The 57,671-nt window shown below is 72.2% G+C and carries 48 protein-coding genes (2 of these 48 running past the window's edge); 22 read left to right on the forward strand and 26 right to left on the reverse strand.

Annotated elements, in window-relative coordinates; genetic code table 11:
* Positions 1-2,260: the 3' portion of an ATP-binding protein gene (locus tag Val02_RS19030; RefSeq protein ID WP_203900462.1), read on the forward strand. The gene continues 821 nt to the left of window position 1, outside the view; the window shows 2,260 of its 3,081 coding nt (coding positions 822-3,081); its start codon lies off the left edge, out of view; the stop codon is at positions 2,258-2,260.
* 70 nt (positions 2,261-2,330) lie between these two features.
* The gene (locus tag Val02_RS19035; protein WP_203900463.1) at positions 2,331-3,503 is read left to right on the forward strand and encodes a serine hydrolase family protein; all 1,173 of its coding nucleotides are present in this window, start codon (positions 2,331-2,333) and stop codon (positions 3,501-3,503) included.
* Positions 3,504-3,552: 49 nt separating this feature from the next.
* On the opposite strand, the gene Val02_RS19040 is transcribed toward Val02_RS19035, so the two are convergent.
* The 4 genes from Val02_RS19040 to Val02_RS19055 all read right to left on the reverse strand — a co-directional run bounded on the left by Val02_RS19040 (position 3,553) and on the right by Val02_RS19055 (position 7,480).
* A complete protein-coding gene (locus tag Val02_RS19040) occupies positions 3,553-5,247 on the reverse strand; it encodes a twin-arginine translocation signal domain-containing protein (RefSeq protein WP_203900464.1) in 1,695 nt (564 codons plus the stop codon).
* A gap of 63 nt (positions 5,248-5,310) precedes the next feature.
* Positions 5,311-6,306, reverse strand: a complete 996-nt coding sequence (locus Val02_RS19045; protein ID WP_203900465.1) for an S-adenosylmethionine:tRNA ribosyltransferase-isomerase — start codon at positions 6,304-6,306, stop codon at positions 5,311-5,313.
* Positions 6,303-6,602 carry a VOC family protein gene (locus tag Val02_RS19050; RefSeq protein ID WP_203900466.1) on the reverse strand — a complete coding sequence of 100 codons (300 nt, stop codon included), beginning with the start codon at positions 6,600-6,602 and terminating at the stop codon, positions 6,303-6,305. The genes Val02_RS19045 and Val02_RS19050 overlap by 4 nt, the downstream gene beginning before the upstream one ends.
* 203 nt (positions 6,603-6,805) lie before the next feature.
* Entirely contained in the window at positions 6,806-7,480 is a 675-nt protein-coding gene (locus tag Val02_RS19055) for an SDR family NAD(P)-dependent oxidoreductase (protein ID WP_203900467.1), read from the reverse strand.
* A 207-nt stretch (positions 7,481-7,687) separates the two neighbouring features.
* Between Val02_RS19055 and Val02_RS19060 the strand changes: the two genes are divergently transcribed.
* The 3 genes from Val02_RS19060 (at position 7,688) to Val02_RS19070 (ending at position 10,995) form a co-directional block, all read left to right on the forward strand.
* On the forward strand, positions 7,688-8,845 hold the full coding sequence (locus tag Val02_RS19060) for a GAF domain-containing sensor histidine kinase (RefSeq protein WP_203900468.1): 1,158 nt from the start codon (positions 7,688-7,690) through the stop codon (positions 8,843-8,845).
* Entirely contained in the window at positions 8,842-9,510 is a 669-nt protein-coding gene (locus Val02_RS19065) for a response regulator (protein WP_239153177.1), read from the forward strand. Before Val02_RS19060 ends, Val02_RS19065 begins: the two co-directional genes overlap by 4 nt.
* Before the next feature lie 69 nt (positions 9,511-9,579).
* A complete protein-coding gene (locus tag Val02_RS19070) occupies positions 9,580-10,995 on the forward strand; it encodes an alpha/beta hydrolase (RefSeq protein WP_203900469.1) in 1,416 nt (471 codons plus the stop codon).
* On the opposite strand, the gene Val02_RS19075 is transcribed toward Val02_RS19070, so the two are convergent.
* The 3 genes from Val02_RS19075 to Val02_RS19085 all read right to left on the reverse strand — a co-directional run bounded on the left by Val02_RS19075 (position 10,976) and on the right by Val02_RS19085 (position 15,259).
* Positions 10,976-11,629 (reverse strand): response regulator, encoded by a 654-nt coding sequence (locus tag Val02_RS19075; RefSeq protein ID WP_203900470.1) that lies wholly within the window; start codon positions 11,627-11,629, stop codon positions 10,976-10,978. The genes Val02_RS19070 and Val02_RS19075 overlap by 20 nt on opposite strands.
* Entirely contained in the window at positions 11,620-12,786 is a 1,167-nt protein-coding gene (locus Val02_RS19080; RefSeq protein WP_203900471.1) for a sensor histidine kinase, read from the reverse strand. Before Val02_RS19080 ends, Val02_RS19075 begins: the two co-directional genes overlap by 10 nt.
* Positions 12,787-12,901: 115 nt before the next feature.
* Positions 12,902-15,259, reverse strand: a complete 2,358-nt coding sequence (locus Val02_RS19085) for a hypothetical protein (protein WP_203900472.1) — start codon at positions 15,257-15,259, stop codon at positions 12,902-12,904.
* A gap of 147 nt (positions 15,260-15,406) precedes the next feature.
* On the opposite strand from Val02_RS19085, the gene Val02_RS19090 reads away from it, so the two are divergent.
* Complete coding sequence (locus Val02_RS19090) at positions 15,407-16,786, forward strand: aldehyde dehydrogenase family protein (protein WP_203900473.1); 1,380 nt, start codon at positions 15,407-15,409, stop codon at positions 16,784-16,786.
* On the opposite strand, the gene Val02_RS19095 is transcribed toward Val02_RS19090, so the two are convergent.
* Positions 16,773-16,976 (reverse strand): DUF6158 family protein, encoded by a 204-nt coding sequence (locus tag Val02_RS19095; protein WP_203900474.1) that lies wholly within the window; start codon positions 16,974-16,976, stop codon positions 16,773-16,775. The genes Val02_RS19090 and Val02_RS19095 overlap by 14 nt on opposite strands.
* 85 nt (positions 16,977-17,061) lie before the next feature.
* Between Val02_RS19095 and Val02_RS19100 the strand changes: the two genes are divergently transcribed.
* From Val02_RS19100 to Val02_RS19115, 4 genes are all read left to right on the forward strand, one after another.
* Positions 17,062-17,481 (forward strand): phage holin family protein, encoded by a 420-nt coding sequence (locus Val02_RS19100; RefSeq protein WP_203900475.1) that lies wholly within the window; start codon positions 17,062-17,064, stop codon positions 17,479-17,481.
* Positions 17,478-17,861, forward strand: coding sequence for a DUF3618 domain-containing protein (locus Val02_RS19105; protein WP_203900476.1), 384 nt, complete (start codon positions 17,478-17,480; stop codon positions 17,859-17,861). The genes Val02_RS19100 and Val02_RS19105 overlap by 4 nt, the downstream gene beginning before the upstream one ends.
* Positions 17,861-18,124 carry a DUF4235 domain-containing protein gene (locus Val02_RS19110; protein WP_203900477.1) on the forward strand — a complete coding sequence of 88 codons (264 nt, stop codon included), beginning with the start codon at positions 17,861-17,863 and terminating at the stop codon, positions 18,122-18,124. Before Val02_RS19105 ends, Val02_RS19110 begins: the two co-directional genes overlap by 1 nt.
* 206 nt (positions 18,125-18,330) lie before the next feature.
* A complete protein-coding gene (locus Val02_RS19115) occupies positions 18,331-18,780 on the forward strand; it encodes a response regulator transcription factor (protein ID WP_203900646.1) in 450 nt (149 codons plus the stop codon).
* Here Val02_RS19115 and xylB read toward each other — a convergent pair.
* The 4 genes from xylB to Val02_RS19135 all read right to left on the reverse strand — a co-directional run bounded on the left by xylB (position 18,757) and on the right by Val02_RS19135 (position 23,519).
* Positions 18,757-20,145 carry a xylulokinase gene (gene xylB / locus Val02_RS19120; RefSeq protein ID WP_203900478.1) on the reverse strand — a complete coding sequence of 463 codons (1,389 nt, stop codon included), beginning with the start codon at positions 20,143-20,145 and terminating at the stop codon, positions 18,757-18,759. The two genes, Val02_RS19115 and xylB, sit on opposite strands and share 24 nt — an antisense overlap.
* On the reverse strand, positions 20,145-21,302 hold the full coding sequence (gene xylA / locus Val02_RS19125; RefSeq protein ID WP_203900479.1) for a xylose isomerase: 1,158 nt from the start codon (positions 21,300-21,302) through the stop codon (positions 20,145-20,147). The genes xylB and xylA overlap by 1 nt, the downstream gene beginning before the upstream one ends.
* Before the next feature lie 138 nt (positions 21,303-21,440).
* Positions 21,441-22,295, reverse strand: a complete 855-nt coding sequence (locus Val02_RS19130; protein WP_203900480.1) for an SRPBCC family protein — start codon at positions 22,293-22,295, stop codon at positions 21,441-21,443.
* 9 nt (positions 22,296-22,304) lie between these two features.
* The gene (locus Val02_RS19135) at positions 22,305-23,519 is read right to left on the reverse strand and encodes an ROK family transcriptional regulator (protein ID WP_203900481.1); all 1,215 of its coding nucleotides are present in this window, start codon (positions 23,517-23,519) and stop codon (positions 22,305-22,307) included.
* A gap of 110 nt (positions 23,520-23,629) precedes the next feature.
* Here Val02_RS19135 and Val02_RS19140 point away from each other — a divergent pair, with 110 nt between their 5' ends.
* The gene (locus Val02_RS19140; protein ID WP_203900482.1) at positions 23,630-24,085 is read left to right on the forward strand and encodes an RrF2 family transcriptional regulator; all 456 of its coding nucleotides are present in this window, start codon (positions 23,630-23,632) and stop codon (positions 24,083-24,085) included.
* Here Val02_RS19140 and Val02_RS19145 read toward each other — a convergent pair.
* Positions 24,082-24,966, reverse strand: coding sequence for an acyl-CoA thioesterase (locus Val02_RS19145; RefSeq protein ID WP_203900483.1), 885 nt, complete (start codon positions 24,964-24,966; stop codon positions 24,082-24,084). The two genes, Val02_RS19140 and Val02_RS19145, sit on opposite strands and share 4 nt — an antisense overlap.
* The gene (gene pyk / locus Val02_RS19150; RefSeq protein ID WP_203900484.1) at positions 24,956-26,386 is read right to left on the reverse strand and encodes a pyruvate kinase; all 1,431 of its coding nucleotides are present in this window, start codon (positions 26,384-26,386) and stop codon (positions 24,956-24,958) included. Before pyk ends, Val02_RS19145 begins: the two co-directional genes overlap by 11 nt.
* A 182-nt stretch (positions 26,387-26,568) precedes the next feature.
* Between pyk and Val02_RS19155 the strand changes: the two genes are divergently transcribed.
* From Val02_RS19155 to Val02_RS19165, 3 genes are read left to right on the forward strand one after another with little or no spacing between them, the layout of a single operon-like run.
* Positions 26,569-28,485 (forward strand): sensor histidine kinase, encoded by a 1,917-nt coding sequence (locus Val02_RS19155; protein WP_203900485.1) that lies wholly within the window; start codon positions 26,569-26,571, stop codon positions 28,483-28,485.
* Complete coding sequence (locus Val02_RS19160; protein ID WP_203900486.1) at positions 28,472-28,897, forward strand: response regulator; 426 nt, start codon at positions 28,472-28,474, stop codon at positions 28,895-28,897. The genes Val02_RS19155 and Val02_RS19160 overlap by 14 nt, the downstream gene beginning before the upstream one ends.
* A complete protein-coding gene (locus tag Val02_RS19165) occupies positions 28,882-30,873 on the forward strand; it encodes a hybrid sensor histidine kinase/response regulator (protein ID WP_203900487.1) in 1,992 nt (663 codons plus the stop codon). Before Val02_RS19160 ends, Val02_RS19165 begins: the two co-directional genes overlap by 16 nt.
* On the opposite strand, the gene Val02_RS47460 is transcribed toward Val02_RS19165, so the two are convergent.
* Positions 30,839-31,795 carry a polysaccharide deacetylase family protein gene (locus tag Val02_RS47460; protein WP_239153178.1) on the reverse strand — a complete coding sequence of 319 codons (957 nt, stop codon included), beginning with the start codon at positions 31,793-31,795 and terminating at the stop codon, positions 30,839-30,841. The genes Val02_RS19165 and Val02_RS47460 overlap by 35 nt on opposite strands.
* Before the next feature lie 101 nt (positions 31,796-31,896).
* On the opposite strand from Val02_RS47460, the gene Val02_RS19175 reads away from it, so the two are divergent.
* Genes Val02_RS19175 through Val02_RS19195 form a run of 5 tightly spaced genes read left to right on the forward strand, consistent with a single transcriptional unit; the run spans position 31,897 to position 36,803 of the window.
* On the forward strand, positions 31,897-32,262 hold the full coding sequence (locus Val02_RS19175; RefSeq protein WP_203900488.1) for a hypothetical protein: 366 nt from the start codon (positions 31,897-31,899) through the stop codon (positions 32,260-32,262).
* Positions 32,263-32,312: 50 nt separating this feature from the next.
* Positions 32,313-34,748, forward strand: coding sequence for a protein translocase subunit SecD (gene secD / locus Val02_RS19180; protein ID WP_203900489.1), 2,436 nt, complete (start codon positions 32,313-32,315; stop codon positions 34,746-34,748).
* Between the two features lie 2 nt (positions 34,749-34,750).
* Positions 34,751-35,233 (forward strand): cation:proton antiporter regulatory subunit, encoded by a 483-nt coding sequence (locus Val02_RS19185; RefSeq protein WP_373317914.1) that lies wholly within the window; start codon positions 34,751-34,753, stop codon positions 35,231-35,233.
* Between the two features lie 8 nt (positions 35,234-35,241).
* Positions 35,242-36,417 (forward strand): cation:proton antiporter, encoded by a 1,176-nt coding sequence (locus Val02_RS19190; RefSeq protein ID WP_203900491.1) that lies wholly within the window; start codon positions 35,242-35,244, stop codon positions 36,415-36,417.
* A gap of 17 nt (positions 36,418-36,434) precedes the next feature.
* The gene (locus tag Val02_RS19195; RefSeq protein WP_203900492.1) at positions 36,435-36,803 is read left to right on the forward strand and encodes an iron chaperone; all 369 of its coding nucleotides are present in this window, start codon (positions 36,435-36,437) and stop codon (positions 36,801-36,803) included.
* A gap of 1 nt (position 36,804) precedes the next feature.
* Here the strand turns inward: Val02_RS19195 and Val02_RS19200 are convergent, their stop codons facing one another.
* Together Val02_RS19200 and gltB are read right to left on the reverse strand one after the other, a co-directional pair.
* A complete protein-coding gene (locus Val02_RS19200; RefSeq protein WP_203900493.1) occupies positions 36,805-38,322 on the reverse strand; it encodes a glutamate synthase subunit beta in 1,518 nt (505 codons plus the stop codon).
* Positions 38,315-42,865, reverse strand: coding sequence for a glutamate synthase large subunit (gene gltB, locus Val02_RS19205; protein WP_203900494.1), 4,551 nt, complete (start codon positions 42,863-42,865; stop codon positions 38,315-38,317). Before gltB ends, Val02_RS19200 begins: the two co-directional genes overlap by 8 nt.
* A gap of 313 nt (positions 42,866-43,178) precedes the next feature.
* Here gltB and Val02_RS19210 point away from each other — a divergent pair, with 313 nt between their 5' ends.
* Positions 43,179-44,396 (forward strand): hypothetical protein, encoded by a 1,218-nt coding sequence (locus tag Val02_RS19210; RefSeq protein ID WP_203900495.1) that lies wholly within the window; start codon positions 43,179-43,181, stop codon positions 44,394-44,396.
* 13 nt (positions 44,397-44,409) lie between these two features.
* Here Val02_RS19210 and Val02_RS19215 read toward each other — a convergent pair whose 3' ends face one another.
* The 3 genes from Val02_RS19215 to Val02_RS19225 all read right to left on the reverse strand — a co-directional run bounded on the left by Val02_RS19215 (position 44,410) and on the right by Val02_RS19225 (position 49,640).
* Positions 44,410-45,690 (reverse strand): phosphorylase family protein, encoded by a 1,281-nt coding sequence (locus tag Val02_RS19215; protein ID WP_203900496.1) that lies wholly within the window; start codon positions 45,688-45,690, stop codon positions 44,410-44,412.
* A 36-nt stretch (positions 45,691-45,726) separates the two neighbouring features.
* Positions 45,727-47,421, reverse strand: a complete 1,695-nt coding sequence (locus tag Val02_RS19220) for a substrate-binding domain-containing protein (protein ID WP_203900497.1) — start codon at positions 47,419-47,421, stop codon at positions 45,727-45,729.
* Positions 47,422-47,531: 110 nt separating this feature from the next.
* Positions 47,532-49,640: a discoidin domain-containing protein gene (locus Val02_RS19225; RefSeq protein WP_203900498.1), complete on the reverse strand. Its 2,109-nt coding sequence runs from the start codon at positions 49,638-49,640 to the stop codon at positions 47,532-47,534.
* A gap of 198 nt (positions 49,641-49,838) precedes the next feature.
* Here Val02_RS19225 and Val02_RS19230 point away from each other — a divergent pair, with 198 nt between their 5' ends.
* Entirely contained in the window at positions 49,839-50,717 is an 879-nt protein-coding gene (locus Val02_RS19230) for a Gfo/Idh/MocA family protein (protein ID WP_203900499.1), read from the forward strand.
* Here the strand turns inward: Val02_RS19230 and Val02_RS19235 are convergent.
* Together Val02_RS19235 and Val02_RS19240 are read right to left on the reverse strand one after the other, a co-directional pair.
* Positions 50,714-51,409: a DUF427 domain-containing protein gene (locus Val02_RS19235; RefSeq protein ID WP_203900500.1), complete on the reverse strand. Its 696-nt coding sequence runs from the start codon at positions 51,407-51,409 to the stop codon at positions 50,714-50,716. The two genes, Val02_RS19230 and Val02_RS19235, sit on opposite strands and share 4 nt — an antisense overlap.
* Positions 51,410-51,428: 19 nt before the next feature.
* Positions 51,429-52,154, reverse strand: a complete 726-nt coding sequence (locus Val02_RS19240) for an ACT domain-containing protein (protein WP_203900501.1) — start codon at positions 52,152-52,154, stop codon at positions 51,429-51,431.
* A 141-nt stretch (positions 52,155-52,295) separates the two neighbouring features.
* On the opposite strand from Val02_RS19240, the gene Val02_RS19245 reads away from it, so the two are divergent.
* Positions 52,296-53,507 (forward strand): acyl-CoA dehydrogenase family protein, encoded by a 1,212-nt coding sequence (locus tag Val02_RS19245; RefSeq protein WP_203900502.1) that lies wholly within the window; start codon positions 52,296-52,298, stop codon positions 53,505-53,507.
* A gap of 20 nt (positions 53,508-53,527) precedes the next feature.
* On the opposite strand, the gene Val02_RS19250 is transcribed toward Val02_RS19245, so the two are convergent.
* The 4 genes in view from Val02_RS19250 to Val02_RS19265 are tightly spaced (at most 4 nt apart) and all read right to left on the reverse strand, a layout consistent with a single transcriptional unit that may run on beyond the window.
* Entirely contained in the window at positions 53,528-54,574 is a 1,047-nt protein-coding gene (locus Val02_RS19250) for a LacI family DNA-binding transcriptional regulator (protein WP_203900503.1), read from the reverse strand.
* A gap of 4 nt (positions 54,575-54,578) precedes the next feature.
* The gene (locus tag Val02_RS19255; protein ID WP_203900504.1) at positions 54,579-55,955 is read right to left on the reverse strand and encodes a GH1 family beta-glucosidase; all 1,377 of its coding nucleotides are present in this window, start codon (positions 55,953-55,955) and stop codon (positions 54,579-54,581) included.
* Positions 55,952-56,860, reverse strand: coding sequence for a carbohydrate ABC transporter permease (locus tag Val02_RS19260; protein WP_203900505.1), 909 nt, complete (start codon positions 56,858-56,860; stop codon positions 55,952-55,954). Before Val02_RS19260 ends, Val02_RS19255 begins: the two co-directional genes overlap by 4 nt.
* Positions 56,857-57,671, reverse strand: the 3' portion of a protein-coding gene (locus Val02_RS19265) for a carbohydrate ABC transporter permease (RefSeq protein WP_203900506.1). The gene runs 127 nt beyond the window's last position; the window shows 815 of its 942 coding nt (coding positions 128-942); its start codon lies beyond the right edge, outside the window — the gene reads right to left on this strand; the stop codon is at positions 56,857-56,859. Before Val02_RS19265 ends, Val02_RS19260 begins: the two co-directional genes overlap by 4 nt.

Here is a 57,671-nt window from a genome sequence, read left to right on the forward strand (position 1 = left end):
CAAGACCCGCCTGGCGACGGAGTACGCGCACCTCGTGCGCCTGAAGGTGCCGGACGGCGTGTGGCTGGTGGAGCTGGCCGCCGTCACGGATCCGGCCGCCGTTCCCGACGCGGTCGGTGCGGCGCTGGGCAGCGGGGTCGGCGCCCCGGTGGCGAGCGTGCCGGTGCGCGGCGGCGATCCGGTGGAGCGGCTGGCGTTCGCGCTCGCCGAGCGGGAGCTGCTGCTGGTCCTGGACAACTGCGAGCACCTCGTCGGCGCCGTCGCGGCCCTGGTGGAGCGGCTGCTCGGCGACGCGCCCGGGCTGCGGGTCCTGGCGACGAGCCGCGAGCCGCTGGCGATCACCGGCGAGGTTCGCCGTCCGGTGGAGCCGTTGCCGCTGCCGCCGCCCGACGCGGACGCGCGCGTGGCGTCGGAGTACCCGTCGGTGCTGCTGTTCGCGGGCCGCGCGGCCGCCGTTCGCCCGGGGTTCGTGGTCGACGCCCGGTCGGTGGGCGCGGTCGTGCGCATCTGCCGGGCCGTCGACGGCATTCCTCTGGCGTTGGAACTGGCGGCAGCACGCCTGTCCGCGCTCTCGGCCGAACAGGTGGCCGCGCGCATCGGCGACCGGTTCGCGTTGCTGGCGAAGGGGAGCCGCACGGCGCTGCCCCGCCAGCAGACCCTGCGCGGCGCGGTCGACTGGAGCTGGGACCTGCTGACCGAGCCGGAACGCGTCATGCTGCGCCGCCTCTGCGTCTTCACCGGCAGCGGCGCACTGTCCACAGTGGAGGCGGTGTGCGGCGCGCCGCCGCTGTCGCCCGGCGGGGTGCTCGACCTGCTGGAGTCCCTCGTGGACAAGTCGCTGGTGGTCGTCTCGGACGGGCGCTACGGGATGCTGGAGACGATCCGCGCCTACGCGGCCGAACGCCTCGACGAGGCCGGTGAGTCCGACGCGGTGCGGCTGGCGCACGCCGTTCGGCTGACCGCCCTGGCCGAGGAGGCCGAGCCGTTCCTGCGCACCGGCGCGCAGGTCGCCTGGTTGGAGCGGCTCAACCGGGAGCGCGACAACCTCGCCGCCGCCCTGCGCTGGACGGCCGAGCACGGCCACCCCGAGCTGACGGTGCGGATGACGGCCGCACTGGGCTGGTACTGGTGGCTGTGCGGGCACCGGCTCGACGTCGGCCTCGTCGGCCCGGCGTTGGAGGGGCCGGCCGACGTGCCCCGCACGACCCGCGCACTCGCCTACGCCGCCTGCACCCTGAACGTCCTCAGCAACGGCGACGCGCAGGACTCCGATCCGAAGCGCTGGTACCGCAAGGCGTTGGAACACGGCGCCGGGTTCGACGCGCCGCACCCGTTCCTGCGGCTGATGCGGCCGGTGATGTCGCTGTTCGAGTCCGCGCGGGGCGCCGATCCGAGCGCGCTGCCGTCGCTGCTGTTCCACGACCCGGATCCGTGGGTGCGGGCGCTCGGCCACATGTTGCACGCCCACCTGGAGATCAACGAGGGCCGCCAGTCCGACGACCACTACGAGGCGGCGCTCTCCGGCTTCACGGCGATCGGGGAACGCTGGGGCATGGCCGGCGCGCTGACCGCCATCGGCACCAACGACGCCCGGGACGGCAACTGGCGCCAGGCCGTCGTGCGCTTCGGCGAGGCGCTGGAACTGATGCGCGCCATGGGCGTCGTCGCCGACGTGCCGCAGCTGCAGTCGCTGCTGGCGCAGGGCCAGTGGATGCTCGGCGAACGCGATCTCGCCTGGCGCACGCTCGCCGAGGCCGAGGAGCTGGCGCGCCGTTCCGGCACGGTCGACTCGCTGGTGTCGGTGGAGTACTCCGCCGGCGAACTGCACCGCGCCGAGGGCGACCTGGACGCCGCCCGGGAACGCCTCGAACGCGCCCGCGGGCGGCTCACCCGGGTACTGGCGCCGCCGCAGATGGTCGCCCTGGTGGACTGCGGTTCCGCCTACGTGGCGCTCGCGAAGGGCGATCTGGACGAGGCCTCCGCGCTGCACACCGACGCGCTGCGGGTGGCGATCGCCTCCGGCGACGGGCCGGTGATCGGCCAGGTTCTCGTCGGGGTGGCCGACCTGATGCTGCGCCGGGGCGAACCGGCCCGGGCCGCCCGGCTGCTGGGCGCCTCGCACGCGGCGCGCGGCGGGCCGGACCTCTCCTACTTCGACGGCCCGCGGGTCGCCGCCGCGGTGCGCGCCGCACTGTCCACAGAGGACTTCGCGCGGGAGTTCGCGCACGGCGCCGCCGATCCGAAATCCGCGCTCCCGTAGCTGAAACCCGGAGGGTGGGCATGGGCGTTGTTGAATATGACGCCCTTTTCTACCGTCTGGAGTTGCCCGCATGAGTGTTGGATCGACCAGGCGCCGGTGGCTGACCGTGGCCGCCGCCGCGGTCGCGCTGTCGAGCGCCGCGCTCGTCCCGGCCGGCCCCGCCGCCGCCGGCCGGGTGATGGTGCCGGCCGGGATGGACGCCGGCATCGCGGTGTTCGACCGGACGACCGGCCGCTTCACGCACCGTTCGCAGGCGACCAAGGTGTACCGCTCGGCGTCGCTGGTGAAGCTGCTGATCGCCCTGGACCACACGTGGGATCCGGCCGTGCCGCCGACCGAGGAGGACCGGGCCCGGCTGGACATCATGCTGCGCAGCAGCGACGACACCGCCGCGTCGGAGTTCTGGGCGCGCAACGGCGGGCGTGCCATCGTCACCCGGATGGCCACCCGGCTGGGCCTGACGAACACCACCCCGCCGCCACCGGAGCGCTCCGGCTGGGGCTCGACCGGGGTCACCGCCGAGGACCTGGTGCGCGTGTACCGCTACGTGCTGGAGTCGGCGCCGGCACCCGTGCGCGACCTCGTGCTGGGCAACCTGTCGAACGCCACGAAGTGCGGCACCGACGGGTTCGACCAGTCGTTCGGGATCAGGTCGGCGTTCCGCGGCCCGACGGCTGTGAAGCAGGGCTGGATCAACTTCGGGAACCTGCCCCGCCACCCGTGCGCGGCGGCGGCCCGCATCGCCACCGAGGGCACCACCACCGCCGCCGAGAGCACCACCGACGCGGAGAAGGTCGACTACGCGAGCCCGGCCCTGCACACCACCGGCACCGTGGGCGCCGCGCACCGGAGCATCGTCGTGGTGCTGAGCACGCACCGGCCGGGCACCAGCTACGCGCAGGCCGGCTACGCGCTGACGAACGTCGTGCGTTCGCTGCCCGTTCCCGGGGCGGTCAAGGCGCCGCCGCTGCCGAAGCCGGAGCCGGGGCTCTTCTTCGGCACGTGGAACAGCGGCGTGGGCGTGTACGCCGCGACGTCGCTCTCCGCGCCGGTGGTCGGCACGGTGCCGGCCTACCAGGAGGTGCGCGTCTCCTGTCAGGTCCAGGGCGAGGAGGTCGTGCGCGGCAGCATCCGCAACGACTGGTGGACCTACCTGCCGGAGCTCGGCGGCTACATGTCGAACATCTTCTTCGAGTGGCCCGACAACCAACTGCCGGCCGACGTGGTCCCGCTCTGCGCCTGACGGGTGAAGGAGGGCGAGCGCTCATCGGGGCGCCCGCCCTCCGTCCGGCTCAGAGCGGCAGGACCCAGACCGGGTTCGCGTAGAACCACAGGTCGTTCCACGGATCGGCCTGACCGACCACGTCGATCGGCGGGCCGGCCGGGTCGACCGCGGCGCCGCGCGGACCCGGGGCCAGGCGCTTGCCGTCACTGCCGCGCACCCGGAAGTAGGCGGCCTTCTCGACGCGCCCCACCGGATAGGTGAACGACACCCGCCCGGTGTTCCGGTTCACCTCGAACGTCTTGACGACCTTCGTGTCCGGTGCGACGAACGTGTCGCGGTCGCTCACGGCACCCGTCACGGTGCCGGCGATGACGTCGACCTTGGCCAGCGTGGGCACGAAGTTGGCCCAGTTGGGCGTGTTGGCGAGATCGATCGTGATGACCAGTTCGACCGAAGTGCCCTTACGGACCCGGAGCGTGTCGCCCAGGGTGACGCCCGGTCCCCGCCCGACCGGGCGCAGCTCGATGTCGAGCGCGCTGATCAGGCCGCCGTGGTCGACCCACACCCGACCGGCCCGGATGCCCTCCATGACCGCCCGGTAGGAGGTGTCGCGGGCGCCGACGTGCGTGCGGCTGTAGTAGCCCGGGAAGAAGTCGCCGGCGGTCAGCGTGGTGGGCTGGCCGTAGACCGGGTCGTTGTGGAAGCCGTTGGCGTTGAAGTCGCTGCCCGGCCCGCGGGTGGCCTGCTCGCCGTAGTTGACGTGCGAGTCCGAGTTGGCGGTGATCCACCAGCCCTTGCCCTCCGCGAGGAGGCTGTCCCAGAGGCCGCCGACGACCGCGGTCATCCAGTCGAAGCCGCCCCAGGTGCGGTAGCTCTCGATCGGGTAGCCGGGGAACGAGTTCGCGTTCGGGCTGTTGCCGTAGAAGCCGCGCGCGCCGCCGCCGCCGAGCGGGGTCGGGATGCCGGCCGCCTGATGGCCGGGCGCGCCCTCGAAGCCGACCGCGATGCTCGGGTCGGCGTCGCGCCAGGCGCGGATCTCGTGCGGCGAGTCGATGCCGTTGCGCGCCGGGTGGTTCGGCAGGAACAGCGCGTCGTCGATCTTCCGCTTGCGGACGGCCTCGCCGAGCCACTTCACGCCGGCGATGGCCAGCGCCTCGTTGGCCGGGGTGTTGCCGCTGGTGCCGTTCACGCTGCCGTCGAAGGCCTGCTCGAACTCCTTGAGCGTGGCGACCTCGTTGCGGCCCGGCGCGACGAAGACGGTGCCGTGCTCGGCGGCCGGGATGTTCCACTCCAGGCCCTGGAAGACCAGCGTGTCCTTGTACTGCTCGCGCGCGGTGCGGATGTCCGGGTTGACCTTCTCGACGCCGATGCGCACGTGCTGCGCGCTGCCGTGGTCGGTGATGACCATCCAGTCCAGCCCGTACGCGGCGCCGTGACCCACCTGGTCGACCACCCGGTAGAGCCCGTCGCCGCTGTACAGCGTGTGGATGTGGTGGTCGCCGGCGAGCCACTTGAGTCCGTGCGAACCGGGCCGCGTCCGGCCGTGCCGGTCGGTGTCGACGCCCGGGTCGGCCGAGGCCGGGGACGGCGCGGCGAGCATCCCGCCCGCGGCGGCGCCGGCACCCAGCAGGCCGGCGTTGCGCAGGAACCCGCGCCGGCTCAGCTCCTCCGGCGAGAGTTCCGCGTCCGGGACGTGCGGGTCGAGCGCGGGCGGCAGGTCCTCATGGCTATGGGGATGCGCGTGATCATGGCTGTGGCCCATGCGTTGCAACCTGGAGCCACGGTGCGAACGCGAGGTGACACCCTTCGATCCCGGAGGCGAACACTACTTCAGCAACAGGTTCACGTCGCCGAACTCGTGCCAGAGATAGCCCTCCCGCACGGCCTCCGCGTAGCAGCGGTCCAGCAGGTCGGTGCCGGCGATCGCGGCCAGCATGTCCAGATGCGACGCGCGCGGCTCGTGGAACCCGGTCAGCAGCCCGTCGATCCTCCGCACGCCGCGTTCGGGGGTCACAACGAGGTCGGTCCAGCCGTGGGCGGCACGCACCACGCCGTCCCGGCCGGTGGCGCTCTCCAGCGCGCGCACCGCCGTCGTGCCGACCGCGATGATCCGGCCGGCGGCGCGGTTCACCACGTGGGCGGTCGCGTCGCTGACGGCGAAGCGTTCGGGGTAGGGGCGCTCGTGCGCCTCCGGGCTGGCCACACCGGTGTGCAGCAGCACCGGCGCGAACTGCACGCCCGCCGCCACCAGCCGGGTCACCACGCGGTCGGTGAACGGCCGGGCCGCGCTCGGCATCTCGGCGCTGCCGGGATGCGTGGCGAACACGGTCTGGTAGTACTCCAGCGGCCACTGCCGCGGCACGTAGCCGTAGCGGATCGGCCGGCCGTACCTGTTCAGCAGCGCCGTCACGTCGCTGTCCACAGTGGACGTCCACAGTCGACGGTCGCTGAACGGCTCGTCGAGCGTGACCGTGGCGCCGCCGGGCAGCGGGTACACCTGGCCGGGCGCGCCGTCGGGGTACGGCAGCGTGGCCTTGCCCGCATCGCGCCGGAGTTCGACCAGCCAGCGCCCGTCCTCCAGCTCGGTGGAGAAGTGCACGGCCAGCCGCTTCCCGGTCACCGGCACGGCGGCGGCCACCGTCGCGGACGTGTTCACCACGAGGACGTCGCCGGGGCGCAGCAGGTCCGGCAGGTCGGTGAACCGGTGATGGCCGAGTTCGCCCGCCTCGGCCTTGAGCAGCCGGACGCCGTCGCGCGGGACGCCGCGGGCCTCGGGCGGCTCGTGCGCCTCCGAGGTGGGCGGCAGGGTGTCGAGCATCATTCCCTCTCACTCCAGACCATGACGGTGGCACCGGCGGGGCCGGGTGCCTCGAAGCCGTAGTGACCGCGGGGGTAGCGCCGGGCCGTGTGCTTCAGGCGGGCCGCGTAGCCGTCGACCTCGGTGGCGTCCCGCAGCTCGAAGGCGAGCGGCGGCGGACCCCCGTCCCGTTTCGCCGCCGCCAGCTCGATGTGGGCCGGGCCGGGGACCCGCAGCACCACGCCGCCGTCGAACTCGTCCACCTGGGACAGTCCGAAGTGGACGGTGTAGAAGTCGCGCGCCGCCGCCAGATCGGCCACCTCGAACGGCAGCCACAGACTGCGTATGCGCCCTGTCTCCCGCTCGGCGCACGGCTCCGCCCCACGACGGCTTCCCTCCGCTGCGCTCCGGTCCAGGCGTCGTGCTCTGCGCTCGCTCCCTGCTTCCCGCTCAGCGCACGGCTCCGCCCCACGACGGCTTCCCTCCGCTGCGCTCCGGTCCAGGCGTCGTGCTCTGCGCTCGCTCACAGCCTCACCCGGCCGGAGGCGGGGCGTTCCGTGAGCAGGCGCAGGAAGGCGGGCACCACGGTGTGCGGTTCGGCGCGGTCGCTGATGTCCTCCCCGGGGAACGCCTCCTGGTGCATGTCGGTGCGCAGGTCACCCGGGTCCACCCACCACACGCGCAGGTGCGGTTCCTCGGCGGCGAGGATGCGGCTCGCCTGTTCCACGGCCGCCTTCGCCGAACCGTAGCCGCCCCAGCCCTCGTACGGCTCGACGGCGGCGTCGGAGGTGACGTTCACCAGTGCGCCCTTGCGCTCGCGCAGCGCCGGCAGGGCCGCCTGGGTCAGCGCCAGCGGCGCGAGGACGTTCACCTCGTAGACCTCGCGGAGCACGTCCAGCGGGTAGTCGGCCAGGGCGGGTTGCGGGCTCGGGCCGAGGATGCCGGCGTTGTTGACCAGCAGGTCGGGGCCGCCCAGGCGGTCGGCCTCGGCGAGCAGGGCGGCGCGGTGCCACGAGTCCGTCACGTCGCCGGCCAGCCCGACGACACCGCCCGCGGCGTCCCGGTGTGCGGCGGCGACCTGCCGCACGCGCTCCTCGTTCCGCCCGTCGAACACCACGCTCCAGCCGGCACCCACGACTCCGTCCACCAATGCCCGTCCCAGCCCACGGGTCCCCCCGGTCACGATCGCCACGCTCATAGCGGCGCCTCCCTTCGCTCCGTCCCGTCCGACGCTATGGCCGCCGCGCCGGGACGCCCTCGGCCGTTGGCGGCCCGCCGGCTACGCCATTGGTCCTAGGACCCCGCCGATCTTGCAGTTGTGGCGGCGACTTATCGGGTCGAGGTCGGACGTACCGGGCGCCACAACTGCAAGATCGGCGCGCGTCAGTGGAGTAGCGTCGTCGGCGTGGACCAGCGGGACGAGCTGCGGGCGCTCAGCAGCGCGGTGCTCGACGTCGCCGCGCACCGGTCGGTCACGGACGTGCTGCAGACGATCCTCGAAGCGGCGACGCGGCTGCTCGACGCGACCTACGGGGCGCTCGGGGTGCCGGACAAGAAGGGCTCCTTCGCGGAGTTCCTGGCGACCGGGCTGACCGACGAGCAGTGGCGGGCGATCGGGCCGGTTCCGCGCCAGCACGGGCTGCTGGGCATCATGCTCTGCGACCCCTCGGCCGTGCGGGTGCAGGACATCCGGCTGCACGAGGAGTTCGCCGGCTGGCCGGAGGAACACCCCGAACTGACCGACTTCATCGGCATGCCGATCACGGCCGGCGACCAGATCCTGGGCGAGCTCTTCCTGGCCAACAAGCGGGCGCCGGGCGGGTTCACCGCCGACGACGAGGAACTGCTCCGCCTGCTCGCCGGCCACGCCGCGATCGCACTCGTCAACGCCCGGCTGTACGAGAAGAGCCGCGAACTGTCCATCGTGGACGAACGCAACCGGCTCGCCCGCGAACTGCACGACGCGGTGACGCAGAAGCTGTTCAGCCTGCGGTTGACGGCCGATGCCGCGGCGGCGCTGCTCCCCCGCGACCCCGAACGCGCCGACGCCGAACTCGCCACCGTTCGCACGCTCGCCCGCGAACTCACCGACGAGCTGCGCGCCGTCGTGGACAACCTGCGCCCGGCCGACCTCACCGGCGACGGGCTCGACACCGCGCTGGCCAAGCAGGTGGCGCTCCTGGACCGGGTGCACGGCGCGACGGTGGCGCTGACCGGAGGACCCTGCACCAGGCTGAGCCCGGAACGCGAGGAGGTCGTCTACCGGGTGGCGCAGGAGGCGCTGCACAACGCGCTCCGGCACGGCTCACCGCGTTCCGTCACAGTGGACCTCAGCTGCGACGGCGGTGCCGTGACCCTGACCGTGACCGACGACGGCACCGGTTTCGACCCGCGGGCGAGAGCGGGCGCGGGGCGGCGACTCGGCCTCGCCTCCATGCGCGAACGGGCCCGCGCGGTCGGCGCGCGGCTGGAGGTGAAGTCGCGACCGGGCGGCGGCACCACGATCCGCCTAGCGGTGCCCGCGTCTCATGTCGCCGGGGAGCGAAGCGAGCCGGCGACATGAGCGAGCGTCGCGACGGCGCGGCACCGACGGAAGGCACCGCGGCGGGCGTGATCCGGGTGCTGGTGGTCGACGACCATCCCGTGGTGCGCCAGGGGCTGCGCACGTTTCTCGACCTGCAGGAGGACATCACCGTCGTCGGCGAGGCGGGCGACGGCGACGCGGCCGTCGCGACCGCCGCCGAGACGGCACCGGACGTGATCCTCCTGGACCTGCGCATGCCCGGGGCCGACGGCCTCGCCGCGCTGCGCGGGCTGCGGGAGCGCGACACCCGGCCGAGGGTGCTCGTGGTCACCAGCTTCACCGACCCGACGGCGGTGCTGCCGGCCCTGCGCGCCGGCGCCGCCGGATACGTCTACAAGGACGTCGACCCGCCCGCGCTGGCGGCCGCCATCCGCGCCGTCCACAGTGGACACGTCCTGATGCACCCGGACGTGGCGAAGCAGCTGGCCGAGGGCGAGGGGACCCAGGCGGGCGGGCGCCTGACGCCGCGGGAGCGCGACGTCCTCGCCGAGCTGGCCCGCGGCGGCTCCAACCGCGAGATCGCCCGCGCGCTGAACATGTCGGAGAAGACCGTGAAGACGCACGTTTCGGCCATCTTCGCGAAGCTCGGCGTCGCCGACCGCACGCAGGCGGCGCTGTACGCCGTGCGGGCCGGGTTGGTATAGCGCGCTCTACCGCCCGGTCGTCAGTCAGCGCTATCGATCGGCGTCGCTCGCGTCCCTAGCGTCCGGTGCATGAAGAAAACCACGGCGGTCCTGACGGCCGCTCTCCTCCTGGCCGGTGGCGCGGCGGTGCCCGCCCGGGCAAGCAGCGGGATCGCGTGGCACGCGTGTGCCACGGGAGCCGACGACGAGATCGGCACCGCGCTCGACGCGGCCGGCGCGCGCTGCGGCGACCTGGCCGTGCCGCTCGACTTCCGCCGCCCGCGCGGGCGCACGATCACCGTCGCGCTGGCCCGCATCCCCGCGACGGATCGGGCGCAGCGGCGGGGTGCCCTGATGGTCAACCCCGGCGGCCCCGGCGACGCGGCCCTGGGCCTCGCGCTCGAAGTCGCCCGCTCCGCACCGCCGATCGCGGCGAAGTACGACCTCATCGGGATGGACCCGCGCTTCGTGGGGCGCAGCAGCCCGCTGCCCTGCGCGTGGCGCGACGGCTTCGCGATGCGCTCCGCCGGGGCGGACCGGCGGGCGTTCGAGGAGGGGGTGGCCGGCGTGCGCGACCGGGCCACCGAGTGCGCCGGCGTCGACCCCGAACTCCTGCGCCACGCGTCGACCCGCGAGACGGCCCGGGACATGGACGCCGTGCGCGCCGCACTGGGCGAACCGAAGCTGTCCTACGTGGGCTGGTCCTACGGCGGCTACCTGGGGGCGGTGTACACGCAGCTGTTCCCGCGGCGGGTGGACCGGTTCGTGCTGGACAGCGCCACCGGACCGGACGGGGCGGACTTCCGGGCGATGGGCGCGCCGACCGAGGAGGCCCTGCGGCACTGGGCCGCCTGGGCCGCCGCACGCGACGACACCTACCGGCTGGGCGCCACCACCGAGGCGGTCATGTCCACAGTGGATGGACTATTCGCCGCCCCGCCGATCGACGCGCACCTCCTGCCGCTGGTCTTCTTCCTGCCGCTGCGCTTCGAGGCCGAGGACACCTACGCCACGCTGGCGAACGACGTGCGCGCGTTCACCCAGGGCTCGCACGAGGTGCCGGAGAGCCTGGCGCCGCTGCTCGGCCCCGCGCAGGGCACCGACGGCATGCCGACGTTCTGCGCCGACCGGGCCGTGTCGCGGGATCCCGAGACCTACTGGCGCGACATCGAGGCGCACCGCGCCGACGAACCGCACTTCGGGCCGCTGACCCGCAACCTCGACGCCTGCGCGTTCTGGCCGGTGCGGCCGGTCGAACGGCTGACCCGGCTCGGGAACGCCGCACCGGTGCTGATGGTCGGCTCCACCGGCGACCCGCGCACGCCGTACCCGGGGCAGCTCGCGACGCACCGCGCGCTCAAGGGTTCCCGCCTGGTGACGCTCGAGGGCGCCTACAACCACACGGTTTTCGGCATCGTGGACAACGCCTGCGTCGACGACACCGTCCTCGCGTATCTCCTCGGCGGCGCGCTTCCGGCCGCGAACGTCACCTGCGCAGGTAGGTGAGCACGGCCAGCACCCGCCGGTGACCGTCATCGGCGGGTTGCAGGTCGAGCTTCATGAAGATGTTCCCGATGTGCTTGGCCACCGCCGCGTCGCCGATGGCCAGCCGCCGGCCGATCGCCCCGTTGGACGCGCCCTGCGCCATCAGGCCCAGCACCTCGCGTTCGCGCGGGGTGAGGCGCTCCAACGGATCCACCGCCCGTTGCCGGCCCAGCAGCTGCCGCACCACGTCCGGGTCGATGACCGTCTCGCCGGCGGCGACCCGTTCCACCACGTCGGCGAACTCCTCCACGTCGCCCACCCGGTCCTTGAGCAGATAGCCGACGCCGGCGCGCCCCGACGGCACGAGCAGCTCGGCGGCGTACGCGGTCGCCGTGTACTGCGACAGCACGAGCACCGCCACGTGCGCGTCGCCGGCCCGCAGCGCCACCGCGGCCCGCAGCCCCTCGTCGGTGAACCCGGGCGGCATGCGCACATCCGTCACCACCAGATCGGGCCGGTGCTCCCGGGCGGCCGCCAGCAAGGCCTCGGCGTCCGCGACGGCCGCGACGACCGTGTGCCCCAACCCCTCCAGCAGCCGCACGAGGCCGGCCCGCATCAGCGCGGCGTCCTCGGCGAGCACGATGTTCAGGGACACGGCACCTCCATCCGGACCGTCGTCGGCCCGCCCGCGGGACTGTCGACCACCAGCGTGCCGGAGACCACGGCCGTTCGGTCCACCAGGCCGCGAAGTCCCGAGCCGCCGGCCGGATCCGCGCCGCCCCGGCCGTCGTCGGTGACCGTCAGCGCCAGCCGTCCACTGTGGACACCGCCGGCGACCGTGATGCGGCGCGGGTCGGCGTGGCGCACGGCGTTCGTCACCGCCTCGGCGGCCACGAAGTACGCCGTGGACTCGACGGCCGCCGGTAGTCGTCCGGTCAACTCCAGCTCGATCTCCAACGGGACGGGGCAGCGCTCCGCCAGTTCCTCCAGGGCGGCGCGCAGTCCCAGATCGGTGAGCACCTGCGGGTGGATGCCGTGGATCAGCTCCCGGATGGCCGCCAACGCCTGCCGCGCCTGCTGTCGCGCCTCGCCGACCAGGTCGACCGCGCGGCCGTCGGTGCCGCGCAGCTCCGCCTGGGCCATGCCGAGCGTCATCGTCAGCAGTACGAGATGCTGCTGGGCGCCGTCGTGCAGGTCGCGTTCGATCCGTCGGCGTTCCGCCTCGAAGGCCCGGACCAGACGGGACCGCGACGTCGAGACCTCCGCCAGTTCGCGGGCGAGTTCCACGTCCTCGGGGACGACGAGCCATCGGGCGAACGCCGCCTGCGCCCCCGCCAGCACCGACGTCCCGTAGAGCGCCAGCAGGGTGAACGGCAGCACCACGCCCACCGAGAGCGCGAGCGCCTCCGGCACCGTGTCGATGACGTGCGACTCGTCCCACGTCAGGCGCACCAGCGACGGGTCGACGAGCGCGTACGCCGGCAGGAAGAGGAACAGCGCGCAGAGGAACAGCGCGAAGAACGCCGTCCCGTCGACCAGCAGCAGCACCAGCGTGAGCACCAGCAGGTAGCCGAACTCCCGCCACCACACCTGGCGCCCCCGGGCCGGCACCCGCTCGAAGCGGCGCAGCCGCCACCGTTCCGCCGCGCCCACCGGCCGCGCGAGCAACAGCAACGCCGGCGGGAACAGCACGACCGGCAGGCACACGACTCCCAGGAGGACGGAGCCGGCGAGGTACTCCAACGCCCGCCACGGCCACGCCGACAGGAAGAACCGATGCGGCCGCGTCAACGCCCGCCAGAGTGACTCCACGCCCGGGACGCTACTGGCGCACGGGAGCCGCGTCGGTAGACCGCGCTCTACCCCGCCCCCCCGTTGATCGCTACTTTTCACGGAAAGGTGTCACTCAGCCCCGGAGAAGCGACGATCAAGCGGGGCCGCTCAGGACGGCCGTGCACGCCGCGCGGAGGTGTTCGTCGTCCGTGATCGCGCGCCAGTCGCCGTAGAACGCGAACCGCCGGTCGCTGTCCAGCACCGCGCGCAGCACCGGCTCCACCGCCGCCACCGCCACCGGCCCCAGGTCGCGCACGACCGCCACGGCCCGCGCCGTCACCGGGGACGTCTCGCCGTCCGTGAGCGGGTCCAGCACCGCGCGCAACAGGGGCACCCCCTCGGTCGGGTCGCCGGTCAGGGCGTGCAGGGCCCGCGCCGCCTCCGTCCGGTACCAATTCGAGGGAACGGCCGCCAGCGCGCGCACCCGGTCGACCTGACCCGACGCCACCGGCCCCAGGTCCGCCAGGCGGGGCAGCACCAGCGCGCCCAGTTCGCCGGCCAGGGCCTCGCTCAGCACGCGCAGGGCCAGTTCCGGGTCGCCGCCGACGCGCCACTGGGCCCACGCGGCCGTCGCGCGCAGGCGGGCGGTGCCGCCCCGTTCGACCAGGCGCAGCAGCTGTGCCTTCGCCGGCGCCGCGCCGGGGCCGATCGCGCCGAGCGCCGCGCAGGCGTGTTCGACCAGACCCGCCGAGGAGTCGCCGAGGAGCTGCGTCAGTGCCGGAACGGCCGGCGCCGCCGCGGGCCCCCAGTGCGCCAGCACGTCCACGAAGACCCGCTGCTGGTGGAACGTGTCGCTGTCGGTCAGCGCCGACGAGACGCGCGGCAGGAGTTCGGCGGCCCAGTGGGCGAGCGGCGCCAGCACCTCCGAGAGCCCCGGCGTCCCGAACCGGTACACGCCCCGCGGGTCGGCACCGAGCGCGACGTCGAAGAACGAGGTCCCCATCAGCGCGCGCCCGCGCAGGCGCGGCAGGCACCGGGGGTCCCCGAGTCGGGACAGGCCCCACGCGGCGAGGTCGGCGACCAGGGCCGAGGGATCGGAGAGCGCCGCCACGAAGGCGTCAGCGAGCCCGTCAGTGCTCTTCTGCGGGCCGTCCGCGGGCCCGGGGTCCTCCGGTGGCTGCCCCGGCTTGTAGAGCGGCAGGAGCGCCGTCTTGCCGAACCCCTCGGAGGACAGCGCCGGATGCGGTTCGGCGAGCGCACCCGCGAGTGCCGCCAGGAGCTGCGCCGCCGCGGCCCGCACGTCGGGGTCGGGGGCGGTGAGCCGTTCGCGCACGTGCCCCAGCAGCGGATCCCGCGCCGAACGCCACTGCGAGATGGCCTCGGCCGCGACCCGTAACGCCCCGGTGCCGGTGGCCGCCGCCGAGTCGAACAGCCGCTCGGCCAGTGCCACGCGGGCGTCGCGGTCGTCGCCGAGCGCACCGGCCAGCCAGTCGCCCCAGCGGGGACCCGTCACGTCGGCGATCTCCGGCGCGGGCGGGCCGCTGAGTTCGCCCACGGCGCCGAGCAGAGCGGAGAGCCGCTCCTCCGGGTCGATCTCCGCCGGCAGCCGCGCCGGCCCGAAGGCTTCGCTTCCCGCCGACGGCCGCGTCGGCCCGGCGGGCTCGATCCCCGCCGAAAGTCGTGTGGGGACGACCGGGTCGATGCTCACCCGCTCCGCGCCGTCGCCCGCCGCCGACAGCCCGCCGGGCAGCGACACCAGCGACAGCGCGGGTGCCAGCGTCAGCACCGGACCCTGCACCGGCGGCCGCCAGCTCAACGCGAGCGCCACGGCGCGCACCGCGGGCTCACCCGACGAGCGCCGCTGCTGTAACCACGCCGTCGCCTCGCCCCGCACCGACGCGTCCGACACGTGCGCGAACAGCCGCCCCACGGCCAGCACCTGCGCCACCCGCACGCCGGCGACCTCCTCGCCGCCGTACCGCGCCAGCACCGGCGGCACCGCCGCGTCGGCGCTCCACGCCAGTTCGCCGAGGATGCCGAGCACCGCCCCGCGCAGCCGGGGCGCCGGGTCGTCCAGCAGGGACACCAGCGCCGGCACCGCCGCGTCCAGCGCCGCGCGGCAGGCGGCCACCGTCGCGGGCGGCGTGCCGGGCAGCGGGTCGGCGGCCTGCCGGGCGATCGTGACGACCGTCTCCATGATCTCCAGCCGGGCGGCCGGCTGCTCCCCCGAACCGGCCGCGTGCCGCACCAGCGCGGTGACCAGCCGGGCGGCGCGCGGCGCCAGCATCCCGCGGTGCAACGGACCCCGCCGGTGCAACGAACGGGTGGCGCACCCGTCGCACCACACGGGCGGCGGCGTACGCGCCGGAGCGGCGGGTGACGGCTGCCGTTGCCCGGGCAGCGCCGGCAGCGGTTTTGCCCCGTTGGCGAGCGAAATCGGGGTGCCCAGGCTCACCGGCCGGAGGACCGGCGCAGCGGTCGTCGGCCGGCGCATCGGCGCTGTGCCGGTCACCTGATCCGCCGTACGGGCATGAACGGGCAGCGTACCCGCAGCCGGCCGACGACGCACCGGCCCTCCGGACGTACGCCTGCTGACCGGCACATCGGCCCGAAAGCGCATACAGGTTTGAACCCGCTGCCCGGGGACACTGCACCAGCCATGGACATCGAATCTCAGGTCCGCGAGGCGTGGTCGGCCGCCCCATCGGCCGCCCCCAAAGGGGTCCGAATCCCGATCCTCGATCCCGCCGACGGGGCGGCACTGTTCACTCTTCCGGTGGGCTCCGCCGCCGACGTCGCCGATGCCGTCCGGGCGGCGCGTTCGGCGTTCGACACGTGGCGCACGACCCCCGCGGCGCAACGGGGTGCGCGGCTGCGCGACGCCGCCGACGCGGTGGCCGCCCGCGCCGACGACCTGGCCCGGCTCACCATGCGCGAGATGGGTAAGCCGTTCGGTGACGCGCTGGGTGGGGTGGAGGCGGGTGTGGGCACACTGCGCCAGTACGCCGAACTCGGCCCGCTGCGCGGCGGCCGGGCGCTCAACGGTTCGGCCGGCGCCGCCGACCTGATGATCTTCGAACCGCGCGGGCTCGTAGCGGCGCTCACCCCGTGGAACGACCCCGTGGCGGTCGCCTGCGGCCTCATCGGCGCGGCCGTCGTCACCGGCAACACGGTGGTGCACAAACCCAGCGAACGCGCACCCGCAACCGGTTGGCTGCTCGGCGAGTTGATCCGGGAGCACGTTCCGGTGTGGACGGTGCTCGGCGACGCCACGACCGGCCGGGCCCTGATCGCGAACGACCCCGACGTGGTGGCGCACGTCGGTTCGAGCGCCACGGGTGAGTGGATCCGCGCGCACGCCCGCGGCAAGGTGCTCCTCGAGAACGGCGGCAACGACCCGCTCGTCGTCGACGCGGGTGTCGACCCGGTGTGGGCGGCGGAGCAGGCCGCACTCGGCGCGTTCGCGAACGCCGGCCAGATCTGCGTCTCCATCGAACGGATATACGCACACGAGGCCGTCGCCGAGCCGTTCCTCGACGCACTCGTCGCGAGGGCGCGGGCGTTCGAGATCGGGCCGCTGGTCGACCGGCGCATGCGCGACGCCGTTCACGGGCAGGTGCGGGACGCCGTCGAGAAGGGGGCGCGGGTGTTGTGCGGTGGCGAGGTGCCGGCCGGGCCGGGGTCGTTCTACCCGCCGACCGTGCTCGCCGGGTGCACCGACGACATGGCGGTGCTGACCGAGGAGACGTTCGGGCCGGTGGCACCGGTGCGGGTGGTGGGGTCGTTCGACGAGGGGCTGCGCCTGGCCGCCGGCGGCCGCTACGGGCTCGCGGCGAGCGTGCTGACCCGCGACATGGGCCACGCCCAGCGGGCCTGGCGCGAGCTGCCGGTCGGCACGGTGAAGATCAACGCCGTCTTCGGCGGCGCACCGGGCGGTGCGGCCCACCCGCGCGGCGCCAGCGGCCAGGGATACGGCTACGGCCCCGAACTACTGGACGAGTTCACCTACACCAAGGCCGTCCACGTCACCGCAATCTAGCCGGGTCGACTTCCCGGGAGGGATAGCGGCGCAGGTACTCGACCTCCAGGTCGACCAGCCGCTGGTTGTGATGTGCCAGGGCGGCGTCGGAACCGTGCCGCAGCGTGTCCTGCCGGGTTTCGTAAAGGCTGTTCAACTCCCGGAATAGATCGGCATCGGGGAGATCCTGCGGAAGCACTCCAGTGGTCATGCGTCACCACATACCCACGAATCGGCTGGTTAGAAGGTCCCCTGGCGGGGAATGACAAAAAGCGCGCGGCGGAAGGAGCATTCCCATGACGGTGAATCAGGTGAACCATACGGAGCGGACCACGGCCGAGCTCGTGAAGACCGCTTCGGAGCAGATCTCCCGGCTGGTGCGCGACGAGTTGCGACTCGCCCAGGCGGAACTGGCGGAGAAGGGCAAGCACGCGGGCAAGGGCGCCGGCATGTTCGGCGCGGGCGGCCTGCTGGCCCTGTACGGGGTGGCGGCCCTGCTCACCGCCATCGTCCTGCTGCTGGCGTACGTGGTGCCGGCGTGGCTCGCCGCGACGATCGTGGGCGTGGTGCTGCTGGCCATCGCCGGCATCCTCGCGATGTCCGGTCGTAAGCAGGTCAAGAAGGCGTCTCCGACGGTGCCGACCGAGGCCGTCGACAACGTGAAGGCCGACGTGGCCACCGTTCAGGCCGCCGTGCGGGAGGGCAGCCACCGATGACTGGTACTTCCGACGACAAGGACATCACCGCGTTGCGGCACGAGATCGCGCAGACCCGCGCCGAGTTGGGCCAGACCGTCGAGGAACTCGCCGCGAAGGCCGACGTGAAGGCGCGCGCGCAGGAGAAGGTCGCCGAGACGAAGGCCAAGGCGCAGGAGAAGGCTCAGGAGGTCAAGGTTCTCGCGCAGGAGAAGGCCGCCGAGACCAAGATCAGGGCGCAGGAGTTGGCGACGGAGTTCCGCGAGGATCCCGCCGTGCCGACCCGCCGGGCGGTGCGCACCGTCCAGGAGAACCCGCGCCCGTACCTGATCGCCGGGGCGGCCGTGATCGCCGTGATCCTGCTGATCGTTCGCAAGCGTAGGAACCGGGAGTACTACTGATGAAGAAGATCCTCTACAAGCCGCTGTCGCTGGGCGCCAGCGTCGCCGGCGGTCTCGTGGCCGGGATCGTGTTCAAGCAGGTGTGGAAGCTCGTCTCCAACGAGGACGACGCGCCGAGCGCCACCTCGCGCGACTACGGCTGGGGCGAGGTGCTCGCCGCCGCCGCGCTGCAGGGCGCGATCTTCGCCGTGGTCAAGGCAGCGATCGACCGTGGCGGCGCCGAGGGCGTGCGTCGCCTGACCGGCGACTGGCCGGACGACTAGTTCAAAAGCATCCCTGCTGAGGGTGAGGGGAGACGGCGCCGGGTCTGTGGGGGCCCGGCGCCGTCACGCGTCCGTGGAACGTCGTCAGCACCGGCGTTGCACCCGACGCGGCTCCCGTGCGGCGACCGTGCGCCGCGACTCTTGGTGCAGCGCCGCTCCCCCGGGCGGCGCTTCGACCAGAGAAGCCGTCGAGGAGGGCTCCCGTGATGCTCGCGACGATCGCCGACGAGAACCGTGCCGCCGCCGAATCCTTCCGTGCGATCGACACGTTCGCGTCGACCGACCCGGCGACCGTGCTGGTGGTCGACGACGACCCGGACATCCGCCAGCTGATCGGGCTCAAGCTGTGGCACGCCGGCTACTCGGTCGTGATCGCGGACAACGGCGACCGTGCGCTGGAGGCCCTGCGCGACCGGACACCGGATCTGGTGGTGCTGGACGTGATGATGCCCGGCACCGACGGCCTCGAGGTCTGCCGCAGGCTGCGGGAGGACCCGAGGACCGCCGACGTGCCGGTGATCATGATGACGGCCAAGGCGCACTCGATCTTCGTGCTCGAGGGCTACGAGGCCGGCGCCACCTCCTACATGACCAAGCCGTTCAGTCCCCGGGAACTGGTGGCCGAGGTCGAGTCACTGCTGACGAAGGCCTCCTGAGTCGCGCAGGGCGGCGTAACGCGCACGCGTCGCGCCGTCGTGCGCCGCTGCCGGTGCGGGTGTCGACCCGACCGGCCACTGAGGCGGTTCGGCTCCGCCGGTGAGCGCCCACGCGGCCTGGCGCGCCGCGCCCCGTGCGACGTACTCCGCCGGTGCGGGGACCTCCACGGGTGCGCCGAACAGCGCCGGCGCGATCACGCGCACCGCCTCCGACGCCGCTGCGCCGCCGATGAGGAGCACCCGCTCGACGGGCGTTCCCACGGCGCGCAGCGCGTCGACCGCGTCCGCCAGCCCGCAGAGCATGCCCTCGACGGCCGCTCGCGCAAGGTTGGCGGGCGTCATGTTGCCCCGGGTCAGCCCGCCCAGCAGACCCGTGGCGTCGGGCCGGTTGGGCGTCCGCTCCCCGTCGAGGTACGGCAGCAGCGTGAGCCCGCCGGCCCCCGGTTCGGCCGACAGCGCCAGCCCGTCGATGTCCGACAGCGGCCGGCCGAGCAGGTCCGCCGCCGCCGTCAGCACGCGGGCGGCGTTGAGCGTGCACACCAGCGGCAGGAAGCGCCCCGTCGCGTCGGCGAAGCCGGCCACCAGCCCGGAGGCGTCAGCGGCGGCGTCGCCACTCACCCCGAATGCCGTCCCGGATGTTCCCAGGGAAACGACGACGTCTCCGGGACGCAGGCCGAGGCCGAGCGCGGCGGCCATGTTGTCGCCCGTGCCGGCGGCGAGCCGGACGCCCGACGCGGTCTCGCCCACGACGTCGGCCGGCCCCGCCACGCGCGGCACCCGCAGCTCCCGCCCGAACGCCAGGCTCAGCAGGTCCGGCCGGTACTCGCCGGTGGCGGGCGACCAGTAGCCGGTGCCGGAGGCGTCGCCGCGGTCCGTGGTCGGTCCGCCGCCGTCGGCCCGCAGCACATGGGTCACCCAGTCATGCGGAAGAAGAACGCTCTCGACGCGGGCCGCGTTCTCCGGCTCGGCCGTGGCCAGCCAGCGCAGCTTCGTGACGGTGATCGAGGCGACCGGCACGGTCCCGACCGCCTTCGCCCACTCCCCCGGCCCGCCCAGCTCGGCGATCAGGTCCTCGGCCGCCCCGGCGGAACGGGTGTCGTTCCACAGCAGCGCCGGCCGCACCACCTCGCCCGCGCCGTCCAGGCAGACCATGCCGTGCTGCTGCCCACCGACGGCGAGGGCCTCGACCCCGTCGAGCAGCCCGTCGGAGGCCTCCTCGAACGCCCTGCGCCAGTGCGCGGGGTCGACCTCGGTGGCGTCGGGGTGGGCGGCCCGGCCTTCCCGGACCACCTCTCCCGTCTCCGCATCGCACACCAGGATCTTGGTGCTCTGGGTGGAACTGTCCACCCCCGCAACGAGCCCCATTACCGCACCCCGAGGAGGTGCTCCATCGCGAGCTGGTCGAGGCGTTCGAACGCGGCACCCCGCGCGGCGAGCGCCTCGACGTCGTACTCCTCGGCGCGCAGGTCGGCGAGGCTCTCGCCGGCGGCGAGCGTCGGCTGGCGCAGTTCGTCCACGCGGGCGGCCGCCAGCGCCTCGTGCACCTCGGCGTCGGCCCGGAACGCGGCCGCCTTCTCCTTGAGGATCAGGTAGTTGCGCATGCACGCCTTGGCCGTCTCCCACACCCCGTCGTAGTCCTCGGTGCGCGGCGGCTTGTAGTCGAAGTGCCGCACGCCCTCGTACCCGCCGGTCTCCAGCGTGTCGACGGTCCAGAACGCCCCGCGCAGGTTGCCCGCGCCGAAGCGCAGGTCCTGGTCGAACCGGGGGCCGTGCTGGCCGTTCAGGTCGATGTGGAACAGCTTCTTGTGCCAGAGCGCCTGCGCGATCCCGTGGGCGAAGTTGAGGCCGGCCATCTCCTCGTGCCCCACCTCCGGGTTGAGGCCCACCCGGTCCGGCTCCTCCAGCGAGTTGATGAACGCCAGCGCGTGCCCGATCGTCGGCAGCAGGATGTCGCCGCGCGGCTCGTTGGGCTTCGGCTCCAGCGCGAAGCGGATGTTGTAGCCGCGTTCGCGCACGTAGGCGCAGAGCACGTCGACGGCTTCCTTGTACCGGTCCAGCGCGGCGGCCACGTCCTTCGAGCCGCCGGACTCGGCACCCTCGCGGCCGCCCCACATGACGTACACCGGCGCGCCCAGTTCGGCGGCGAGGTCGATGTTGCGGGCGACCTTGGCGAGCGCGAACCGGCGCACCGCGCGGTCGTTCGACGTGAAGCCGCCGTCCTTGAAGACGGGGTGGCCGAACAGGTTGGTGGTGACCATGCTCGTGACGACCCCGGTGGCGTCCAGGGCCTCCTTGAAGCGGGCGATGAGCTTGTCCCGTTCGCCCCCGTCGGTCCCGAACGGCACCAGGTCGTCATCGTGGAAGCTGACGCCGTAGGCGCCGAACTCCCCCAGCTTGTGCACGGCCTCGACGGGGTCGAGCGGCGCACGGCTGGACGACCCGAAGACGTCCTGCGCGGTCCATCCGACGGTCCACAGACCGAACGAGAACTTGTCCTGCTTGGTGGGGGTGTACGCGGTCATGAGCGACGTCCTCCAGTGACGGCTGAAACGGCTCCCGCCCGCCACTGTCCCACGGCGACACGGGGTGGCGGGCGCAGTTCGATGGGGCAAACGCTACGCCCGCCACCCGGGTTAGTTCAATACCCGAACGAACGTGGATCAGGGGGCCTGTGCCGCTACCTCGCCGGCGAACGCCTCGACCTTGTCCCGCCAGATCTTGAGTGCCGCCTCCGTGGCGTCCAGGTCCTGCGGACCGGTCTGCGTCACCACCAGCCGCGGCCCCTGCCCGGTGCCCTCCTCGAGCTCGTACCGGACCTGCCCGGCGATGCGCTCCGCGGTCTGCCACTCGTAGGTGAGCTGCCGCCCCGGCTCCACCTCGGTCACCTGTCCGTCGGCGAACTCCGGCGTCGTGGCCGGCGCCGGCGCCGGCCCGCCGACCACGGGCTCCACGCCACCGGTCAGCGCCGCCCACACCTGATCGGCCGGCCGGGTCAGCTGACGTTCGAAGCGCACCGCCCACCGCCCGTCCGGCAGGTGCGTCGAGTAGCCCCGGTCCAGCCCGAACTGCGCCACGTACCGCTCGTGCGCGACGGCCAGGTCACCCACCTCGGGCTCGGGCGCCCCGTCCAGGCTCGCGGTGAGGAAGTCCAGGCAGGTCTCCCAGCCGGCGGCGTAACTCGCGGCCGACGGCCGGTCGCCGAAGGCCTGGGTGAACACCAGCAGCGTGCCCTCCCCCTCGGGGCGCAGCTCCCAGCGCAGCACGGTGTTGTCCCACGTGTACTCGATCACGTGCGGCGGTGCCAGTTCGGTGATGACGCCGGTGCCCTCGTCGCCCTCCGCGCTGAACCGGATGGGTGCGCCGACCCGCAGTTCCCACTCGACGCGGTACGGGAACCAGGCCGCCAACCGGTCCGGATCGGTGATGGCGCGCCAGACCACTTCGATCGGGTGCGCGAACCGGCGTTCCATGTACAGCTGGTTTCTGCCGTCGACCTCTCGCAGGGACTCGTTCACGTGCCTCCCCTATCTGAAGACCACCCGGTAATAGGTCTCTGAGTGCTGCAGGGCGAGCAGAACGGCGCCCCGGGTCTCGGCGTCGTCGCCCAATGTGGACACCCGCAGCTCCACCCCCCGCAGCGCCGGCCCCAGCACCGACGCGTCGAACGCCTCCCGCAACGGCGGCAGCAGCAGGTCGCCCATCGCCGCGAGGCCACCGCCCAGCACGAGCATGGCCGGGTTGTACGCGTTCACCACCCAGGAGGCGGCAAGTCCCAGGTATTGACCCACCTCGTCGATGGCCGCCGCCGCCACGGTGTCGCCGTCGCGGGCCGCCGCCGCCACGTGGCTCGCGTCCAGGTCGCGCCGCCCGGCGAGCAGCGACGGCCGGCCGGCCGCGATCGCCCGCCGCACCGCCCGGACCATGGCCGGACCCGAGGCGACCGTCTCCAGGCAGCCGGCGTTGCCGCAGTTGCACGGCTCCGTGCCGCCGGGCACCCGGCAGTGGCCGATCTCGCCGGCCGTGCCACCGGCGCCGTGGAAGACCCGACCGCCGGAGAGCACGCCCGCCGACAGGCCGGTGCCGGCGTAGAGCAGCGCCAGTTCGCCGGCGTTGTCGCCGACGCCCTCGACGTTTTCCGCCACGGCGGCGGCCTGGCCCGCGTTGTGCACGTAGACGGGGATGCCCAGCGCGTCGCCGAGCGTGGCACCGACCGCCACGTCGCGCCAGCCGAGGTTGGGCGCGAGCAGGCACACGCCCCGGTGGAAGTCGGTCAGGCCGGGCAGCACCACCCCGACGGCCGACAGCCGCGCGCCGTCGACCTCCGCCGTCTCGCGCACCTGGTCGGCGATCCGCTTCAACGTCGCGGTGGGGTCGCCGCGCGGCGTGTCCAGCCGCACCCGCCGCACCTCCGCGCCGGTGGCGTCGCCGACCGCGACCGTCGTGCGCCGCGCGCCGATGTGCACGCCGGCCACCAGGTGGGACGAGGCGTTGAATTCGAGCAGGATCGGCGGTCGGCCTCCGGACACCGCCGTGGTGCCGGTGCCTACCTCGCGGACCAGCCCCTCGGCGATCAGTTCGTCGACGATGGCGCTGACGGTCGGCTTGGCCAGGGTGGTGGCGCGGGCGATGCTGGCGCGGGAGATCCGGCCGCCCTCCTTGACCACGGCCAGGACGAGCGAACGGTTGACCTCGCGCATGACGTTGTGGTCCGCACCGCGTCGGGTCCCACCCGGTTCCATCGCCCCACGTTACAAACCCCTCATGGTCAGTAACGCACCCGGGTCGAACCACGTGTCGCGATGTGACCGTGCGATGCTTTACACCAGTCATATGGGGGAGGTCGGCACAGGTGCACATCTCGGCGCGCAGCGACTACGCCGTCCGCGCGGCCCTGGGGCTGGCTTCCGCGTACCCGGCGACGATCTCCAGCGCCAGCCTGGCGACCGAGCAGGACCTGCCCCGCAAGTTCCTCGAGGCGATCCTGGCCGACCTGCGCCGCGCCGGCCTGGTCCGGGGGCAGCGCGGGGTCGAGGGCGGCTACGTGCTCACCAAGGCGCCGACCGAGACCATGATCGGTGAGGTGCTGCGCGCCGTGGACGGCCCGCTCGCCGAGGTTCGTGGGCGGCGGCCGGAGGAGACGGCGTACGAGGGCACCGCGGAGCACCTGCAGGAGCTGTGGGTCGCCGTGCGGGCCGCCGTGCGCAGCGTCCTGGACGAGGTGACGCTCGACGACGTGGTGCGCGGCAAGATGCCGTCCCACGTCCGGCGCCTGATCACGGCACCGGACGCCTGGCAGCCCCGCTAGCTCCTGCTTCCGACCTCGCGCAGCAGGCCCTCCTGGACCGCTGTCGCGATGTGTCGCCCGTCCAGGGTGATCATGCGGCCGCTCGCGAGCCCGCGGGCGTCGGACGCCGACGGGCTCCAGCAGTCGTAGAGAAACCACTCGTCCGCCCGGAACGGCCGGTGGAACCACAGCGCGTGATCCAGTGAGGCACCGGCGAACCCGCCCGGTCCCCAGACCGCTCCGTGCTGCGAGAGCACCGCGTCCAGCAGCGCCATGTCCGAGCAGAACGTCAACGCGCACGCGTGCACCAGCGGGTCGTCGGGCAGCCGCCCGTCGATGCGCATCCACACCCGCGGGTGGGACTCCATCGGCCGCTCCCCCGCCGGCACCCAACCGGGCTTGCCCACGTAGCGCTGGTCGATCGGCCGCGGCCGCGAGTCGAACTCGGCACGCCGTTCCGGGTACTGCTCCATCAGCTGCGCCATCGTCGGGAGCGCGTCCGGCGGTGGCACGTTCACCGGCACGGGAGCCTGGTGATCCAGCCCCGCCTCCGGCCGGTGGAACGACGCCGACATGAAGAAGATTGTCTCGCCCCGCTGGCGGGCGACCGAGCGCCGCACGGAGAACGAGCGGCCGTCCCGGATGTTCTCGACCTCGTAGGTGATCGGCTCGGCCGGGTTGCCGGGGCGCACGAAGTACCCGTGCAGCGAGTGCACCCGCCGCTCGGGATCGACCGTGCGCCCGGCCGCCACGAGCGCCTGGGCGGCCACCTGGCCACCGAAGACGCGCGTGGGCCCGGCGATCGGACTGACGCCGCGGAACCGGTCGCCGTCGAGCTTCTCCAGGTCCAGCAGGGCGATCAGCTCGTCGACCGCGACCTGCCCGGTGGCGTCACTCCTCAACCAGCGAGCCCAACTGGTGCAGGCGCAGCGTGTTGGTGGCACCCGGGGTCCCGGGCGGGCTGCCGGCGACGACCACGACGTAGTCGCCCCGACGCAGTTCGCCGAGGCCGATCAGCGCCTGGTCCACCTGGCGGAACATGTCGTCGGTGTGCTGCACGAACGGCACCTCGAAGGTGTCCACGCCCCAGGACAGCGCCAGCTGCGCCCGCACCGCCGGCACCGGCGTGAACGCCAGCAGCGGAAGGTTGCAGTGCAGTCGGGCCAGCCGCCGCACGGTGTCACCGGTCTGCGAGAACGCCACGAGCGCCTTCGCGCCGGTCGCCTGCGCGATGTTGGACGCGGCGACCGTGATGGCGCCGCCGCGGGTGCGCGGGTCGTGCTGCAGCCGCGGCACGTTGAACGAACCCGCCTCGGTGGTGGCGACGATGCGCGCCATCGTGGAGACCGTCAGCACCGGATAGCGACCGACGCTGGTCTCACCGGAGAGCATCACCGCGTCCGCGCCGTCGAGCACCGCGTTGGCGACGTCTGAGGCCTCGGCGCGGGTCGGGCGGGAGTTCTCGATCATCGAGTCGAGCATCTGCGTGGCGACGATGACCGGCTTGGCCTGCTCGCGGCAGAGCTGCACGGCGCGCTTCTGCACCAGCGGCACCTGGTCCAGCGGCAGTTCGACGCCGAGGTCACCGCGGGCCACCATGATCCCGTCGAACGCGTCGACGATGGCGTCCAGGTTGGTGACCGCTTCCGGCTTCTCGATCTTCGCCACGATCGGCCGGGTGGTCTTCTCCTCGGCCATGATCTCGTGCGCCAGCTTGATGTCGTCCGGCGTGCGCACGAACGACATCGCGATCCAGTCGACGCCCAGGCCGAGCGCGAAGCGCAGGTCCTCGATGTCCTTCTCGGAGAGCGCGGGGACGCTGATGGCGACGTTGGGCAGCGAGACGCCCTTGTTGTTGGAGACCGGCCCGCCCTCGATGACGAGGCAGCGGATGTCCTTGCCTTCTTCGACGCCGAGCACCTCGACGGCCACCTTGCCGTCGTCGATCAGCAGCCGGTCGCCGGGCTTCACCTCGAGCGGCAGGCGCTTGTAGGTGCAGGAGACGCGGTCCTGGGTGCCCTCGACGTCGTCGCTGGTGATGAAGACGATGTCACCGGTGCGCCATTCGACCTTGGTGTCGACGAACCGGCCGAGCCGGATCTTGGGGCCCTGCAGGTCGGCCAGAATGCCGACCGCCCGGCCGGAGGCCTGCGCCGCCTCGCGCACGAGCCGGTAGGTGGCCGCGTGGTCGGAGTGGTCACCGTGGCTGAAGTTGAGCCGGGCAACGTCCATCCCGGCGTCCACGAGCCCACGGATCCGCTCGGGGTCGGAAGTGGCCGGGCCGAGGGTACAGACGATCTTCGCGCGACGTGTCACGTCCACCGAGCCTAGACCGTCCGGGTGGCCCCGCGTGCGTCACCCCGGTGACCGATGGGCGACCCCCGAAAGTCAAACGAAACCGCACCCCAGAGGCAACCCGCGGAGCCGACGGGATAGTTCAGGATTATCTGGACTTTCAGTCAAGGCCAGCTCAGCGTCGAGGGCAGTTCAACGGAAGGGGACCTGTGCCGACCACGGTGGAGGCATGGCACGTTGCCGCGGTCGCCAACGGCATCATCGCCGCGGCGTACCTCGGGATCTGCGCGGCCATCCTGATCCCGCTGTACCGCACGGCACAGCTGCGCTCGAACAAGCTCGGCGTCGCCACCGCCTCCATCTTCTTCAGCTGCGCGGTGCACCACGGCGGGCACACGTTCCACCTGCTGGCGCCGATGCTCGGCTGGCACCTGCACAGCGGCGAGGCGATGCGGGCGTCGTTCAACTGGTACATGGCGAGCTGGGACGTGCTGAGCGTCGTCGTCGCCCTCTACTACTGGACGCTGCGGCGCACCTACGGGTCCCTCATGAAGGGCGCGAAGCTCTTCGAGGATCTCGAGGAGCGTGCGCGGGCCGCCGACCGGCTCGCCGAGCAGCGCGGCGCGCTGCTGTCCGCCGTTCTCGACAGCATCGTCGACGGCGTGGTGGTCGCCGACGCCGACGGCAACGTCCTCGTTCTCAACCCCGCGGCGGAACGCTATCTGCGCGGCGGCTCCGCCGACACCGACGTGAACGCCGCGCTCGTGCGGGCCCGCGCCGGCGAGACGATCACGGGCGCCGAGATCCTGGTCGAACGCGGCGACCGGCACATCCCGCTCCTGATCAACGCCAATCCGCTCACCGGCGACCAGGGCGGCAGCGTCGTCGTCCTGCACGACATCACCGAACTGCGCCGCCACGACGAACAGCGCCGCGAGTCCGAGGAGGTGCTGCGGCTGCTCCTCGACGGCGCGCGGGACTACTCGATCCTCATGCTCGACCCCACGGGCGTCGTGTGCAGCTGGAGCGCCAACGCCGAACGCATGCACGGCTACTCCGCCGAGGAGGCCATCGGCGTCTCCTACCGCTCGCTCTTCGACGCCGACGACCGCGCGGCCGGCGTTCCCGAACGGCTGCTCGCCGACGCCCGCGCACACGGCCGTGCGGAGATCTCCGGCCTGCGGGTGCGCCGGGACGGCACGGCCTTCCACGCGCAGACCGTCGTGACGCCGGTCTTCGCGGGCGACGGCGCGTTGCGCGGGTTCGTCACCGTCGCGAACGACATCACCGAACGCCGCCGCCACGAACAGGCCATCCTCGACCTCAACAACGAGCTGGAGAACCGCGTCGCCGAGCGCACCGCCCAGCTCGAACGCCAGGCCAACGAACTGCGCACCACGAACAGCGAACTGGAGGCGTTCTCCTACAGCGTCTCGCACGACCTGCGCGCACCGCTGCGGGCGATGAACGGCTTCGCCGCCATGATCGAGGAGGAGCACGGCCACCTGCTGCCCGAGGCCGGACGGCGGCAGCTCGCCAAGGTCCGCTCCGCCGCGCAGCAGATGGGTCAGCTCATCGACGCGCTGTTGGCGTTCTCCCGGCTGCAACGACAGGCGATGAACGTGGCGCCCCTCGACCCGGCCGACCTGGTCCGCGACGTCTGGGACGAACTGGCACCGGACCGCGAGGGGCGTGACGTCACGCTCGACGTCGGCGACCTGCCGGGGTGCGACGGCGACGTCCGGCTGCTGCGGCAGGTCTTCGGCAACCTGCTCGGCAACGCCGTCAAGTACACGGCGAAGGTCGAGCAGGCCCGGATCGAGGTCGGCGGCCGGGTCGACGGGTCGGAGGTCGAGTACTGGGTACGCGACAACGGTGCCGGATTCGACATGCGCTACGCCGACAAGCTGTTCAAGGTCTTCCAGCGCCTGCACCGCGCGTCGGAGTTCGACGGCACCGGCATCGGGCTGGCCCTCGTGGCCCGCATCGTCTCCCGACACGGCGGCCGGGTGCGCGCCGAGGGGTCGCCCGGCGAGGGCGCCACGTTCCATCTGGTGCTGCCGCGCACCACGACCGACGAGCGGGCCCCCACGCCGCAGAGGGAGCTTGCCGATGTCGCCCACTGAGGTCCTCATCGTCGAGGACAACCCCGACGACCTCGAACTGGCGCTGCACGCATTGCGCAAGAGCGACTTCGCCAACGCGGTGGAGGTGGCCCGCGACGGCGCCGAGGCCCTCGACCTCCTGCTCAAGACCGGCGCCGAACTCCCGAAGGTGATCCTGCTCGACGTGAAGCTGCCGCTCGTCGACGGGATCGAGGTACTGCGGGAGCTGAAGAAGGACGCGCGCACGCGGCGGGTGCCCGTGGTGATGATGACGTCCTCGGCCGAGGACCGCGACCTGGCCGCCGCCTACGAACTCGGCGCCAACAGCTACATCGTCAAGCCGGTGGACATCGACCAGTTCTACCGGGCGGTGCAGCAGGTCGGGAAGTACTGGCTGATGCTCAACCAGGGGGAACCGTGGCGCACCCGGTGACCCAGGCGCTCACGGGAGGCGGCGAGCGAGGCGGCGGGCAGACCGGCACCCCGCTGCGGATCGTCATCGTCGAGGACAACCCGGACGACGCCGAACTGCTCGCCTACGAGCTGAGCCGGGCCGGGTTCGCGCCGGACTGGCGCCGGGTGGAGAGCCTGCCGGAGTACGTGGAGGCCCTGCAGAGCGGGCCGGACGTCGTGCTCGCCGACTACTCGCTGCCGCAGTTCGGGGCGCTGGACGCGCTCGCCGAGGCGCAGGCCGTCAGCGACGTTCCGGTGATCGTGGTCAGCGGCGTGATGGACGAGGCCACCTGCGTGGAGTGCCTGCGCCGGGGCGCCACGGACTACCTGCTCAAGGACCGGCTCACCCGGCTCGGGCCGGCCGTCGAGCGGGCGCTGGCCCAGCGCGAGCTGCGCCGGGTCACCTCCCGCGCCGAGCAGGTGGCCCGGGAGAGCGAGCAGCGGTTCCGGGCGGCGTTCGACCGCGCGCCGATCGGGATGGCGGTCTCCACCTCGGACGAACGCATCCTCGACGCCAACCCGGCCCTGATGCACCTGTTGCGCCGCCCGGCGGAGCAGCTGCGCGGGGAGCCGTTCGACCAGTTCGTGCATCCGGAGGACCGGTCGGCGCTGGCGGCGCACACGAAGGAGCTGCGCTGCGGGCGGGCCGGCGCGGCCACGCTGGAGCTGCGCCTGCTGGACGCCACCGCCGAACCGGTCTGGGTGCTGTACTCGGCGGCGCTGATCGCCGGGGTGCCGGAGCCCGGTTCGGTCGAGGGGTGCACGGGACAGCTGATCCGGCAGGTGCAGGACATCACCGAACGCCGCCGCGCCGAGCAGGACCGCCGGCAGTCCATGCTGATCCTGCAGGGCATGATCGACAACGCGCCCAGCGCGCTCTACCTGCGCGCACCTGACGGGCGGTTCCTGATCGTCAACAGCGCGTTCGAGAAGCTCTCCGGTGTGCACCGGGCCGAGGTCGTGGCCGAGCACGGCGAACGGCTGCTGCCCGAGGCCCTCGCCGCCGAGCTCTCCGCGCGGGACTGGCGCTGCCAGGCGAGCCGGCAGGTGATGGCCGACGAGGAGACGCTGAACGACTCCACGTACCTGTCCATCCGCTATCCGCTCATCGACCAGTCCGGTGTCCCGTGGGCGGTCGGCGCGATCTACACCGACATCACCGACCAGAAGCGCATCCAGGGCGAACTGGCGCAGGCCAAGGACGAGCTGGAGCGCGCCAACCGGGAACTGTCGGAGCTGGACCGGATGAAGAGCGAGCTGGTGGCGACCGTCTCGCACGAGTTGCGCACGCCGCTGACCAGCATCCGCGGCTACACCGAACTGCTGATCGACAACGGCGACGCGATGTCCCCCACCGAGCGCCGCATGATCGAGATCATCGACCGGAACGGCCAACGCCTGCTCGCCCTCGTCGAGGACCTGCTCACGTTCTCCCGGATGGACGACGGGTCGTTCCAGGTCAGCGCCGACAAGGTGGACCTCGGCCGGCTCGTCGAGTCGGTCTGCGCGGGCGTCGTCCCGACCCTGCCGGCCGGCCTCTCGCTGACCATGCGCATCGAGCCCGACCTCGAACGCATCACCGGCGACCCGGCCCAGCTCGAACGGGCCGTCCTCAACCTGGTGAGCAACGCGGTGAAGTTCTCGCCGGACGGCGGCCGGATCAGCGTGGACGCGCGGCGCACCGGCGAACGCATCGAGGTGGTCGTCGCCGACACCGGCATCGGGATGGCGCCGGAGGAGCAGACCAAACTCTTCCAGCGCTTCTACCGCACGGCCACCGCACAGACCCGTCAGATCCAGGGCACCGGCCTCGGGCTGGCGCTGGTCAAGGGCATCGTCGAACGCCACGGCGGCACCGTGCGCCTGACCTCCGCACCGGCGGCCGGCACGACGGTCACCATCGACCTGCCGCTGACCGGACCTACGGCAGCGCCACCAGACGGAAGTGCTCCTTGAGCCACGGCAGGCAGATCCGGTAGGCCTGGATCGTCGTGGGCTGGCCGTTGTCGTGCGACAGCACGATCGAGCCGGGCTTGGTGTCCTTCTTGATGGCGCCGACGATGCGCTGGACGTGCGCCTCGTCGTTGGGCGACTTGGTGTGGTCCCAGTCCCGCATGTCGTAGTCCCAGTAGATGGACTTCATGCCGTAGCCCTTGGCGATCTCGACCATCTTGTTGTCGAAGTTGCCACCGGGTGCGCGGAAGTACGGGATCTTCGCGCCCGGGACGGCCGCCATGATCGCCTCGTTGGTGTGGACCATGTCCCAGCGCATGTAGCCCTCGTCCTTCTTGGCGAGGTCCGTCAGGTGCTGCCAGGAGTGGTTGCAGAGCGTGTGGCCCTCCTCGGCGATCCGCTTCACCAGCTCCGGGTGCTTCTCCGCCCGGAAGCCGACCAGGCAGAACGTCGCCTTGACGTCGTGCTTCTTCAGCTCGTCCAGGATCGCCGGCGTGTTGATCGGGTCGGGCCCGTCGTCGAACGTCAGCGCCACCGAGTCGTCGCCGGTGCGCCGCACCGAGTTGCCCGGCCCGTACATGGGGTCACGCGGCGACTTCGACGGGCTCGCACCGGGCCGCGGTGAGCCGGACGGGTCGGCGCCGGACGGGGCGGACGGGGACGCGGTGGGCGACGGCGCCGGGTTGTCCTTCGCCGTCGGATCGCCGCGATGCGGGACACCCGCCTGCTCGCCCGTACCGGGTGGCGCGGCGTGGGAGGTCTGGCCGGCGTTGGAACGCGGCGTGTCGCCGCTGTCACCGAACGCCGGGCTGACAAGTGTCAACACGGCCGCCACCAGCAAAAACGGCAAGCGCACCCGTCCGTAGACGTAGGCCCACCCCTCCTGACGCACCCGGTGACGCGCCACTTTGGCCCCAGAAGTCACCCGAGCACCATACGCGACTGCCGTTCACTCTTGTGACGGAGCTCGATCCGGTTTTTCGGCTAATCTGGGACTTCTCTGTGTGCGGCGGACGGGGGTGGAGGGTGCGCACTGACTCGCGCACGCGGCTCTCCGCCCTGTTGGCGCTGCTGCTGGCCGTCCTGGTGCTGGCCCCGACGCGGGCCGGCGCGGACACGTCGACGGGCGGGTTCGGGCGTTCCGGGTCGCCGGCCGCGATCGGCGCGCCGCATGCCGGACAGCTCGCCCAGCCGCACCGTGACCAGGCCCCGCAGCTCGGCGGGGGTGCCTTCGGCGCCGCGTTCTCCGCCGCGCCGTGGGTCCTCGCCGCCGCGTCGCGCCTGCGGGCACTCCGTCTTTTCTTCGCGGGAACGTCCACCGCGGGCGCACCCGCGGGCCCTTCCGGGCCGGTTCACGTCTCCTGGTGGGGACGGGCACCGCCGCACGCGTAAGCGCGTGTGAGCCCTTCTGCCCGTTTCTTACTTTCTATAGGAGAACCCCCTTGTCCCGCGCACTCTCCGTGCGCGCGGTGTTGGCTCTCGTGGTTGTCGGCGTCTCCGGTTGGCTCGTTGCCGACCGGCCGCCGAACCTGGGCCTCGACCTGCGCGGCGGCACCCAGATCGTGCTCGAAACGCGAGACGGCGATCTCGCGAAGGCCACCTCGAAGACCACCGACGAGGCGCTGGAGGTCCTGCGCCGCCGCGTCGACCAGCTCGGCGTGAGCGAACCGTCGCTGACCCGCTCCGGCGAGAAGCGGATCATCGTCGAACTGCCGGGCGTCCAGGACCCGGCGGAGGCGGTGGCGGTCGTCGGCCGCACGGCGCAGCTGACGTTCCATCCGGTGCTCGGCATCGGTGCCGACCCGAACGCCGCCCCCTCACCTACCCCGTCGGCCTCCCCGGGTGCATCCCCGGCGGCGTCCGCCTCGGCAGCGGCGTCGCCGGGCGCCTCCGCCTCCGCCGGCGCCGCGCCCTCGGGGAGCCCGTCGGCGACGGCCCCGCCCACGACCGGGCAGAACGGGGAGCTCACCCTCTCCGACGAGGACGGCGCCGAGTGGCTGCGCCTGGGCCCGGCCGTGATCGACGGCAGCCTCGTCGAGGACGCCCAGGCCGGCACGGGGCAGTTCGCCGGCTGGCAGATCGACGTCGAGTTCCGGGGCAGGGGTCCGGACGCCTGGCAGAAGCTGACCGGCGAGGCCGCGTGCGCCCCGATGACCGATCCGAAGCGGCGGGTCGCCATCGTGCTCGACGGGAAGATCATCTCCTCGCCGCAGGTGGTCCAGGAGATCGGCTGCAACGTCGGCATGACCGGCGGCCGCACCTCCATCACCGGCCAGTTCAGCGGCGGTGAGGCGAAGGATCTGGCGCTGCTGATCCGCGCCGGCGGCCTGCCGGTGCCGGTTCAGGTGATCGAACAGCGCACCGTCGGCCCGACGCTCGGCGCCGACGCCATCGAGGCCTCCGCCCGCGCCGCCGTGCTCGGGCTCGCCGCCACGATCCTGTTCATCATCGCCGTGTACCGGCTGGTCGGCGGGCTGGCCGCGGTCGCACTCGTGGCGTACGGGCTGATCTCCTACGCGGCCCTGCTCGCCCTGGACGCCACGCTCACCCTGCCCGGCCTCGCCGGGTTCGTGCTCGCGATCGGCATGGCCGTCGACGCCAACGTGCTCGTCTTCGAACGCGCCAGAGAGGAGTACGCCGCCGGTAAGCGCACCATGCGGCAGGCCATCGACGTCGGGTTCGACAAGGCGTGGTCGGCCATCCTCGACTCGAACGTCACCACGCTGCTCGCCGCCGGCCTGCTCTTCTTCCTCGCCTCGGGGCCGGTGCGCGGGTTCGGGGTGACGCTGTCGATCGGCGTGATCGCGTCCATGTTCACGGCGCTGGTGCTGAGCCGCGTGCTGGTGACCTGGGCGCTGCGGCGGCGGTTCGTATCGAAGCGGCCGGGTATCACCGGGCTCGGCGGGATCGGCAGGGTCCGCGCCTGGCTCGAGGAGAAGGACCCCGACATCATGGGCCGCCGCAGACTGCTGCTCACGATCTCGGCGGTGGCGGTCGTCGTCGCGATCCTGGGCATCGGGCTGCGCGGGCTCAACTGGGGCGTCGAGTTCACCGGCGGGCGGCTGGTCGAGTACAGCGCGGCCGGCGTGAGCGTCGACGAGGCCCGCGCGGCGGTCGCCGGGACCGGCCTGGACCGGGCCGTCGTGAACGCCTCCGGCGACGGCAACATCAGCGTGCGCTCGGGCGGGTTCGACGACGCGGCCGAGCAGAAGGTGCGCGCCGCGCTGGCCGCCGGGAGCGACGGCGGCGTGCAGCGGCTGCGCGACGAGCAGATCGGCCCCAGCCTCGGCGACGAACTGCGCAACAAGGCGTTGATCGCCCTCGGCGTGGCGTTGGCGGCGCAGCTGACCTACCTGGCGTTCCGGTTCCGCTGGCAGTGGGCCGCCGCCTCGGTGGTGGCGATGCTGCACGACGTGGTGATCGTGGTGGGCTTCTTCGCCTGGCTCGGCAAGCCGATCGACGGTGTCTTCCTGGCCGCGATCCTGACCGTCATCGGCTACTCGGTGAACGACTCCGTCGTGGTCTTCGACCGCATCCGCGAACTCGTCCGCGGGGCGCGGAAGGAGGCGTTCGCGACGCTGGCCAACCGGGGCAGTCTGCAGACCGTGCCCCGAACGGTCAACACCGGCCTCGGTGCGATCTTCGTGCTGATCGCGCTCGCCGTGCTGGGGCGGGACTCACTGGTCGATTTCGCCCTTGCACTGCTGGTCGGCGTTCTGGTCGGCACATACTCGTCGGTGTTCTTCGCGACGCCGCTGGCTATCGTCTTCGAGTCCCGGCCCGGTGGGCTGGTGCCGACGTTGGACGCTCGGGTGCGCGCCGCCGCTCGTGCCCGTTCCCCCAAGAACGCCCCCAAGAGAGTACGGACGAGGAGTTGAGCATGGACATCGAGCGGGTCAACCTGCCGGGTATCGGGATGCAGCACTCGGTGACCACCTCGCGTGGCCGCCGCCTGGGTGTGGTGTCCCATCACACCGGCCGCCGTGACCTGGTCGTCTACGACAAGGACGACCCCGACTCGACCGTGGTCAACGTGGCGCTCACCCCCGACGAGGCCAACGTCGTCGCCGAACTCCTCGGCACGGCCCGCATCGTCGAGCGCCTCGCCGAGCTGAACCGCCAGGTCGAGGGCCTGGTCACGCAACAGATCGCGATCCCGGCCGGATCGCCGTACGACGGGCGTACGCTCGGTGACACCCAGACCCGGACCCGCACCGGCGCCTCGATCGTGGCCGTCGTGCGGGACCGGGAGGTGTTCGCCAGCCCCCGCCCCGACTTCCGGTTCGTGGCCGGTGACGTGATCGTGGCGGTCGGCACCGCCGACGGCACCAACGCGGTCGCGTCGATCCTGACGGACGGATAGGGGCGCGCATGCACGGGATTCTCTTGGTGGAGATCGGCGCGATCATCCTGAGTCTCGGACTGCTCGCCGCCCTGGCGTCCAGGTTCTCGATCTCGCCGATCCCCTTCTACCTGATCGCCGGCCTCGCGTTCGGCACCGGCGGCGTGTTGAAGTTCGACGAGAGCGAGTCGTTCATCGTCGCCGGCGCGGAGATCGGCGTCATCCTGCTGCTGTTCACCCTCGGCCTGGAGTACACGGCGGCGGAACTGGTCGGCACGCTGCGTTCCGCCGCCCCGGCCGGGCTGCTGGACCTGGTGCTCAACTCCGCACCCGGCGTCGCCGTCGCGCTGATCCTGGGCTGGGGGCCGGTGGCTGCCGTCGCGATGGGCGGCGTCACCTACGTGACCTCCTCCGGGATCACCGCCAAGGTGATGGGCGACCTCGGCTGGCTCGGTAACCGCGAGACGCCGGTGGTGCTGTCGCTGCTGGTCTTCGAGGACCTCACGATGGCGGTCTACCTGCCGATCCTCACCGCGCTGCTGGCCGGTGCGGGGCTGCTGGCCGGATCGATCACGCTCGCCATCGCCGCGGCGACGATCACCGTGGTGCTGCTCGTGGCGCTGAAGTTCGGCCACGTGGTGGAGCGGTTCGTGGCCAGTGACAGCGAAGAGGTGCTGCTGCTGAAGGTGCTCGGCCTGACGGTGCTGGTCGCTGGGGTGGCCGCCGAACTGAAGGTGTCGGCGGCCGTCGGGGCGTTCCTGGTGGGCATCGCGCTGTCGGGGCCGCTGGCGCACACGGCGCGGGAGATGCTGACGCCGTTGCGCGACCTGTTCGCGGCGGTGTTCTTCGTGCTGTTCGGCCTGCAGACCGACCCGGGGTCGCTGATCCCGGTGCTCGGCATCGCGGTGCTGCTGGCGTTCACCGGCCTGATCACCAAGGCGGCGACGGGCTGGATCGCGGCGTACCGGGCCGGCCTGGGCATCTCGGCCCGCTGGCGGGCGGGAGCGGCGCTGCTGCCGCGCGGGGAGTTCAACATCGTCATCGCCGGTCTGGCGGTCACGGCCGGCGTCAACGAACGGATGCGCCCGCTCGCGGCGGCGTACGTGCTGATCGTGGCGGTGGTCGGCCCGATAGCCGCCCGCGGCGCCGAACCGCTCGCCAAATGGATCACGGCACGCTCGAAACCTAGCCTGGTCAAGAGCTAGCTGCGAGACTGTGCCGCATGGCGGCGAAGAGTGTGGACGAGTACGTCGACGGGCTCGACGGGCCGAAGCGTGCGCTGGTCGACGAATTGCACGCGCTGGCGCGCGAAGCCGTGCCGGATGCCTCCGTGGCGATCAAGTGGGGGCATCCGGCGTGGATCCATCCGTCCGGGACGATCCTCTTCATGATCAGCACGCACGCGAAGCACGTCAACTTCGCGCTCACGCCGAGCACGCGGGAAGCGTTCGACGAGGAGCTGACCGGCTACGAAACCGGCAAGGGCTTTGTCAAGCTCCCGTACGGAAAGCCGCCGCCGTCCGACGTGCTGCGCCGGATGATCGAATACCGCGTGCGCGAGCACGAGGACGACGGCGTCCTCTGGATGTGAGTCAGCGGGCGGCCGTCAACGGGCGGCTGCTCGGGACCACCGGCGACGGGAGCGTGCCCTCGGCGCCGAGGTAGCCGTGGATGCTCGCCGCCGCCGCGCGCCCCTCGGCGATCGCCCAGACGATCAGGCTCGCGCCGCGGTGCATGTCGCCCGCCACGAACACCCCAGGGACCTGCGTCTGCCAGTCCGCGCCGCAGTCCACCGTGCCCCGGGTGGCCAGGCCCAGTTCGCCCAGCAGCGGCCCGGCGTCGGTGCCCTCGAAGCCGATCGCCAGCAGCACCAGGTCGGCCGGGAGATCGCGTTCGGTGCCGGGCACCACGGTCATCAGGCGCCGGCCGTCGACCTTCTCCACCCGCACCTCGGCGATCCGCACCGCCGTCAGCTGCCCGTCGACCCCCACGAACTCCTGCACCGCGACGGCGAAGACGCGTTCGCCGCCCTCCTCGTGCGCCGGGTACTCGCGCAGCACGAACGGCCACGTCGGCCACGGGTCGCGGTCCTCGTCGCGGTGATCCGGCGGTTCGGGGTAGATGTCGAGCTGCGTGACGCTCGCCGCGCCCTGCCGGTGGGCCACACCCAGGCAGTCCGCCGCGGTGTCGCCGCCGCCGATGATGATCACGTGCTTGCCGTGCGCGTGCACCGGTCCCCCGGCGGGAACGCCGTGCAGGCCGCTCAGCACCGGCCCGTGCGCCGGACGGGCCGGCACCGCCGGGTCGAGGCCGGCGACCTCGCGGTTGGCGGGCACCAGATGTTCCATCGCCAGATGAACGCCGCGGAGACGACGGCCCGGAGTCTCCGGCGTGTCCCGGCTCTGCAGGGCGCCGCAGGCGAGCAGGAGCGCGTCGTGCCGCTCCCGCAACTCCCGGACGGAAACCGACACCCCGACGTCGACGCCGGTCTCGAACGTCACGCCCTCGGCCCGCAGCTGCGCGAGGCGCTTGTCGATGACCGTCTTCTCGAGCTTGAAGTCGGGAATCCCGTAGCGCAGCAGCCCACCGATCGCGTCGTCGCGCTCGTAGACGGTGACGTCGTGACCGGCCCGCGCCAGCTGCTGCGCGGCGGCCAGCCCGGCCGGCCCGGAGCCCACCACGCCGACCGAACGCCCCGACGGCACCCAGCCCGAGTGCGGCGACAGCTCCGCCCGGTTGGCGATCTCCACCTCGATCTGCTTGATCGTCACGGGGTCGTCGCCGATCCCCAGGACGCAGGCCGCCTCGCACGGCGCCGGACACAGCCGCCCGGTGAACTCCGGGAAGTTGTTCGTGGCGTGCAACGACTCCGCGGCGGCCGCCCACTGGCCGGTGCGCACGAGGTCGTTCCAGTCCGGGATGCGGTTGCCGAGCGGGCAGCCGTCGTGGCAGAACGGGATGCCGCAGTCCATGCACCGCGTCGCCTGCTCGCCGATCAGCTGTTCCTGAGCCGGCGGGTAGACCTCTTTCCAGTCCCGCAGCCGGATGGGAACCGGCCGGCGGGCGGGCAGGCGACGCGGGTAGCGCATGAAGCCGTTCGGGTCAGGCACGGACCGCCTCCATCACCGCCGACGCCACGTCGCGGCCCTCCTCCTCGGCGGCGCGCATGACGTCCAGCACTCGCTGGTAGTCACGAGGGGTGACGGCGGTGAAGTCGTGCACCGCGTTCGCCCAGTCCCCGAGAATACCCTCGGCAACCGTCGAACCCGTTTCGGCGAGATGACGTTCGACCAGCGCGCGGACCTTCTCCTGGGCCTGCGCCGAGAGCGGGGAGAGGTCCACCAACTCCTTGTTGACCTTGTCGGGGTCGAGCTTCCACACGTAGGCGAGGCCGCCGGACATTCCCGCCGCGAAGTTGCGCCCGGTCGCCCCGAGCACCACCACGGTGCCGCCGGTCATGTACTCGCAGCCGTGGTCGCCGACGCCCTCGACGACGGCCGTGGCGCCGGAGTTGCGCACGCAGAAGCGTTCGCCGACCCGGCCGCGCAGGTAGACCTCGCCGCGGGTGGCGCCGTAGAGCACCGTGTTGCCCGCGATGATCTGCTCCTCCGCCTTGTACGGCACCGACTCGTCCGGCCGGATGATCAGCCGGCCGCCGGAGAGCCCCTTGCCGACGTAGTCGTTGCCGTCGCCGATCAGCCGCAGCGTCACGCCCTTCGGCACGAACGCGCCGAACGACTGCCCCGCCGTGCCGCGCAGCACGAACTCGATCGTGCCGTCCGGCAGGCCGTCGCGGTGCCGGCGCACCACCTCGCCGCCGAGCATCGCGCCGACGCTGCGGTGCTCGTTGCGGACCGCGAACTCCACCTTCACCGGGGTCCGCGAGTCCAGCGCCGGGCCGGCCGCCGCGATGAGCTGGTTGTCCAGCGCGCGTTCCAGCTTGTGGTCCTGCTTGGTCGCCTGGCGGCGCACCGCGCCCTCGTCCAGTTCGGGCACGTAGAGCAGCGGCGTCAGGTCCAGGCCGTGCGCCTTCCAGTGGTGCACGGCCGGCCGGACGTCCAGCAGGTCGGCCCGGCCGATCGCCTCGTCCAGCGTGCGGAAGCCCAGTTCGGCCAGGTAGCCGCGGACCTCCTCGGCGAGGTACTCGAAGAACGTCTGCACGAACTCCGGCTTGCCGGTGTAGCGCTCACGCAGCTTCGGGTTCTGCGTGGCGATGCCGACCGGGCAGGTGTCCAGGTGGCAGACCCGCATCATGATGCAGCCCGACACGATCAGCGGCGCGGTCGCGAACCCGAACTCCTCGGCCCCCAGCAGCGCGGCGATCAGCACGTCGCGGCCGGTCTTCAGCTGCCCGTCGGCCTGCACCACCACGCGGTCGCGCAGCCCGGACAGCAGCAGCGTCTGCTGGGTCTCCGCCAGGCCCAGCTCCCACGGGACGCCGGCGTGCTTGAGGGAGTTCAGCGGGGAGGCGCCGGTGCCGCCGTCGTGGCCGCTGATCAGGATGACGTCGGCCTTGGTCTTGGCGACGCCGGCCGCGACCGTGCCGACGCCGACCTCGCTCACCAGCTTCACGTGGATGCGGGCGGCCGGGTTGACGTTCTTCAGGTCGTAGACCAGCTGCGCCAGGTCCTCGATCGAGTAGATGTCGTGGTGCGGCGGGGGCGAGATGAGGCCCACGCCGGGCGTGGCGTGCCGGGTCTTCGCGATCCACGGCCACACCTTGTTGCCGGGCAGCTGGCCGCCCTCGCCGGGCTTGGCACCCTGCGCCATCTTGATCTGGATGTCGTCGGCCTGGACGAGGTACTCCGTCGTCACGCCGAAGCGGCCGCTGGCGACCTGCTTCACGGCCGAACGGCGTTCCGGGTCGTAGAGGCGCTCGGCGTCCTCGCCGCCCTCGCCGGTGTTCGACTTGCCGCCGAGGCGGTTCATCGCGATGGCCAGCGTCTCGTGCGCCTCCATCGAGATCGAGCCGTACGACATGGCACCGGTGGCGAACCGCTTCACGATCTCGCTGACCGGTTCGACCTCGTCGATCGGCACCGGCGGACGCTCGCCCAGCTTCATCTGGAACAGCCCGCGCAGCGAACCGGCCTCGGCCGCCAGCCTGTCCACAGTGGACGTGTACTGCCGGAAGACGTCGAACTGCCGCGAACGCGTGGCGTGCTGCAGCAGGAACACCGTCTGCGGGTTGAACAGGTGCAGTTCGCCCTCGCGCCGCCACTGGTACTCGCCGCCGACCTCGAGCTGGCGGTGTGCGCGCTCGGCCTCGTTGGCCGGGTACGCCTTGGCGTGCCGGGCCATGATCTCGGCGTGGATCTCCGGCAGGCCGATGCCCGCGATCTTCGAGGGCGTGCCGGTGAAGTAGCGCTGCACCAGGTCGTCGGAGAGCCCGACCGCCTCGAACACCTGCGCGCCGCAGTACGACGACACGGTGGAGATGCCCATCTTCGACATGATCTTCAGAACGCCCTTGCCGAGCGCCTTCACGTAGTTGCGCACGGCCTTCTTCGGCTCCAGCCCGGTCAGGAACCCGTGCCGGATCAGGTCCTCCGCCGACTCGAACGCCAGATACGGGTTGACCGCCGACGCCCCGAACCCGAGCAGCACCGCCACGTGGTGCACCTCGCGACAGTCGCCGGACTCCACGATCAGCGACACCTGGGTACGGGTCTGCTCCCGCACGAGGTGCTGGTGCACGGCCGCCGTCAGCAGCAGCGACGGGATCGGGGCCAGGTCGGCGTTGCTGTCCCGGTCGGAGAGGACCAGGATGCGCACGCCGTCCTCGATCGCCTCGGAGACGCCGCGCAGGATCTCCACGAGGCGCGCCTTGATACCCGTGGCGCCGTCCCGCAGCCGGTACAGCCCGGAGACCCGCACCGCCTTGAACCCGGGCAGGTCGCCGTCCTCGTCGATGTTCACGATCTTGGCGAGCTCGTCGTTGTCCAGCACCGGGTAGGGCAGCTCGATCTGGCGGCAGCTGGCCGGCCCCGGGTCGAGCAGGTTGCCCTCCGGGCCGATGGTGCTCTGCACGCTGGTGACGAGTTCCTCGCGGATCGCGTCCAGCGGCGGGTTGGTCACCTGGGCGAACAGCTGCGTGAAGTAGTCGTACAGCAGCCGCGGCCGGGTCGACAGCGGCGCGATCGGGGTGTCGGTGCCCATCGAGCCGATCGGCTCGGCGCCGGTGCGCGCCATCGGGCCGACCAGGATCTTCAGCTCTTCTTCCGTGTACCCGAACGTCTGCTGCCGGCGCTGCACCGAGTCGTGCGTGTACACGACGTGCTCGCGCTCGGGCAGGTTGCCCAGGCGCAGCAGCCCCGCGTGCAGCCAGTCGCCGTAGGGCTGCTCGGCGGCGAGCCGCCCCTTGATCTCGTCGTCCTCGAGGATCCGGCCCGCGGTCGTGTCGACCAGGAACATCTTCCCGGGCTGGAGCCGGCCCTTGCGGACCACCGTCGCCGGGTCGAGGTCGAGCACGCCCGCCTCGCTCGCCATCACGACGAGGCCGTCGGTGGTCAGGCACCAGCGCCCCGGCCGCAGGCCGTTGCGGTCCAGCACCGCGCCGATCACGTCCCCGTCGGTGAACGCCACGCTCGCCGGCCCGTCCCAGGGCTCCATCAGGCTCGCGTGGAACTGGTAGAACTCCCGCCGACCCGGTTCCATGCCGGGATCGTTCTCCCACGCCTCGGGAATCATCATCAGCACGGCGTGCGGCAGCGGCCGGCCCGCGAGGTGCAGCAGCTCGAGCACCTCGTCGAAGTTGGCCGAGTCGGAGGCCTCCGGTGTGCACACCGGGAAGATGCGGCGCAGGTTGCCCGGGATGAGGTCGGTGGCGAGCAGCGCCTCGCGGGCGGCCATCCAGTTGCGGTTGCCCCGGATGGTGTTGATCTCGCCGTTGTGCGCGATGTACCGGTACGGGTGCGCCAGCGGCCACGACGGGAAGGTGTTCGTGGAGAAGCGCGAGTGCAGCAGCACCAGCGCGCTGTCGACCCGTTCGTCGGTCAGCTCGGTGAAGAACTGCGGCACCTGGTCGGGCGTGAGCATGCCCTTGTACGTGATGGTGCGCGGCGACAGCGACACGAAGTGGCACGGCACCTTGCGGTCCCGGGTCTCCCGCTCGGCCTGCTTGCGCACGCAGTACGCGACCCGCTCCAGCTCGATGCCGGACAGCGGCTCGCCCGCGCCGGGGCCGGTGAGCCGGTCGGCCGCGAGGAAGATCTGCAGCACGCGGGGCATCGCATCGAGCGCGGACTTGCCCAGCCCGCCCGGGTCGACGGGCGGCGCGCGCCAGCCCAGCACCCGCGCGCCCTCGACGAGGGCGTACTTCTCGATCATGCGCTGCGCCTTGGCGGCCAGCTCCGCGTCCTGCGACACGAACACGAGTCCGGTCGCGTACTCCCCCGCCGCCGGCAGGTCGAACTCGACCACCGCGCGGTAGAAGGAGTCGGGCACCTGAATCAGCACACCGGCGCCGTCGCCGGTGTTCGGCTCGGCACCCCGGGCACCACGATGGTCCATGCGACTCAGCGCGGTCAGCCCTTTGCGGACGATCTCATGCGACCGCCGGCCCGCCACATCGGCGACAAAACCCACGCCGCAGGCGTCGTGCTCGAACGCCGGGTCGTACAAACCCTGGCGCGGCGGTGACGATGGGAACATCCGAGGCCTCCTGACGTCATCGATCTATTTTTGGGACGACGTCGGCCCAGGACAGCTGCGGTACCGAGCAGTGTACGCGAAGCGTTGCCCCACACACGTGTCCCCGGGGCAGCGAAAGATCACACAGTGTGGCGGCAACCGGGGCTGTGTCAGCGCTTCAGCACTCTGCGCACCCATTGATTCCCCGGTTTTACCCCGTTGCGGCTCGATTACTCACCGCGACGGGACCCTGCATGTTGCAGATAGAGACGATTTTATCTCACGTTCACCCGGGCGGCCGGGATTCTTGCCCGGGTCCGTCACGATCGGCCCCATGTGGAGGAACGCGTGGCGCGCTGTCGCATGGGGGCTGGCCCTCGTCTACTGCGCCGCCGTGCTCACCTTCGCGGGACGGCTCTACAGCACGCCCGCGCTCGACAAGAGCGGCCGGGCCGTCGTCGCGGACGCGCTGCCGCGGCTCGCGTTCCTGCGGGACGCGTTGGAGGACGGCGCCGGCGAGGACATGCAGCGGCTCTTCCCCGAGGGCTACTTCTTCAGCTACGCGCTCTACGGGCTCGCCTGGGTGGACGTGGGCATGCGCACACCCGAGCGGCGGGACCGGGCCCGGGCGGAGGCGCAGTGGGCCATGCGGCACCTCGAGTCGGAGCGGGGGAAGGCGCCGTTCGATCCGACGCTCACGCCGCCGTACGGGGTGTTCTACGCCGGGTGGACGCTCTGGCTGCGGGGCGGGCTGGTCAGGCTCGGCGACGCCGCTCAGCTGGATCGGGTGCGGGCCGACTCGGACACGCTGGCACAGGCGTTCTCGGCGAGCGAATCCCCGTTCCTCCAGGCCTATCCGCATCAGAGCTGGCCCTGCGACAGCACGGTGGCGATCGCGGCGCTCGCGCTCGGCGCAGATCTGACGGGTGTGGACCGCGGACCGGTCGTCGCGCGCTGGCTGGCCGCCGCCGACGCGCGTCGCGACCCCGCGACCGGGCTGCTGCCGCACCGCGCCGACCCGGTCACCGGCGCGCCCCTCGACGGGGCGCGGGCCACCTCCCAGGTGATCATCCTGAGGTTTCTCCGGGAGGTCGCCCCCGAGCGGGCCCGCGCGGATTACCGCCATTTCGTCGAACGTCACCGGTCGACCGTCCCGGGCGCCCCGGGCGTCCGGGAGTACCCGCGCGGCGTCGACGGCAGCGGCGACGTGGACTCCGGACCGCTCGTGCTCGGCCTGTCGATGTCCGCCAGTGCGGTGGCCCTCGGCAACGCGAACCTCTACGGCGACCGGCCCACCGCGCGCCGCCTCGCCGGCCTGTCCGAAGCGGTCGGCATGCGCGCGGCGGGCCGCTACCTCGGCGGGGCCGTGCCGGTGGCGGACGCGTTTCTCGTGTGGTCCCACGTGGCGACGGGGTGGCGGCTGCCGGCCGACAGAGCACACGGGACCGGCGGCGGCTGGTGGCGGCTGCCCTGGTCGGCCGTGATCGTCCTGCTGCTCGCCGGGCCGGTCTGGCGGGCGGCCCGGCACGCCTCGGCGAGGCCGACGGGTTGACCGCCGATCCGAGTCAGCGCAGCGGATCCGCCAGGTCGGTGCGGCAGATGCGATCCAGCGCGGCGGGGAGTTCCCCGAGGCGGCCCCGCATCTCGAGCCACTCCCACAGGTCGCGGGGCTCGTCGCCGTGCCCGAAGCGCGCCTTGGCGTGCGGCGGCACCTCCAGCGCGTCGGCCAGTTCGCGCCAACTGTCGCCGAGCTGCCGGCAGAACGCCAGCTTGTCCCGCCCGGTGAGGCGCCGCGCCCGGCCTTCGAGTGCCACCGGCCGCTCCACAGTGGACGGTACCGGCGGAAGGTCCATAGTGGACGGTGTGGCGGGCGGGATCACCGCCGGCGGGACGGGTGGCACCCGCGAGGCGAGCAGCGCGTACAGCACCTCCGCCGACGCCCGCGCCGCGAACGCCCGGAATCGCCCGTCGTCCCGCCCGTCCGCGTGATCGGCCACGCCCTTGGCGACGAGCCACGGCAGCCGATGCTCGTGGGCGACGGTCGCCACGGCGGCGGCCTCCCGGTCCAGTGCCGCGATGCCGCGCTGTCCCATCCCCGCCAGCCACTCCCACACGCCGCCGCGAGCGACCTCCGACGCACCGCTCGCCATCGGCGCCGCCTTCACCGCGAACGGCATCCGCGCCGGCCCGTCGACGTCGTCGTACAGCGCCCGCTCGAGGAAGCCCTTCCCCTTCGCGGTCAGAACGTTGTGGCGCGCGTGCCGCTCGATCAACCCCTGGGCCGCCCACTCGTCCAACCACGCCGGCCACGCCTTCCCCGGGAACCACCGCCGGCGGGCCGGCTCGTCGCGCGGCTCCCGCCCGTCGCGCAGCCGTTCCAGGAACCACAGCAGCGCACCCGCCTGCGTCGCGGCACAGTGGCTCGGCAGGCCCGTGGGGTCGAAGTCCTGCGCCGCCCGGACCCACGCCCGATCCTGCGGCAGGTGCCGGTGATCGGCCTCGAAGCCGGCGGCGCCCACCCGCCCCTCGTCGTAGGCGTAGACGTGTTCGGCCACGACGACGTCCCCGAGCGCGACCTCCCCGGGCCGACCCGAGCACGCGCCCGACATGGCGACGTACGGCGGGCGGAGCCGTTCGATCAGCCGGGCCGCGAGGGCCGCCGCCGCCCGACCGCCGGGGCGCACCGGGCGCGCCAGGGCGATCGACAGGCGCCCCACCTCGCGCACCGAGTAGGGCGCGTCGCTGTCGACGTCGTGCCGCTGCCACGCGCGGCCGCCGACGGCCTGCGCCGCTTCGCACTCGTCCTTCTCCGCTGTCATGATCAGTACGTCGACTCGGGGAGGCATGGATACACGCTGCCACAGCCGGCACACCCGAAGGGTTCAGCGGGTGGCGGTGTGCGCCGCGAGAAAGACCTTCGCGATGGCGGTGGCCACGTCGATCGTCCGGGTCGCCATGACCACCTGCCCGCCGCTCGCCTCCGACATCGCCTTCAGCGTCGCCACATCCGCGTCCGGCCCGTACCCGATGGTGAACACCGGCACCGGCCGCAGGTCCCCCTCCTCGGCCGCCAGCTGGGACAGGAACGTCTCGCGCGGCATCGCGAAGCGCGACCCCTCGTCGGACCCGTCGGTCAGCACCACCACCATCGACACGACGTCCGGCTTCGCCTTCGACTTCATCGTGCGAACGCCGTCGAGCACCGTCTGGTACAGCGGCGTTCCCGCGTTCTCCTGCGGCTTGTAGCCGGCGATCTGCTGGTTGAGCACGGTGCGGCGGTCCGTCTCGCCGAGCTTCTCGTCGAGCGGCCCGAACGGCACGGCCTCCACGTACGGCGCACCCGTCGCCGAGGCGGTGCCGAAGTACCAGAGGCCCAGGCTGGTGTCCTCGCCGAACAGCGGAATGGCGTTCGCGCCGGAGTCGCGCAGCAGGTCGGCCTTCGTGGTCTTGCGCCCGTCGGCCGTGGTGACGGGCGAGTTCATCGAACCGGAGCCGTCCACCAGGATCAGCACCTGGAAGCGCAGCAGCCGGTACTGCGACCACTGGGTGGCCGTCGTGATGACGCGTTCGGGGTCCTCGGGGATGGGCATCGCTCCCACGCCGGGCGGGGCCCCGGGGCGGAAGCCCGCGTCGGCGAGCGCGCGCTGGGCTTCTTCCCCGGACAGCAGCGCACCGAGCCGACCGACGAGATCCTCGCGCCCGGGATCGGCGGTGACCTCCTTCGCCGCCACGAACGGATAGTCGGCGTGCCACGCACCGTCGCCGGGCGCCAGCCCTTCCAGCGCCACCGGCGGCGACTGTTCCCGGTAGGCGGCGAGCGCCTGTTCGGTGGCGGTGAAGACGCCGATGCGTTCGCCGGCGGCGGCCGGATCGATCTCCTGCGCGTACCGGGCGAACAGGTCGGCGGCGAGCCCGGAGCCGGCGAGCCGGTTGCGCAGCGACAGGGCCCGCATCTGGGCGATGCCGGGGTCGGTCGTGGTGCCGGCCATGGCGGTGTGCACGCCCAGAACGGTCAGCAGCCCGGCCGTGTCGCGCAGCGGGTCGGCCACGTTGACCGTCTTGATCTGCTTCTTGTTGACCTTCGTGACGACGTCGGCCCAACCGGTCCTGCGGTCGGGCCACAGCGCGGTGGAGAGGCCGGCCGGCGCGACGACGACCAGCGGCGAGGAGGCGACGACCTGCCGCGGCGCCTCGAAGACGGCCCCGTTGACGGCCGCGAACCGCAGCCAGGCGCTGGAGGAGGGGATCCACACGTCGGGGTGCTCGGTCCGCAGCCCGGCCGCGACCGCCGCGGGTTCCCGGGCGGTGACGTAGACCGGGCCGCAGATCGCGTTGCCCGGGTTGAGCGCGCGGGAGGCCTCCTGCACGACGTTCGCGATCTCGGGTGCGGCCGCCACCCGCAGCAGCGCGGAGGGACAGCCCGCGTCGCCCCGCGTGCCGGTGCCGGCGGCGTTCCACCGCCAGACGATGGTGGTGCCGGCGGCGACGGTGAGGACCGCCGAGAGGGTGAGGATCCAGTAGCCGGTGATCCGCCACGAACGGCGCCGGCGGTGCGAGCGCGGAGGCGGACGCTCCACCGGGAAACCATCCACGAACGCCGCCTTTCACCCGGTCGACGGGGCGAGGAGTCGGGCCGTCCCCCCAGGACGGCCCGACTCGATGACGACGGATCCGAAGGGCGTTCAGTTCACTGGTAGACCCGAACAAAATCGACAAGCATCCGCGACGGGAACGGCGTGGTCGCGTCGACCGGTCCCGGGAAGTCGCCGCCGACCGCCAGATTGAGGATCAGATAGAACTGGTGGTCGAAGACCCACGGCCCCCGGGTGGTCTCCACGGTCTCCTTGTCGGCGGTGAAGACCAGCCGCCCGTCGAGGAAGAACCGCATCCCCCGGCTGTCCCACTCGACGGCCCACAGGTGGAAGTCGGCGGAGAGGTCGGCCCCGTTCGCCGAGTACTTCATGCCGTACCCGCCGCCGCCGTTGTAGGCCGGCGCGTGCAGCGTCGAGTAGCCCTCGGTGGTGTTGCGACCGAGCACCTCCATGATGTCGATCTCGCCGTTGTACGGCCACGGCCGGCCGGTGAGGAAGTCGGCGCCCATCATCCAGAACGCCGGCCACAGCCCGTTGCCCTTGGGCACCTTGACGCGCGCCTCGATCCGGCCGTACTGCACGTGGAACTTGGTGCCGGTGTTCATCCGGTGCGACGTGTACGCGCGGCCGCCCGCGTTCTCCTTACGCGCCTCGATGACCAGCGCACCGTTGCCGTCCATCTGGGCGTTCTGGTTGTCGGTGTAGTACTGCTGCTCGTTGTTCTGTCCGGTGCCCGGGTCGATGGTCCACTTGGCCGGGTCCGGCTTCGAGCCCGCCGGCGTGTCGAACTCGTCGTGCCACACCATCCGCGTCGCCGGGAAGACCGGGTCGGCCGGCCGTGCGGGCGGCGTGGTCGGCGCCCCGCCCGTGCCGTACACCTGGAACTCCCACAGCGAGTACCCGTACCCGTTGGAGCGCGCCGTCCCCAACATCCGCACGTACCGCCCGGACGCGTCGAGCCGCACGGTCTCCTTGAACCCGCGGCCGGTGGTGGTGCGGTAGGCGGTGCTCCAGTTCTGCGCGTCGGCGGAGAGCTGGATCTCGTAGGCCGTCGCGTAGGCCGGGTCCCACTGGAGCACAACCGTGCGGACCCGGGCCGTGGCGCCGAGGTCGACGTAGATCCAGCCGGGGTCGACCCAGCCGTTCGTGGGGCTGGTGGCCCAGCGCGACGCCGGGTCGAGGTCGGTCACCCGGCCGGGCACGCACTGCCAGCAGGCTCCGTCGTCCTCGGACGAGGAGGCGACCGCGGGCTTGTTGTACGAGAGCAGCACGTCGGTCCCGCCGGGCGGCGGCGAGGTGGGCGGCGACGAGGCGGTGCCGCCCACGTTGACGGTGAGACTCCACAGCGAGTAGCCGTACGCGGTGGCCCGCGCCGTCCCGTACACCCGCAGGTAGCGGCCGGTCCCGGTGACGTCGCGGGTCTCGGTGCCACCGGCGCCCGCCGCGGTCGACCAGATCGCGTTCCACGCCTGGCCGTCGTTCGAGACCTCTATCCGGTAGGAACGGGCGAACGCCGCCTCCCACACCAGTACGACCCGGCACACGTTCCGCACGGCTCCGAGGTCGACCTGGATCCACTGCGGATCGGCGAACCCGCTGGCCCAACGCGTGCCGGCGTCCCCGTCGACGGCGGCCGCGGCCGGGGTGGCGGCGTTCTCGACGGAGGAGGCGGTGGCGGGCCGGCCGCGTGCGGCGTCGGTGGCGGTGTCGCACCCGGCCGGCGCGCCGGTCTCGCCGTACACCTCGAACTCCCACAGCGAGTACCCGTACGCCGTGGCCCGGGCCGTCCCGAGCACGCGCACGTAGCGCCCGGTTCCGGCGACGGTCAGCTCGTCGGTGCCGCCGTCGCCGGTGCTCGTGCGGTACGCGGTGCTCCAGTTCTGCGCGTCGGCGGAGAACTGCACCTCGTAGCCGCTCGCGTAGGCGCCCTCCCAGCGCAGCACGACGCGGGTGAGGGTCGCCGCGGCGCCGAGGTCGACCTGGATCCACTGGGGGTCGGCGAACGCGCTCGACCAGCGCGTGGCGTCGGATCCGTCGACGGCGGCCGCGGCGGGGGTGGCGGCGTTCTCGACGGAGGAGGCGATGGCGGGCTTGCCGCGGGACAGCAGTGTCTCGGCGGCGTTTGCGGTACTGGTCCAGACTGCGGCGGTGGTGCCGAACAGCGCGGCTACCGCCACACCGACGACGATCCAGGGTCTTTTCATCGACAAATTCCAATCCTTGGGCGGGGATTGACCGCAGCGTAGGCATGCGGGCACATCGGACTCTTGAGCCCAAAGTCCCGGCCAGAGAGCGTTTTCTGACCCAATGTGCACCGGCCGCCGCACGGACACACCCAGGGCGTCCGTCACGCCGATGCGAAGATCCGCTTTCATAGGGGCCGAACGAGAGAAGGAGCGCACGTGCGATTCGGATTGTTGGGCACCGGCTACTGGGCCACCAGGACTCAGGGCACCGCCCTGGTGGCGCACCCGAACGCGGAGCTGGTCGGCGTCTGGGGACGCGATCCCGCGAAGGCGGAGGCCGCGGCGGCCGGGCTCGGTGCCCGTCCCTACACCGACGTCGACGCGCTGCTCGCCGACGTGGACGCCGTGGCGATCGCGCTACCGCCGGACGTGCAGGCGACGCTGGCCACCCGGGCGGCCGCCGCCGGCAAGCACCTCCTGCTGGACAAGCCGATCGCGCTGGACGTGGCCGCCGCCGACGCGCTCGCGGACGCCGTCGACGCCGCCGGGGTGCGCTCCGTCGTCTTCTTCACCAACCGGTTCGTGCCGTCGGTGACGGCGTTCCTGGACGAACGGGCCGGCGGCGACTGGTACGCCGCCCGGATCACCATGCACGCCTCGATCTTCCGGCCGGGCAGCCCGTACGCGGAGTCCGCCTGGCGGCGGGAGCACGGCGGGCTGTGGGACGTCGGCCCGCACGCGCTGTCGGTGGTGGTGCCGCTGCTCGGCGACGTGGTCGAGGTGACCGCCGTCGAGGGACCGCGCGACACCACGCACGTCATCGCCACCCACGCGGGCGGGGCGGCGAGTGCGCTCTCCCTGACGATCAACGCCGCCCCGAGCGCCCTCTCCTTCGAGTGGGTCTTCTTCGGCGAGAACGGCGTCGCCGAGCTGCCGTTGGCGGACGCGACGCCGGTGGAGGCGTTCGGGCGGGCCGTCGACGCGCTCATCGGCGAGGGTGCGCACCCGTGCGACGTCCACTTCGGACGGTCGGTGGTGCGGGTGCTCGCCGCCGCGGAGACGGCCCGCCGCGAACGACGTTCCGTCGAGGTTTAGTCGGAGAACGGCGACTGGGGACGGGGCAGCAACTCCCCGTCCACCAGGAGATCGACCTTCTCGTTGTAGAAGCTCGCGAGGCCGGCGATCTTCTGGCTCTCGGCGAACGGCGACCGGTAGCACCACACGAAGTCCTCGAACCGCTGCCCGTCGCGCACCAGGTGCCAGTAGGAGGCCCACCCCTTGTAGGGGCACAGGCTGGTGGTCTCCGACGGGACGAGCAACTCCTGCCGCAGGTCCGGGATCGGGATGTAGAACCGCGCCGGCAGGCCGGTCTCGTAGAGCACGGTCGGCCGGTGCGTGTTGGCCAGCGTGACGCCGTCGAGGAGCACCCGCACATGCCGCGAACTGCGCAGGATGTCGACCCGCTTGTACGGGTCGCGCGGGTGGCCGTAGATCGGCTCGTCCTCTTCCAGCCACTCGTCGAGGGCGTCCCACCGGAAGCGCACGTATCCCGCGAGGGGACCCTCCGTGTGCCGGACGGCGGCCTCCGCGATGCGGCGCCCCGCGGCGATCAGCTCCCCCTCGGGCGAGAGCGGCAGCCGGAGGTCGGCCTCGGCGACGTAGTACGCCGGGTAGTACTGGATCTCCCAAACGAGCAACGGCCGGGTGGTGTCGAACACCAATTCCCCGGCCGCAAAGCCTCGTACCCGCTTGGGGCCCACCTCGTGCCGCAACGCCTCCGTCGTCATCGGCACACGGTATCGGTGGTTATGCCGCGTGCTCCACAGGCGCGTCGCCGGCGATCAGGTTGTCGCCCAGGACGACCGCCGCCGCGTTGACCAGTTGACCCAGCCGGTCGACCTCGCTCGCGTGGAACGGCGGCGGGATCGCGCCGTCCGCCGCGGCCGTGCGACCGGGTCCGTCCGGACCGCCGCGCGCGGCGATCATCACGAGGCCGTCGCGCTGGAACGGGACGGCCACGTAGTGGGTGCCGTCAGGGGCTGTCACGGCCCGCGGGCGCAGTGGCGCCACATCGGGAAGAGCCGGCGCCAGGGGGGCGCCCCAACTCGCGTACCGCACCGTCAACGGTACGCTCGCCGGGGCACCCGCCCAGGCCGGATCGACGACGCTGACCGCGGCCCAGTCCGCCGCAACCAAGCCGGGAACGCCGTCGACGAGGGTCGCCAGGCCTCGTCCTGGGTCGGCCGCCACCTGACCCAGGAGTGCCACATCCCGGCCGATCGGAGCGGGTAGTTCGGTGCACCGCCACACCCCCACCACGCGTACACCCGGAACCGCTCCGAGCCCGACCAGGATCCTGCCGACCAGCGCCGAGGCGGGCCAGACGACCGTGAAGTCGTCGACCGCGCGCCCCTGAGCCCGCTCCAACACGACCACCGACACGATGTCGGCGCCAACGACGCCGAGCGTGCGGGCGGTCTGTCCGAGCGAACCCGGCCGGTCCGGCAGTTCGACCCTCAACCGCAACAACATGCGAGAAGAGTGCCGCCCGCTCATTTCCATGACGTTGCGCCACCGTGTCCGCGACGAAATAAGCCGTCCCGGAGTCTCTTGACACCGGTCGCGCACACAAATGCACTGATCGTGATAACTGCGCCGGCGGAAGGTACCCCCATGGACTTCGCGTACGACCCGACGACCGAGGAGCTGCGCGCCCGGCTCCTGGCGTTCATGGACGAGCACATCTACCCGGCCGAACCGGTCTTCGCGCGCCAGCTCGCCGAGGCGACCGACCCGTGGGCCCGCCCGCCGGTGATGGAGGAACTGAAGAGCGCCGCCCGCGCCGCCGGCCTGTGGAACCTGTTCCTGCCGAACAAGCTGCACGGTGCCGGGCTGACCAATCTCCAGTACGCTCCGCTGTCGGAGATCACCGGCTGGAGCGCCGCGCTGGCCCCCGAGGCGCTCAACTGCGCCGCGCCGGACACCGGCAACATGGAGCTGCTCAGCGAGTTCGGCACACCGGAGCAGCAGGAACGCTGGCTCAAGCCGATGCTGGACGGCGCGGTGAAGTCGGCGTTCTGCATGACCGAGCCGGACGTCGCCTCCTCGGACGCCACGAACATCGCCACCCGCATCGAACGCGACGGCGACAACTACGTGATCAACGGCCGCAAGTGGTGGTCGTCCGGTGCGCTGAACCCGGCCTGCGGGCTGTTCATCGTCATGGGCAAGACCGATCCGCAGGGCCCGCGCCACAAGCAGCAGAGCATGATCTGTGTGCCCCGCGACGCGGCCGGCATCGACGTGCGGCGCGGCATGACGGTCTTCGGCAACACCGACGGTTCGCACGGCGGCCACGCCGAGATCGTCTTCGACAACGTGCGGGTCCCCGCGGAGAACCTGCTCGGCGGCGAGGGCGAGGGCTTCGCGATCGCGCAGGCGCGGCTCGGCGCCGGCCGGATCCACCACTGCATGCGCCTCATCGGCAAGGCCGAACGCGCCCTGAAGCTGATGTGCGAGCGGGTGCTCCACCGGTCCGCGTTCGGGAAGCCGCTGGCCGAACAGGGCGTGATCCAGGACTGGATCGCCGAGTCCCGGGTGCGCATCGAGCAGGCCCGGCTGCTGGTGCACAAGGCGGCGTGGCTGATGGACACGGTGGGCAACAAGGGCGCGCACGCGGAGATCCAGGCCATCAAGATCGCCGTTCCGGCGATGGCCGAGTGGGTCCTCGACAGGGCGATCCAGGCCCACGGCGCCGCAGGCGTCAGCCAGGACACCCCGCTGGCGATGATGTGGGTCAGCGCGCGGACCATCCGGCTGGCCGACGGCCCGGACGAGGTCCACAAGGCGAGCCTGGCCCGCAAGGAACTGAAGAAGTACCGCTGATCGCCGCCGCGCGGCCGCGCTCAGGCGGTCGCGCGGCGGACCAGCTCGGTCTCGAGCAGGATGTCGTCGGTGGGTTCTCCGGCGATCATCGCGATCAGGAGCCTGGCCATCTCGCGACCCATGCGGTCGACCGACTGGTGGACCGTGGTCAGCGGCGGGTCGGTCTGGCCGCTCGCGGCGGAGTTCTCGAAGCCGACTATCGCCACGTCGTCCGGCACGCGGCGACCCGCCTCCTTCAACGCCCGCAGCGCACCGATCGCCATCGCGTCACTGGCCGCGAAGACCGCGTCCAGGTCGGGTGCGCGGGCGAGCAGTTCGCGGGTGGCCGCCGCGCCGCTCGCCTCCCGGAAGTCGCCGAACCCGACCAGGTCGGCCGGCAGTTCGGCGGCCTCCAGCGCGGCCCGGTAGCCGGCCACACGGGCGAGCCCCACACCCATGTCCTGGGTACCGGCCACGTGCGCGATCCTGCGCCGGCCCGCCGACAGCAGGTATTCGACCGCCGCCCGGGCCCCGCCCTCGTTGTCCATGTCGACGAAGCGCACCGGGCCGGGGGTGGCCGCCGGCCGGCCGCGCATCATGTTCACGGTCCGGCCGCCGAGCACCGTCGGGAGGCCGCGGCCGGCCAGCATCGCCGGCAGCGGGTCGTCGTCGTGCAGCGACAGCAGCATCACGCCGTCGACGTGCTGCGTGGTCAGGTGGTGCTCGACCCGCTGGCGCCCCTCCGGCGACTGCGCCATCGCCAGCCACAGCTGCAACGGCGTGCGCATCAGCTCGGCGCTGATGCCCCGGATGATGCCGGCGAAGAACGGCTCGCCGAAGAGGCGTTCCTCCGACTCGGAGACGACCAGCGCCACCGAGTCGGTACGCTGGGTGACAAGTGCCCGGGCGGCGCGGTTGGGCACGTAGCCCAGCTCGTCGATCGCCCGCCGGACCGCCTCGCGCGCCTGCGGGCTGACCTGCGGAGATCCGTTAACCACCCGGGACACCGTGCCCCGGCCCACGCCGGCGCGCGCCGCCACCTCGTCGAGGGTCGGACGGCCGGCGGACCGGGGTCGTGTGGAGGTCATTCCGTCATTCTGCGGGTAGGCCGCCGCTGCGGATGACGTCGGCATACCAACCGGCGCTCCGCTTCGGGATCCGACGCTGCCCGTCCTCATAGTCGACATAGATCATTCCGAATCTCCTGGTGTAGCCCCAGGCCCACTCGAAATTGTCCATCAACGACCACGCGAAGTAACCCCGCAACGGCGCACCGGCCTCGACGGCCTCGACGCACGCCCGCAGGTGCGCGTCGAGATAGGCCACCCGGTCGGCGTCGTCGACCGCGCCGTCGGCGAGCTTGTCGTCGAACGCGGCGCCGTTCTCGGTGATGTACAGCGGCACCGACGGGTACTCCCGGGCGACCCGGGTCAGCACCTCGACCAGGCCCGGGGCGTCGATCTCCCAGTTCATGGCGGTCTTCGGCACGCCGCGTTCGACGAAGCGGACGTTGCCGCTGCCCGGCCAGGCGCCCGGCTTGCGCCAGTACGGCTCGACCGGTCCGGCGCCGCTGACGACGTGCCGGCTGTAGTAGTTGATCCCGAGGAACGGCAGCGGCTGGGAGATCAGCGCGAGGTCGCCGTCCTGCACGAAGCCGAAGTCGGTGATCTCCCGCAGGTCCTCCTTGACGTCCTCCGGGTAGCTGCCCTTGAGGACCGGGTCGAGGAAGAGCCGGTTGGCCAGGCCGTCGATGCGGCGGGCCGCGTCCGCGTCCGCCGCCGAGCTCGTCTCGGGCGAGACCGCGTAGAGGTTCAGCGTGATCCCGGTCGTCGCGCCCCTCTCCTGGAACGCCTGCACGGCCAGCCCGTGCCCCAGGAGCAGGTGGTGCGTGGCGGCGATCCCGTCGGCCGGCTCCTGCCGCCCCGGCGCGTGGTCGCCCGAGGAGTAGCCGAGCAGCGCCGAGCACCACGGCTCGTTCAGGGTCGACCAGCGGCTGACCCGGTCACCGAGCGCGTCGTGCAGCAGCACCGCGTAGTCCCGGAACCGCTGCGCGGTGTCGCGCACCGGCCAGCCGCCGGCGTCCTCGAGCTCCTGCGGCAGGTCCCAGTGGTACATGGTCAGCCACGGCTCGATCCCCCGCTCGAGCAGGCCGTCGACCAGCCGCTTGTAGAAGTCGAGCCCCTGGGCGTTGGGTCCGCCCCGCCCGCCCGGCTGCACCCGCGACCACGACACCGAGAACCGGTAGGCGGCGAGGCCCAGGTCGCCCATGAGCGCCAGGTCCTCGTCGAGCCGGTGGTAGTGGTCGCAGGCCACGTCGCCGGTGTGCCCTTCGCGCACCTTCCCCGGCGTCTTGCTGAACGTGTCCCAGATGGAGGGGGTGCGGCCGTCGACAGCCGCGGCCCCCTCGATCTGGTACGCGGCGGTGGCCGCCCCGAGCAGGAAGCCGGGCGGGAACTGGACGGGACTCACGCTTTGACCGAGCCTTCCATGATGCCGCCGATGATCTGGCGGCCGAACACGACGAACACGAGGAGCAACGGCACCAGGGCCATCGCCGTTCCCGTGAAGATCATGACGTAGTCAGTGGTGTAATACCCAGTGGCCAGCAGTTTCAACGACACCTGCACGGTCGGCGTGTCGTCGTTGAGCACGAGGTAGGGCCAGAGGAACTCGTTCCAGGTCTCCATGAACGTCAGCAGGCCCAGCACCGCGGCCGCGGGGCGGAGTGCCGGCAGCACGATGTTCCAGTAGATCCGGAACGTCGAGCAGCCGTCGACGCGCGCCGCCTCGATCAACTCGTCGCTGATCGCGGACATCGCGTACTGCCGCATCATGAACACGCCGAACCCCTTGACGAGGAACGGCACGATCACCGCCTGGAGCGTGTACAGCCAGCCCAGCTTCTGCATCAGGATGTACAGCGGGATGATCCCGAGCTGGGTCGGCACCATCATGGTCACGATGATGAACAGCAGCGCCGCGTTCGCGCCCCTGAACCGTAGCTTCGCGAACGCGAACCCGGCCAGCGTGGAGAAGAAGACCACCGACAGGGTGACCACGGTGGAGACGAAGATCGAGTTCGTGAGGCCGATGAGGAAGCCGGCCTCCTCGTTCTCCAGCAGCCGGGTGACGTTGGCGATGAAGTTGCCGCCGGGCAGGAACGGCGGCGGGATCTTGTAGACGTCCTCGTTCGACCGGGTCGAGATGATGAACGACCACACGATCGGGAACGCGGAGAGCACCACGGCGCCGATCAGGCACACGTAGGTGAGCGGGCTTGCCTCCCAGAGCCGCCCGGAGGCGGAACGCCGCTTCTTGCCGGAGGGCGCCACCGCCTGCCGGTGCGACGGGGGACGGGTGGTCACCGCGGTCATGTCGTGGACCCCTTCACCGATCGGCGCACCATCGCGAAGTTGATGCCCGCGAACAGCATGATCAAGATGAACAGCGTCCAGGACATCGCGGCCCCGTAGCCGTACCGCGTGCCCAGCTCGAACGTCTGCTGGTAGATGTACATCGAGATGGTCTGGAACTCACCCAGCGAGCCACCGTTGAGCTGCCCGTAGTTGAACATCAGCGGCTCGGTGAACAGCTGCATCCCGCCGATGGTCGAGATGATCACCGTGAACAGGATCGTCGGCTGGATGAGCGGCACCGTGATCCGCCAGAACTGCCGGGTCGGCGAGGCGCCGTCGATCGAGGCCGACTCGTAGAGGTCCTTCGGGATGGCCTGCATCGCGGCCAGGTAGATCAGGGCGTTGTAGCCGATCCAGCGCCAGTTGACCATGGTGCTGATGGCGAGCCACGAGGACCAGCGGTGCTGTCGCCAGGAGACGGGGTCGATGCCGATCAGGTCGAGTCCCCAGTTCGCCAACCCGAACCGGTCGGCGAAGATGAAGCCGAAGACGATGCCGACCGCCGCGACCGAGGTGATGTTCGGCAGCAGGATGCCCATGCGCAGGGCGGTCCGGAACTTCATCTTCTTGTTGAGCCAGCTCGCGAGCAGGAGCGCGAGCAGGAGCTGCGGGATGGTGCCGACGAGGAACAGCCCGAACGTGACGAACATGGCGTTCCAGAACTTCTCGTCGCCGAACAACTCCGTGTAGTTGTCCAGTCCGACGAAGCCCTTGTCCCCGCCGACCAGCGTCCACTTACGCGTGGAGACGTAGCCGGTGTAGATCAGCG

Source organism: Virgisporangium aliadipatigenens (assembly GCF_016863615.1).
GTDB classification, from domain to species: domain Bacteria; phylum Actinomycetota; class Actinomycetes; order Mycobacteriales; family Micromonosporaceae; genus Virgisporangium; species Virgisporangium aliadipatigenens.

Excerpts from the sequence above, each read along its gene's own strand:
- Val02_RS19160 (WP_203900486.1), top strand. The coding sequence starts at position 28,472 with ATGTCGCCCACTGAGGTCCTCATCGTCGAGGACAACCCCGACGACCTC.
- Val02_RS19055 (WP_203900467.1), bottom strand. The coding sequence starts at position 7,480 with ATGAGCGTGGCGATCGTGACCGGGGGGACCCGTGGGCTGGGACGGGCA.
- Val02_RS19225 (WP_203900498.1), bottom strand. The coding sequence starts at position 49,640 with ATGAAAAGACCCTGGATCGTCGTCGGTGTGGCGGTAGCCGCGCTGTTC.
- Val02_RS19185 (WP_373317914.1), top strand. The coding sequence starts at position 34,751 with ATGGACATCGAGCGGGTCAACCTGCCGGGTATCGGGATGCAGCACTCG.
- Val02_RS19235 (WP_203900500.1), bottom strand. The coding sequence starts at position 51,409 with ATGACGACGGAGGCGTTGCGGCACGAGGTGGGCCCCAAGCGGGTACGA.
- Val02_RS19095 (WP_203900474.1), bottom strand. The coding sequence starts at position 16,976 with ATGACCACTGGAGTGCTTCCGCAGGATCTCCCCGATGCCGATCTATTC.
- Val02_RS19045 (WP_203900465.1), bottom strand. The coding sequence starts at position 6,306 with ATGATGCTCGACACCCTGCCGCCCACCTCGGAGGCGCACGAGCCGCCC.
- Val02_RS19100 (WP_203900475.1), top strand. The coding sequence starts at position 17,062 with ATGACGGTGAATCAGGTGAACCATACGGAGCGGACCACGGCCGAGCTC.
- Val02_RS19195 (WP_203900492.1), top strand. The coding sequence starts at position 36,435 with ATGGCGGCGAAGAGTGTGGACGAGTACGTCGACGGGCTCGACGGGCCG.
- Val02_RS19215 (WP_203900496.1), bottom strand. The coding sequence starts at position 45,690 with ATGCCTCCCCGAGTCGACGTACTGATCATGACAGCGGAGAAGGACGAG.
- Val02_RS19115 (WP_203900646.1), top strand. The coding sequence starts at position 18,331 with ATGCTCGCGACGATCGCCGACGAGAACCGTGCCGCCGCCGAATCCTTC.
- xylB (WP_203900478.1), bottom strand. The coding sequence starts at position 20,145 with ATGGGGCTCGTTGCGGGGGTGGACAGTTCCACCCAGAGCACCAAGATC.
- Val02_RS19245 (WP_203900502.1), top strand. The coding sequence starts at position 52,296 with ATGGACTTCGCGTACGACCCGACGACCGAGGAGCTGCGCGCCCGGCTC.
- gltB (WP_203900494.1), bottom strand. The coding sequence starts at position 42,865 with ATGTTCCCATCGTCACCGCCGCGCCAGGGTTTGTACGACCCGGCGTTC.
- Val02_RS19260 (WP_203900505.1), bottom strand. The coding sequence starts at position 56,860 with ATGACCGCGGTGACCACCCGTCCCCCGTCGCACCGGCAGGCGGTGGCG.
- Val02_RS19035 (WP_203900463.1), top strand. The coding sequence starts at position 2,331 with ATGAGTGTTGGATCGACCAGGCGCCGGTGGCTGACCGTGGCCGCCGCC.
- Val02_RS19110 (WP_203900477.1), top strand. The coding sequence starts at position 17,861 with ATGAAGAAGATCCTCTACAAGCCGCTGTCGCTGGGCGCCAGCGTCGCC.
- Val02_RS19135 (WP_203900481.1), bottom strand. The coding sequence starts at position 23,519 with ATGGAACCGGGTGGGACCCGACGCGGTGCGGACCACAACGTCATGCGC.
- Val02_RS19190 (WP_203900491.1), top strand. The coding sequence starts at position 35,242 with ATGCACGGGATTCTCTTGGTGGAGATCGGCGCGATCATCCTGAGTCTC.
- xylA (WP_203900479.1), bottom strand. The coding sequence starts at position 21,302 with ATGACCGCGTACACCCCCACCAAGCAGGACAAGTTCTCGTTCGGTCTG.
- Val02_RS19090 (WP_203900473.1), top strand. The coding sequence starts at position 15,407 with ATGGACATCGAATCTCAGGTCCGCGAGGCGTGGTCGGCCGCCCCATCG.
- Val02_RS19210 (WP_203900495.1), top strand. The coding sequence starts at position 43,179 with ATGTGGAGGAACGCGTGGCGCGCTGTCGCATGGGGGCTGGCCCTCGTC.
- Val02_RS19040 (WP_203900464.1), bottom strand. The coding sequence starts at position 5,247 with ATGGGCCACAGCCATGATCACGCGCATCCCCATAGCCATGAGGACCTG.
- Val02_RS19105 (WP_203900476.1), top strand. The coding sequence starts at position 17,478 with ATGACTGGTACTTCCGACGACAAGGACATCACCGCGTTGCGGCACGAG.
- Val02_RS19240 (WP_203900501.1), bottom strand. The coding sequence starts at position 52,154 with ATGTTGTTGCGGTTGAGGGTCGAACTGCCGGACCGGCCGGGTTCGCTC.
- Val02_RS19065 (WP_239153177.1), top strand. The coding sequence starts at position 8,842 with ATGAGCGAGCGTCGCGACGGCGCGGCACCGACGGAAGGCACCGCGGCG.
- Val02_RS19250 (WP_203900503.1), bottom strand. The coding sequence starts at position 54,574 with ATGACCTCCACACGACCCCGGTCCGCCGGCCGTCCGACCCTCGACGAG.
- Val02_RS19070 (WP_203900469.1), top strand. The coding sequence starts at position 9,580 with ATGAAGAAAACCACGGCGGTCCTGACGGCCGCTCTCCTCCTGGCCGGT.